The 43,672-nt window shown below is 73.2% G+C and carries 41 protein-coding genes; 24 read left to right on the forward strand and 17 right to left on the reverse strand.

Annotated features, from left to right (window positions below; genetic code table 11):
• Positions 1–84: 84 nt before the first annotated feature.
• Positions 85–255 (reverse strand): hydrophobic protein, encoded by a 171-nt coding sequence (locus ACWGH0_RS28080; protein WP_453407041.1) that lies wholly within the window; start codon positions 253–255, stop codon positions 85–87.
• Positions 256–278: 23 nt separating this feature from the next.
• On the opposite strand from ACWGH0_RS28080, the gene ACWGH0_RS28085 reads away from it, so the two are divergent.
• A complete protein-coding gene (locus ACWGH0_RS28085) occupies positions 279–1,313 on the forward strand; it encodes a cation diffusion facilitator family transporter (RefSeq protein WP_453407042.1) in 1,035 nt (344 codons plus the stop codon).
• On the opposite strand, the gene ACWGH0_RS28090 is transcribed toward ACWGH0_RS28085, so the two are convergent.
• Complete coding sequence (locus tag ACWGH0_RS28090) at positions 1,285–2,805, reverse strand: phosphatase PAP2 family protein (protein ID WP_453407043.1); 1,521 nt, start codon at positions 2,803–2,805, stop codon at positions 1,285–1,287. The genes ACWGH0_RS28085 and ACWGH0_RS28090 overlap by 29 nt on opposite strands.
• 177 nt (positions 2,806–2,982) lie before the next feature.
• Here ACWGH0_RS28090 and ACWGH0_RS28095 point away from each other — a divergent pair, with 177 nt between their 5' ends.
• Entirely contained in the window at positions 2,983–3,588 is a 606-nt protein-coding gene (locus tag ACWGH0_RS28095) for a TIGR03086 family metal-binding protein (protein ID WP_453407044.1), read from the forward strand.
• A gap of 23 nt (positions 3,589–3,611) precedes the next feature.
• On the opposite strand, the gene ACWGH0_RS28100 is transcribed toward ACWGH0_RS28095, so the two are convergent.
• From ACWGH0_RS28100 to ACWGH0_RS28110, 3 genes are all read right to left on the reverse strand, one after another.
• Entirely contained in the window at positions 3,612–4,157 is a 546-nt protein-coding gene (locus ACWGH0_RS28100) for a type 1 glutamine amidotransferase domain-containing protein (RefSeq protein ID WP_453407079.1), read from the reverse strand.
• Between the two features lie 118 nt (positions 4,158–4,275).
• Entirely contained in the window at positions 4,276–4,713 is a 438-nt protein-coding gene (locus ACWGH0_RS28105; RefSeq protein WP_453407045.1) for a CBS domain-containing protein, read from the reverse strand.
• Between the two features lie 261 nt (positions 4,714–4,974).
• The gene (locus ACWGH0_RS28110; protein WP_453407046.1) at positions 4,975–6,780 is read right to left on the reverse strand and encodes a thiamine pyrophosphate-requiring protein; all 1,806 of its coding nucleotides are present in this window, start codon (positions 6,778–6,780) and stop codon (positions 4,975–4,977) included.
• A gap of 268 nt (positions 6,781–7,048) precedes the next feature.
• Here ACWGH0_RS28110 and ACWGH0_RS28115 point away from each other — a divergent pair, with 268 nt between their 5' ends.
• Positions 7,049–7,843, forward strand: coding sequence for an RNA polymerase sigma factor SigF (locus tag ACWGH0_RS28115; protein WP_453407047.1), 795 nt, complete (start codon positions 7,049–7,051; stop codon positions 7,841–7,843).
• Here the strand turns inward: ACWGH0_RS28115 and ACWGH0_RS28120 are convergent.
• Positions 7,791–9,005: a PAS domain-containing protein gene (locus ACWGH0_RS28120; RefSeq protein WP_453407048.1), complete on the reverse strand. Its 1,215-nt coding sequence runs from the start codon at positions 9,003–9,005 to the stop codon at positions 7,791–7,793. The two genes, ACWGH0_RS28115 and ACWGH0_RS28120, sit on opposite strands and share 53 nt — an antisense overlap.
• Positions 9,006–9,080: 75 nt before the next feature.
• Between ACWGH0_RS28120 and ACWGH0_RS28125 the strand changes: the two genes are divergently transcribed.
• From ACWGH0_RS28125 to ACWGH0_RS28140, 4 genes are all read left to right on the forward strand, one after another.
• Positions 9,081–9,788 (forward strand): ANTAR domain-containing response regulator, encoded by a 708-nt coding sequence (locus tag ACWGH0_RS28125; RefSeq protein ID WP_453407049.1) that lies wholly within the window; start codon positions 9,081–9,083, stop codon positions 9,786–9,788.
• A gap of 42 nt (positions 9,789–9,830) precedes the next feature.
• Positions 9,831–11,060, forward strand: coding sequence for a sulfite oxidase (locus tag ACWGH0_RS28130; RefSeq protein ID WP_453407050.1), 1,230 nt, complete (start codon positions 9,831–9,833; stop codon positions 11,058–11,060).
• 299 nt (positions 11,061–11,359) lie between these two features.
• Positions 11,360–12,577, forward strand: a complete 1,218-nt coding sequence (locus ACWGH0_RS28135) for an aminotransferase class I/II-fold pyridoxal phosphate-dependent enzyme (RefSeq protein ID WP_453407051.1) — start codon at positions 11,360–11,362, stop codon at positions 12,575–12,577.
• Positions 12,578–12,615: 38 nt separating this feature from the next.
• Entirely contained in the window at positions 12,616–13,662 is a 1,047-nt protein-coding gene (locus tag ACWGH0_RS28140) for an MBL fold metallo-hydrolase (RefSeq protein WP_453407052.1), read from the forward strand.
• Positions 13,663–13,669: 7 nt separating this feature from the next.
• On the opposite strand, the gene ACWGH0_RS28145 is transcribed toward ACWGH0_RS28140, so the two are convergent.
• Positions 13,670–14,320, reverse strand: a complete 651-nt coding sequence (locus ACWGH0_RS28145) for a DedA family protein (RefSeq protein WP_453407053.1) — start codon at positions 14,318–14,320, stop codon at positions 13,670–13,672.
• Positions 14,317–15,096, reverse strand: coding sequence for an MBL fold metallo-hydrolase (locus tag ACWGH0_RS28150; RefSeq protein ID WP_453407054.1), 780 nt, complete (start codon positions 15,094–15,096; stop codon positions 14,317–14,319). The genes ACWGH0_RS28145 and ACWGH0_RS28150 overlap by 4 nt, the downstream gene beginning before the upstream one ends.
• A 146-nt stretch (positions 15,097–15,242) precedes the next feature.
• On the opposite strand from ACWGH0_RS28150, the gene ACWGH0_RS28155 reads away from it, so the two are divergent.
• From ACWGH0_RS28155 to ACWGH0_RS28170, 4 genes are all read left to right on the forward strand, one after another.
• On the forward strand, positions 15,243–15,656 hold the full coding sequence (locus ACWGH0_RS28155; RefSeq protein WP_453407055.1) for a hypothetical protein: 414 nt from the start codon (positions 15,243–15,245) through the stop codon (positions 15,654–15,656).
• Positions 15,657–15,876: 220 nt separating this feature from the next.
• Positions 15,877–17,934, forward strand: coding sequence for an alkaline phosphatase family protein (locus ACWGH0_RS28160; RefSeq protein WP_453407080.1), 2,058 nt, complete (start codon positions 15,877–15,879; stop codon positions 17,932–17,934).
• A gap of 75 nt (positions 17,935–18,009) precedes the next feature.
• Positions 18,010–19,407, forward strand: coding sequence for an amino acid permease (locus tag ACWGH0_RS28165; RefSeq protein WP_453407056.1), 1,398 nt, complete (start codon positions 18,010–18,012; stop codon positions 19,405–19,407).
• A 105-nt stretch (positions 19,408–19,512) separates the two neighbouring features.
• Positions 19,513–19,986 (forward strand): nucleotide triphosphate diphosphatase NUDT15, encoded by a 474-nt coding sequence (locus tag ACWGH0_RS28170; RefSeq protein ID WP_453407057.1) that lies wholly within the window; start codon positions 19,513–19,515, stop codon positions 19,984–19,986.
• Positions 19,987–20,039: 53 nt separating this feature from the next.
• On the opposite strand, the gene ACWGH0_RS28175 is transcribed toward ACWGH0_RS28170, so the two are convergent.
• The 4 genes from ACWGH0_RS28175 to ACWGH0_RS28190 form a co-directional block, all read right to left on the reverse strand.
• The gene (locus tag ACWGH0_RS28175) at positions 20,040–20,819 is read right to left on the reverse strand and encodes an amino acid ABC transporter ATP-binding protein (protein WP_453407058.1); all 780 of its coding nucleotides are present in this window, start codon (positions 20,817–20,819) and stop codon (positions 20,040–20,042) included.
• 10 nt (positions 20,820–20,829) lie between these two features.
• Positions 20,830–21,660 (reverse strand): amino acid ABC transporter permease, encoded by an 831-nt coding sequence (locus ACWGH0_RS28180; protein WP_453407059.1) that lies wholly within the window; start codon positions 21,658–21,660, stop codon positions 20,830–20,832.
• Positions 21,627–22,469 (reverse strand): ABC transporter substrate-binding protein, encoded by an 843-nt coding sequence (locus ACWGH0_RS28185; protein ID WP_453407060.1) that lies wholly within the window; start codon positions 22,467–22,469, stop codon positions 21,627–21,629. The genes ACWGH0_RS28180 and ACWGH0_RS28185 overlap by 34 nt, the downstream gene beginning before the upstream one ends.
• Before the next feature lie 458 nt (positions 22,470–22,927).
• Positions 22,928–23,212 (reverse strand): hypothetical protein, encoded by a 285-nt coding sequence (locus ACWGH0_RS28190; protein WP_453407061.1) that lies wholly within the window; start codon positions 23,210–23,212, stop codon positions 22,928–22,930.
• Positions 23,213–23,794: 582 nt separating this feature from the next.
• On the opposite strand from ACWGH0_RS28190, the gene ACWGH0_RS28195 reads away from it, so the two are divergent.
• The gene (locus tag ACWGH0_RS28195) at positions 23,795–24,208 is read left to right on the forward strand and encodes a hypothetical protein (RefSeq protein WP_453407062.1); all 414 of its coding nucleotides are present in this window, start codon (positions 23,795–23,797) and stop codon (positions 24,206–24,208) included.
• 9 nt (positions 24,209–24,217) lie between these two features.
• On the opposite strand, the gene ACWGH0_RS28200 is transcribed toward ACWGH0_RS28195, so the two are convergent.
• Positions 24,218–25,027, reverse strand: a complete 810-nt coding sequence (locus tag ACWGH0_RS28200) for a helix-turn-helix domain-containing protein (protein ID WP_453407063.1) — start codon at positions 25,025–25,027, stop codon at positions 24,218–24,220.
• Positions 25,028–25,229: 202 nt separating this feature from the next.
• Between ACWGH0_RS28200 and ACWGH0_RS28205 the strand changes: the two genes are divergently transcribed.
• Positions 25,230–25,535, forward strand: a complete 306-nt coding sequence (locus ACWGH0_RS28205; protein WP_453407064.1) for a 4a-hydroxytetrahydrobiopterin dehydratase — start codon at positions 25,230–25,232, stop codon at positions 25,533–25,535.
• A gap of 60 nt (positions 25,536–25,595) precedes the next feature.
• Here the strand turns inward: ACWGH0_RS28205 and ACWGH0_RS28210 are convergent, their stop codons facing one another.
• Positions 25,596–26,459, reverse strand: a complete 864-nt coding sequence (locus tag ACWGH0_RS28210; protein WP_453407065.1) for an NmrA family transcriptional regulator — start codon at positions 26,457–26,459, stop codon at positions 25,596–25,598.
• Between the two features lie 101 nt (positions 26,460–26,560).
• Here ACWGH0_RS28210 and ACWGH0_RS28215 point away from each other — a divergent pair, with 101 nt between their 5' ends.
• Positions 26,561–27,559 carry a cupin domain-containing protein gene (locus ACWGH0_RS28215; RefSeq protein ID WP_453407066.1) on the forward strand — a complete coding sequence of 333 codons (999 nt, stop codon included), beginning with the start codon at positions 26,561–26,563 and terminating at the stop codon, positions 27,557–27,559.
• Positions 27,556–28,470: a class I SAM-dependent methyltransferase gene (locus tag ACWGH0_RS28220; RefSeq protein WP_453407067.1), complete on the forward strand. Its 915-nt coding sequence runs from the start codon at positions 27,556–27,558 to the stop codon at positions 28,468–28,470. The genes ACWGH0_RS28215 and ACWGH0_RS28220 overlap by 4 nt, the downstream gene beginning before the upstream one ends.
• Positions 28,471–28,592: 122 nt before the next feature.
• Here ACWGH0_RS28220 and ACWGH0_RS28225 read toward each other — a convergent pair whose 3' ends face one another.
• Entirely contained in the window at positions 28,593–29,429 is an 837-nt protein-coding gene (locus tag ACWGH0_RS28225) for an aldo/keto reductase (protein ID WP_453407068.1), read from the reverse strand.
• 198 nt (positions 29,430–29,627) lie between these two features.
• Positions 29,628–31,427, reverse strand: coding sequence for an AMP-dependent synthetase/ligase (locus ACWGH0_RS28230; protein WP_453407069.1), 1,800 nt, complete (start codon positions 31,425–31,427; stop codon positions 29,628–29,630).
• 376 nt (positions 31,428–31,803) lie between these two features.
• Here ACWGH0_RS28230 and ACWGH0_RS28235 point away from each other — a divergent pair, with 376 nt between their 5' ends.
• Both ACWGH0_RS28235 and ACWGH0_RS28240 read left to right on the forward strand, forming a co-directional pair.
• Positions 31,804–32,940: a bile acid:sodium symporter family protein gene (locus ACWGH0_RS28235; protein WP_453407070.1), complete on the forward strand. Its 1,137-nt coding sequence runs from the start codon at positions 31,804–31,806 to the stop codon at positions 32,938–32,940.
• Positions 32,937–33,350, forward strand: coding sequence for a (2Fe-2S) ferredoxin domain-containing protein (locus ACWGH0_RS28240; protein WP_453407071.1), 414 nt, complete (start codon positions 32,937–32,939; stop codon positions 33,348–33,350). The genes ACWGH0_RS28235 and ACWGH0_RS28240 overlap by 4 nt, the downstream gene beginning before the upstream one ends.
• Positions 33,351–33,435: 85 nt before the next feature.
• On the opposite strand, the gene fdhD is transcribed toward ACWGH0_RS28240, so the two are convergent.
• Positions 33,436–34,275 carry a formate dehydrogenase accessory sulfurtransferase FdhD gene (gene fdhD / locus ACWGH0_RS28245; protein ID WP_453407072.1) on the reverse strand — a complete coding sequence of 280 codons (840 nt, stop codon included), beginning with the start codon at positions 34,273–34,275 and terminating at the stop codon, positions 33,436–33,438.
• 411 nt (positions 34,276–34,686) lie between these two features.
• On the opposite strand from fdhD, the gene ACWGH0_RS28250 reads away from it, so the two are divergent.
• The 7 genes from ACWGH0_RS28250 to ACWGH0_RS28280 all read left to right on the forward strand — a co-directional run bounded on the left by ACWGH0_RS28250 (position 34,687) and on the right by ACWGH0_RS28280 (position 43,539).
• The gene (locus ACWGH0_RS28250) at positions 34,687–35,634 is read left to right on the forward strand and encodes a beta-ketoacyl-ACP synthase III (RefSeq protein WP_453407073.1); all 948 of its coding nucleotides are present in this window, start codon (positions 34,687–34,689) and stop codon (positions 35,632–35,634) included.
• 330 nt (positions 35,635–35,964) lie between these two features.
• The gene (locus tag ACWGH0_RS28255) at positions 35,965–37,146 is read left to right on the forward strand and encodes an ROK family protein (RefSeq protein ID WP_453407081.1); all 1,182 of its coding nucleotides are present in this window, start codon (positions 35,965–35,967) and stop codon (positions 37,144–37,146) included.
• 367 nt (positions 37,147–37,513) lie between these two features.
• The gene (locus ACWGH0_RS28260) at positions 37,514–39,058 is read left to right on the forward strand and encodes a sugar ABC transporter ATP-binding protein (RefSeq protein WP_453407074.1); all 1,545 of its coding nucleotides are present in this window, start codon (positions 37,514–37,516) and stop codon (positions 39,056–39,058) included.
• Positions 39,055–40,092, forward strand: coding sequence for an ABC transporter permease (locus tag ACWGH0_RS28265; RefSeq protein ID WP_453407075.1), 1,038 nt, complete (start codon positions 39,055–39,057; stop codon positions 40,090–40,092). Before ACWGH0_RS28260 ends, ACWGH0_RS28265 begins: the two co-directional genes overlap by 4 nt.
• A gap of 66 nt (positions 40,093–40,158) precedes the next feature.
• Positions 40,159–41,196 (forward strand): substrate-binding domain-containing protein, encoded by a 1,038-nt coding sequence (locus tag ACWGH0_RS28270; protein ID WP_453407076.1) that lies wholly within the window; start codon positions 40,159–40,161, stop codon positions 41,194–41,196.
• 64 nt (positions 41,197–41,260) lie between these two features.
• Positions 41,261–42,520: a Gfo/Idh/MocA family protein gene (locus ACWGH0_RS28275; protein ID WP_453407077.1), complete on the forward strand. Its 1,260-nt coding sequence runs from the start codon at positions 41,261–41,263 to the stop codon at positions 42,518–42,520.
• Positions 42,521–42,534: 14 nt separating this feature from the next.
• Complete coding sequence (locus ACWGH0_RS28280) at positions 42,535–43,539, forward strand: sugar phosphate isomerase/epimerase family protein (RefSeq protein ID WP_453407078.1); 1,005 nt, start codon at positions 42,535–42,537, stop codon at positions 43,537–43,539.
• Positions 43,540–43,672 lie beyond the last annotated feature (133 nt).

A 43,672-nucleotide genomic window follows, 5' to 3' on the forward strand; every position in this document is an offset into this window, starting at 1 on the left:
TGCACCCAGGTGGTGCCCTACATGCCGCCGATGGTGACGTAGACGATCATCAGACTGCCGACGAGGGCGACGATCAGGAATTATCTACCATCGGTACCAACGCGACCTGCCTCCCGAGGGCGAAGTGCTGCGCAGCAGGAAGCCGAGAAGCCAGATGACCAATACCGCTATGGCGATGTACCAGAGCACTTTTATCGCGAAACCGGCACCGAAAAGAATCAGTGCCAGCAGAAGAACCAGAAGAATAGGAACCATTGTGTGCACCTCCTGATCTCCGAGTGCCCTCGAATCCTCCTCGTACACTGCGCACACGGAGAGCCGCTGTGACCGGAAAAGCCGACCGCAAGACCCGGAACACCGTTTTGGTGGCGCTCGCCGCCAATCTCGTCATCGCCGCCGCGAAAACCGTCGGCGGACTGGCGTCCGGATCACCCGCCCTGCTCTCCGAGGCGGCCCACTCCGTCGCGGACAGCGTCAACGAGGTCTTCCTGCTCGCCGCCCTGCGCCGCAGCAGGCGGCCGGCCGACCGGAAACACCCCTTCGGATACGGCAAGGAGCGCTACTTCTGGTCCCTGCTCGCCGCCGTCGGCATCTTCGTCATGGGCGGCTGCTTCTCGGTCTTCCAGGGCTTCGAGGCCCTGGGCGGACCGGACGGCGGGACGTCGCACACCGGTTACGTCGCCGGGCTCGCCGTCCTCGGCGTCGCCCTGCTCGCCGAGGGCACGTCCCTGGCCCGTGCCCTGCACCAGGCGCACCGTCAGCCCGGCGCGGGGATCGGCAAGGACCCGGCGCTGCGCACGGTCGTCGCCGAGGACGGCACGGCCGTGGTCGGCGTACTCCTCGCCGCCGCCGGCATGGGACTCCACATGGCGACCGGCGACCCGGCCTACGAGGCCGTCGCGTCCTTCTCCATCGGCCTGCTGCTCGGGTACGTCGCCTACCGGCTCGGCCGGGACGCCAGGGCCCAGCTCGTCGGGGAGGCGGCCGACCCCGAACTGCGCGCGGACATCCGGCGGCTCATCGAGGCGCAGCCCGAGATCGACAACGTGGCCGAACTGCTCACCATGCAACTGGGGCTGGACTCGCTGCTGGTCGCGGTCCGCGTCGACCTGGCGCCCGGTCTGGACAGCGAGGAGGTCGAGCTGGTCTGCGTACGCATCAAACGGTCCGTGAAGAAGACCTGGCCGCGTGCCGACCAGGTCTTCCTCGACGTGACGGAGGCCCCTTCCGACGCCGACCCCGAGGAGTTCGCGGAAGTCGGCGCCGAGGGCCCGGGCGGGGCCCCTACAACGGAAGCGGACGGTAGACGGTGAGCGCTTCGTCGGCCTTGTCGATGACGAACTCCTCCGGCGCCTGAGCCACTTCCCCGTCGTACGCGAGCAGCGTGCCCGGCGCGAGGTCCGAGATCCACACCTTGCGCAGCCGCTGCGCCGCGTGCACGGGGGAGCGGCTCAGCGGCCCGGCCAGCGCGGCGGCGAGCAGCCGCAGGCCGGGCAGCCGCCCGCCGTGCACGACCCGTACGTCCAGTAGCCCGTCGGCCAGGTTGTGACGGCGGCCGGGGGTCGGGCCGAAGCGCTGGTACATGCCGTTGCCGGCGAACAGCATCCACAGGGCGCGCCGCCGCCCCTTGTGCTCACCGATCTCGGCCTCCAGCGGCCGCTCGTCGCGCAGCACCTTGGCCGCCGCCAGCACGCCGGCGGGCCAGCCGCCGATGCGCGGGGCCCAGTGCTCCCTGATCCGCACCAGCTCCGGATAGACGCCCAGGCTGAAGGTGTTGAGGAAGTACCCCGGCCCCCCGTCGGGGCCGGGACCCGGCGTGAACCGGCCCAGGTCCACCTTGACCGCGTCGCCCGCCGCCAGGGCCCGGCAGGTGTCCTGCACCTCCTCGATGCCCAGGTCGTAGGCGAAGTGGTTGAGCGTGCCGCCCGGGAACACGGCCAGCGGCACCCCGCTGCGGGCCGCGACGACCGCGGCCCGGTTGACCGTGCCGTCCCCGCCGCAGACGCCGATCGCCCGGCCCTCCTGGGCCGCCTTCTCCAACGAGGCCGACAGCGCCTCCGGGTCGCACTCGACGACCTCGGCGTGCGGCAGCGCGTCCCGCACGAGCGCGGCCTTGGCGGCGGCGGAACCCGAGCGCCTGTTCACGACGACGACAAGGCCCCGGCCGCCTGGCAGGGCGGGCGCCTCGGTGTAGGGCCTGCCCGGCGCCGGGATCTGCCCCCGCGTCGGTACGAGCCCCCGCACCGCGAACGCCGCGCCGACGCCCAGCGCCGCGCCGACCAGCACGTCGCTGGGGTAGTGCGCGCCCGTGTAGATCCGGGAGAACGCCACCGAAGCGGCGACGGGGGCCACCACCGCTCCCCAGGCCCGGGACTCCAGCGCCACACCGGTCGCGAAGGCGGCGGCCGAGGCGGAGTGCCCGGAGGGGAAGGACGTGGTGATCGGCTGGCGCTTGAGCTGCCGGATCAGCGGCACGGCGTCCAGGACGGGCCGCACCCGGCGTACGGAGCGCTTGCCGACGGTGTTGACGGTGAGGGAGGCCAGGGCGAGCGAGGCGACGCCGCGCACGGCGGCCCGGCGGGCACGGGTGCTGCCGCCGACGGCGGCTATCGCGGCGGCCGTGCCGAACCACAGCACACCGTGGTTCGCCCCGTGGCTCAGGCGCGGCAGGACGCGGTCCGCGCCGGGCCAGTGATGGGTCGCCACGCCGTGGAAGAGGGAACGGTCCCGGGCGCTCAGCCAGGAAGCGATCCGCCCCGACGGCCGGGGCGGTACGTGTGCGGGTCCTGAGAAGGCGGAAGACATGGCACGCGAGTACCCGGCCCGGACCGATCCGAATCAGCGGCGCGTCCGAGCGGGCCCGGCGGCCGGGGACGTTCGTACGGCCGGGGACGTTCGTACAGTGGAGTGAGGATCGTGGAGTCCGTTCGTCCCTCCGGGATGTCTGACGGGAGACGCCCGGCGAGTACCCGAAGGTGAACCATGAACACCACCGACTCGAAGACGAACCCGCTTCTCACCCGCCACGGCGAAGCGCTCGCCCTGTTCGACCGGCACGTGCACGCCGTGGGCGAGGACCAGTGGCAGGCGCCGACGCCCTGCACCGACTGGTCGGTGCGCGATCTCGTCAACCATCTGACCCTCGAACAGCTCTGGGTGCCCCCGCTGGTGTCCGAGGGGCGTTCGACCGGCGACGGCGCCGACGGCTCCCTCGGCTTCGATCCCGAGGGCGACGTGCTGGGCGACGACCCGGTGGCCGCCTGGGAGCGGGCGGCGGCCGCCGCGCGGGAGGCGTTCTCGGCGCCGGGGGCGCTGGAGCGGACCGTGGAGCTGTCGTACGGGCCGACCCCGTGCGCGGCGTACTGCTCGCAGATGGTGGCCGACCTGGTGGTGCACGCCTGGGACCTGGCGCGGGGCATCGGCGCGGACGACCGGCTGCCCGCCGAGCTGGTGGACTTCACGGTGCGCGAAGTGGGGCCGTACTCCGCCGAACTGGAGAAGAGCGGCCTGTTCGCCGCCCCGGTGGAGCCGCCTCCGGGAGCCGACGTGCAGACCAAGCTGCTGTCGCTGATGGGCCGCCGCGTCTGACGCGCCCGACGGCCGGTGCGGTGCTAGGACTTGGCGGCCCGGGCGAACTCCTCGGTGAAGGCGGTGCAGAACGCCTTGAGGTCGTCGGGCCTGCGGCTGGTGATCAGCGTGGCGGGCGTCGCGTCGCAGACCTTGACCTGCTCGTCGACCCAGGTGCCGCCCGCGTTGCGGATGTCCGTACGCAGACTCGGCCACGAGGTCAGCGTCCTGCCGCGCACCACGTCCGCCTCGACGAGCGTCCAGGGGCCGTGGCAGATGGAGGCGACCGGCTTGCCCGCGTCGAAGAAGGCGCGCACGAACTCCACCGCCTTCTCGTCCATGCGCAGGAAGTCCGGGTTGGCGACGCCGCCGGGGAGCACCAGGCCGCCGTACTCGTCCACCGACGCGTCGCCGACCACCTGGTCGACGGGGAAGGTGTCCGCCTTGTCGAGGTGGTTGAAGGCCTGGATGCTGCCGGGCTTCGTGGAGACCAGCCGGGGCGTGTCACCCGTGTCGGTCACCGCCTGCCAGGGCTCGGTGAGTTCGACCTGTTCGACGCCCTCCGGCGCCACGAGAAACGCGATCCGCATCATGCTCCTTTCCTGGAACTTCCCCATATCTCGAGTGCTGGTGCTGCGTGTCCCGGTGCCGCGCCGCCGGTGCGGCGTGTGCCGGTCCGGCGGGGTGCTGCCGCCGGCGCGCCCTCGCTCAGAACCCGGTCTCCGGGCCCGGGCTGGGCGCGGACCTGCTGATGTCCGCGAGCGTCGACCCCGGGTCCTGGAACTCCGCGAGGTCCCCGATGCTCACCACGCCGAGCGGAAAGCCGTCCTCGACGACCGGCAGCCGCCTGACGGCGTGCTGGCGCATCAGGGTGACGGCCGTCGACACCTCGTCGTCCGGCCCGACGCACACCGGCGCGGGCGTGCACACGGACTGGACGTTGACGGTGAGGGGGTCGAAGCCGTCCGCGACCGCGCGCAGGGCGATGTCCCGGTCGGTGAGCACACCGATCAGCTGGTTGTCCCGCGCCACCAGCACATCACCGATGTCCTGCGCGCGCATCAGCTGCGCCGCCTCCACGAGCGAGGCGTCGGGCCGCACCGCCGCGACACCCGCCGTCATCACTTCCCTCACGAACTGGGCCATGGCTGTCCGCCTCATCTCTTCGTCCGCGCTGTCGGCTACCGGCGCGGGTACCCGTCGCGCGGACGGCAAACACCCGCCGTACATCCGCTCCCTCCCGGTGTTTGAGCGTCGGCGAACGGGGGACCCGGTCCGCGGCCGAGCGGCCACTTGGGAAGAGGGACGGCCTCCGGGCGCGTTCCCGCACCGCTTCGAACGGCGGCGGCGCGGGACGCGCCCGGAGTTCTGCCCGCGCCGGGGGCGCACCGCCCCCGGCGCCGTGCGTCAGTCGTCCGCGCCGGGCCTCGGGCTCCCCGGCAGGAACTCCTGGACCTTCGCCTTCAGGCCCTGCTTCATCACCGAAGCCCCGTCGGCGTCCCCCTTCAGCAGCGCCGACGCCGTCGCCTCGATCTGGTCCCACGTGGCGTGCGGCGGGATCGGGGGCACCGCGGGGTCGGTGACGAAGTCCAGTACGACGGGACCGTCCGCGTCCAACGCGGTCCGCCAGGCGCCCTCCACCTCCTCCGGCTTCTCCACCCGGATCCCGGTGAGGCCGATGGACTCGGCGAACGCCGCGTACGACACGTCCGGAAGCGACTGCGACGGCAGGAACGACGGCGCGCCGCCCATCGACCGCAGCTCCCAGGTCACCTGGTTCAGGTCCTGGTTGTTGAAGACGGCCACCACCAGGCGCGGGTCGTCCCACAGGTGCCGGTACTTGGCGACGGAGATCAGCTCCGCCATGCCGTTCATCTGCATCGCCCCGTCACCGACGAGCGCGATCGCCGGGCGGTTCGGGTGCGCGAACTTCGCCCCGATGGCGTACGGCACACCGCACCCCATCGTGGCCAGCGTCCCCGACAGCGACGCCCGCATGTCCCCGCGCAGGCGCACGTGGCGGGCGAACCAGTTGGTCGCCGAACCCGAGTCGGCCGTCACCATCGCGTGGTCCGGCAGCAGCGGGGAGAGCGCCGCCGCCACGTACTCCGGGTTCACCGGATCGGCGGACAGGGCGGCCCGCCGTTCCATGATCTCCTTCCACCGCTCGACACCCGCGCAGATCTCGTCGAACCAGTCACGGGCCTCGTTGCGCCGCAGCAGCGGGATCAGCTCGCGCAGCGTCGCCCGGGCGTCGCCGACCAGGTTCACCTCGTACGGGTAGCGCATGCCGATCATGTGCGGATCGATGTCGATCTGCACGGCCCGCGCCTTGCCGAACTCGGGGAGGAACTGGGAGTACGGGAAGCTGGAGCCGATCGTCAGCAGCGTGTCGCAGTCGCGCATCATCTCGTACGACGGGCGGGTGCCGAGCAGCCCGACGGAGCCCGTGACGTACGGCAGCTCGTCGGACAGCACGTCCTTGCCCAGCAGCGCCTTCGCGACGCCCGCGCCCAGCAGCTCCGCGACCTCCGCCACCTCGGCCCGCGCGCCCGCCGCGCCCTGGCCGGCCAGGATCGCCACCTTGTCACCGGCGTTGAGCACGTCCGCCGCGCGCCGCAGCGCGTCCGGCGACGGCATCGCGGTCCAGCTGCTGCGGTCCAGGCTGGAGGGGACCATCTTGAAGGCGTGCGGCGGGGGCGTGTACTCCAGCTCCTGCACGTCGGCCGGCACGATGACCGCCGTGGGGCAGCGCCGGGCGTACGCCGTGCGGATCGCCCGGTCCAGGACGTTCGGCAGCTGCTCCGGCACCGTCACCGTCTCGACGAAGTCGGAGGCGACGTCCTTGAACAGCGTGTGCAGATCGACCTCCTGCTGGTACGAGCCGCCCATGGCGCTGCGCGCGGTCTGCCCGACGATCGCGACGACCGGCACATGGTCGAGCTTCGCGTCGTACAGGCCGTTCAGGAGGTGGATGGCGCCCGGACCCGAGGTCGCGACGCACACGCCGAGCCGGTTCCCGAACTTCGCGTACCCGACCGCTTCGAACGCGGACATCTCCTCGTGCCGGGACTGGATGAAGCGCGGCTGGTCGTCGGCGCGTCCCCAGGCCGCCAGCAGACCGTTGATGCCGTCACCCGGATAGCCGAAGACGCACTCCACGCCCCACTCACTCAGGCGCGACAGGATCCGGTCGGCAACGTCGGTGCTCATACGAAGGGCCTCCTACGGGCGGTGCGGGTGAAAAAGAGCGGCACCATGCCGGGTACCAGGCATCCCGGAACGGAAACCGGCCCGCCGCGAAACCCGACCCGTTTGCCCCTCCGAAGCGGGGGCACGTGCTCCATGTGCTTCGGACCGGAGGCACGTCCGTGGGAGCGGTGATCAGACGCTCCGGACGTGTCACGTCCGGAGTTCCCTGCGAAGCCTCCCCCGGTGACACCCGTCCGCCGTCTGCACCGTTCAGGGAGTTGCAACGAAGATGCGTACCACCACAGTCCGCAGGACGCACCCGCACCACGACGCCCCCGACACCACCGAGGCCTTCCGCCGTCTGTGCGCCATGCCGGAGGGCGAGGAGCGGGACGCGCTGCGCCAGGAGATCGTGAACGCCTGGCTGCCGATGGCCGACCGGCTCGCCGGCCGGTTCCGCAACCGCGGTGAGGCCATCGAGGACCTGCGCCAGGTGGCCGCGCTCGGCCTGGTCAAGGCCGTCGACCGGTACGACCCGGAGCACGGCTCCGCCTTCGAGAGCTACGCCGTGCCGACGATCACCGGCGAGATCAAGCGCCACTTCCGCGACCACATGTGGACCCTGCACGTACCGCGCCGCGTCCAGGACCTCCGCAACCGCGTCCGCGCCGCCAGCCAGGAGCTGTCCGCGACCGTCTCGGGCCCCGCCCCCACCGTCGCGGAGATCGCCGAGAAGGCCGGCATGACCGAGGAGGAGGCGCTCACCGGGCTGGAGGCGCTGGACTCCTTCACCGCGCTGTCCCTGGACGCCCAGCTCCCCGGCACGGGCGACGGGTACTCGCTCAGCGACGCCCTCGGCGGCCCCGACAGCGCGCTCGACGTCGTCGTCGACCGCGAGGCCGTCAAGCCGGCCCTCAACAGGCTTCCCGAGCGCGAGAAGAAGATCCTCTACATGCGCTTCTTCCGGGACATGACACAGAGCAGCATCGCCGAGGACCTCGGCCTCTCCCAGATGCACGTGTCGCGGCTGATCAGCCGCTGCTGTACCCGCCTGCGCGACGAGGCCCTGCGGGACGCCGCATAGCGAGCGCCACGTGGCGGGACATCAGGTCCACGACCTGGCCCTCCGCCATGGAGAACGCCCGCCGCGCGCCCGTACGGAACAGGGTGAGCACCCCTTGGACCGGCCCCGTGGATCCGACCCCGCCGTCGACGCCCGGAGCCGTCAGCGGCACGCACAGCAGCGACGTGACGCCGGCCCGTACGAGCACCGGGGCGCCCCCGGGGTCGTGCCCGAAGCCGTCCGTGTCCTCCGGCCGCACCTGGAGGGTCGCGGAACCGCCCCGCGCCGCCTCCGTCACCAGCGGGCACCCGGCCGGATCCTGCCCCGCCAGCATCTGCGCGAGGGCCTCGTCGGACGGCCCGCCCGGTCCCAGCACCAGCGAGCGCTTGAGCGGCTGACCGGTGACGGTATCGGCGACCACCCAGTCGGCGAAACGGCCGTGCAGGACCCGTGCGGCGCTCTCCAGGGCGGCCTCCCCGTCCCCGGGAACCACGGTCAGCAGCGCGGTCGTCATCGCGTCGACGAGGTCGAGGCGCTCGGCGGACCGGGTCGTCTCCCGCAGGTCCGGCAGCTCGGGGCGCCGCCGCCCGGCGGCGGCGCCCGCCGGCGGACGCGCGCCGCCGGACACCCCGCCCTGGAAGGCGACGAGTACGGCCGGATGTGCCTCGTCCGGCGGCCGCAGCGCGGTCAGGGTGGCCAGCAGCCGCTCGTCCGGCCGCTGCTGAAGATGGACGGACAGGCTCCGGTCGCCCTCCCCGCGCACCACCGCGGCGGTCTGGGACCGCAGCGCCGCCCGGTCCGCCGGGCTCAGCAGCGCCGCCAGCGGCCGCCCCGTCGCATACCCGGCGCGTACGCCGGTGAGATGAGTGGCGGCGAAGTTCATGCGCCGTACGACGGTGTCCCTGTCCACCAGGGCGACCGGCACCGGAAGCCGCTGGAACAGGGCCTTGAGGAGCTGTCGCTCCTGTCGCTCGCGCCGGTCCGGGGCAGCGGCGTCCGGCACCGCCGCCTTCAGCCGCTCGTACCGGGGCCACAAGGTGTCCGCCACGTGGCGGAGTTCGAAGAGAGCCGCATCCAGGACGGCGGCGTGCTCGTCCGGCGGCAGGGCGCGCGCGGCCCTCAACTCGCCGACCCGTCTGACGAAATCTGCCAGCTCCGCGCCGAAGTCGTCCGTCTGCGTCATACGAGAAAGCTAACGGGTCCGGCGGTTTTGCGGACCGGGTGGCGGGAAGCCGCACAGGGAAGGGAGAACCCCGCCATGGTGTCCGAACAGGCAGTCCACGGCCCCGAACCCGACTCCCCGGTGCGCACGCTCTCCGAACTGGCGCAGCAGTCGGCGCGCTGCGCCCCGGCCAGTTGCGGTGCCGTGGCGACGATAGCGGACACGGGCGCCGAGCGGCGGACGACGGCGACCCACCCGGATCTGGCCGCGCTCGCCTCGGTGCAGCTCGCCGTGGGCGACGGCCCGATACCGGCCGCGCTCGACAGCGGCGAGCCGGTGGGCGCGCAGGACCTGCTGAACGACGACCGGTGGCCGCGGTACCGGGCCCTGGCGCTCGACTCCGGCGTACGCGCCACCGTGACCATCCCGTTCCGCCGCGACGGCATCGAGGTCACCGTCAGCCTCTACGGTTTCCGCCCCGGCTCCCTGGAGCGCGCGGCGTACGGCCCGGTGGGCGTCCTGGGCGAGCAGGTGACCGCCGGGCTGGTCCGCGACCGGCGCTACCGCGCGGCCCTGGCGGAGGTGGACCAGCTGGAGACGGCGCTGCACTCGCGGGCCGTCATCGACCAGGCCAGCGGGATCGTGATGCACGTCCTGCGCTGCGACAGCGCGGAGGCGTTCCGGGTCCTGCGGGAGCTGTCCCAGCGGTCGAACCGCAAGCTGGCGGAGGTCGCGGAGTCGGTCGTCGAGGGCAGGGGACATGGCCTGGAAAGCACTCTGGCCCGGCTCGCGCGGCGACCCTAGGATCACCCCTCCTGTCCGCTGTGACGTGCGAGGAGTTCCGCGATGAGCGCTGAGACGACGCCAGGGCACCACCGAGCCGGAGCAGGCCGGGTGGGCCGCCGTGACCTGCTGAGGCTGCTGGCCGCGGCGCCCGTCGCGGCGCAGTGGGCGGCCGGCGCCCCGGCGGCCGCGTCCCCGTCCGGGGCCGCCGGGGCGCCGGGCATCGTCAAGCCGCTGCCGGCCGGAGTGTTCACGGTCCGCGGCACCAACGCCGAGACCGACGTGGCGGCCTTCGCCGGGACGGGCGTGCTCACCCCCGTCGACCGGTTCTTCGTCCGCAACCACACTTCCACCCCGAGGCTGGGGGAGGCGGACTGGCGGCTGACGGTGTGGGGCGGAGGGCTGCGCGGCGGACCGGTCGAGTTCACGTACGGACAGCTGCGCTCCCTGCCCTCCGTCACCCGCACCGCCGTCCTGGAATGCGCCGGCAACGGCCGTTCCTACTACGCCACCCAGCAGGGGCAGCCCGTCACCGGCACCCCCTGGGCCCTCGGCGCGATCGGGGCGGCCCGCTGGCGCGGGGTGCGGCTCGCCGACGTCCTGCGGCGGGCCGGGATCAGCGACCGCGCGGTCGACGTGATGCCGCGCGGCCTGGACGACGAGTTCGTCGCCGACGGCGTCGGCCTCGGCCGGCCGCGCAGGCCCATGCCGGTCGCCAAGGCGATGGACGACGTGATCCTGGCGTACGAGATGAACGGCGAGCCCCTGCCGTACGACCACGGCTTCCCCGTGCGCGTCGTCGCGCCGTCCTGGGTCGGCATCGCGTCCGTCAAGTGGCTCGGGGACATCGAGGTGAGCGACACGCCGCTGGAATCCCCGTGGAGCACGCGGTACTACCGGCTGTTCGGCGACGCGTATCCGCCGGAGGGGAGCGCCCCGCTCACCCGCCAGACGGTCAAGAGCATGTTCGAGCTGACGCCCGGCGCGGTCCTCGCGCCGGGCAGGACCCACCGCCTGACCGGCCGTTCCTGGTCGGCGGCCGCGGCCGTGCGCACGGTGGAGGTCAGCACGGACGGCGGCGCGCACTGGCGCCGCGCCGAACTGCGCGACACCCCGCGCCGGGACGGCTGGGTCCGCTGGTCGGTTCCCTGGCGCCCCCGCCGGGAGGGCCCGGCCGAACTGCTGGCCCGCGCGACGGACGCGCGGGGCAACACCCAGCCCGCGACCTCGGTGCACAACACCCAGGGGTACCTCTTCGACGCGGTCGTACGCCACCGGGTCACCGTGGCCTGACGACGACGGGCCGGCCGGCGTGCGACCGCTCCACTCCGAGGCCCGTACCCCTCGCGTACGCCCGTACGGCGGCGTTGTGGCCCCCCGGCCGGCGACCCGGCCGCGGGGGCCGTGGCATGCGCATGCACCGGCTCCGCCGGGGAACGCGAGGCTTGCCCGGCGGAGATCACGTCCGCCCGGTGACCGCCGTCCACCGGCTCTGGGCGGGGTCACCGACGGGGCTCCGCCCCGCAAGCGCCGTACGGGAACCACCCGTATAACCGTATACAGGGCCAGCCGATCGGCGTGGAGGTGACCGCATGCAGCGGACGGTCGAGGAAGGGCGCGGCCCCGTCCGGTACGGGCCGCTCGCCCCCGGTCCCGGCCTGCCCGTACTGCCGGAGCTGTCCGCCGTCCTCGCCGCGGCCGCGGGGCGCACCCACGCCGAGCCCCCCGGCGGCGGGCCGGCCCTGCGCGGGGCCGCCGCCGCGTACTGGTGGCGCCGCGGGCTCCAGACCGAGGCGCGGTCCGTGGCCGTCGCGTCCGGCGCGCAGCCGCTGCTGTTCGCGCTGATGGCCGCCGTCGGCGGCGACGTCCTGATGCCCCGCCCCTGCCCGGCCTGGTGGGTGCCGCAGGCCACGATGCTCGGCCGGCAGGCGTACCACGTGCCCGCGCCGGCCGAGTGCGGCGGTGTGACCGACCCGTTCGCGCTGCTGGAGACCGTACGACGGGTCCGCGACGAGGGCGGCGACCCGCGCCTGCTGCTGCTCAGCGTCCCCGACGACCCGACGGGCACCGTCGCCCCGCCCGAACTCGTGCACGAGGTCTGCGAGGCGGCCGTCTCCGAGGGCCTGCACGTCATCAGCGACGAGACCTGGCTCGACACGCTGCACCGGCCGCAGGAGACGGTGTTCGTCAGCCCGGCCGAGATGTTCCCCGGCCAGGTGACCGTGCTCGCCGACCTGGCGGGCGCGTACACCCCGGCGAGCTGGCCCGCCGCCGTCGCCCGCTGCCCCCTCACGGCGTACGGAACCGCGCTGCACGCCCGGACCCTGGACCTGCTGGCGGCGACCGGCGCCGTCGTCGCAGGGCCGGTCGCCGAGGCGGCGACGTACGCCCTCGGCGAGCCGGAGCCGGTCGCCGTCCGGCTCAGGACCGCCGCCGCGCTGCACGCGCGCGTGGCGGCCGCCGCGCACCGCACGGTCCTCGCCTCCGGCGCGCTCGCCCGGCCGCCCCAGGCCGGCCGCCACCTGTACGCCGACCTCGGCCCGCTGCGCGCCGGCCTCGCCGCCCGCCGGGTCACCGACTCCATGGAACTGGAGGACTACCTGAGCGAACGCCTCGGCGCCCCGGTCCCCGGCGGCCACCGGTTCGGTGACGAAATGGGCGGTCTGCGCGTACGGATCGCGACCGCTCCGCTGCTCGGAGCAACCCCGGAGCAGTGTCTGGAGTCCCTCACTTCGGCACAGCCCCTGGAACTGCCCCACGTGGCCCGCGCGTTGACCGCTTTCGCAACGGCCTTCGACGAACTGCGCTGACCCCAAGCCGGCCTACGCCACCGAACGGAGCCCCCTCGATGACGGAGACGCGAGAGCACACCGAGCAGCCGACCGGGCGGTCCGCCGCCCGCTCCCTCGCCGGCCCCGCCACGCTCGCCCCGCCGCGCCCCCTGGGCGAGATCCGCACCTGGCCCCGGTCCTTCGCCGACCGCCTCACCACCCCGCTCCCGGGGGTGTCGGCGTTCGCGAGACTCGCCCGCGAGGGAGCGCTGCGCCCGGGCCCCGAGGGCTTGCGCGACATCGCCCTCGTGCCGTACGAGCCCGCCCCGCTGCCGGCCGCGGACGTCTCCACCCTCGCCGTCACCTGGGCCGGGCACGCCAGTTGGGTCGTACGCATAGGCGGGCTCACGGTCCTCACCGACCCCGTCTGGTCGCGGAAGATCCTCGGCACGCCCACCCGCGTCACACCCGTCGGCGTCCGCTGGGAGGACCTGCCGCAGATCGATGCCGTGGTCATCAGCCACAACCACTACGACCACCTGGACGTCCCCACCCTCAAGCGGCTTCCGCACGACACGCCGCTCTTCGTCCCGGCCGGTCTGGCCCGCTGGTGCCGCCGCCGCGGGTTCACCCGGGTCACCGAGCTCGACTGGTGGGAGGGCGCCGAACTGGGCGGCGTGCGTTTCGACTTCGTGCCCGCCCACCACTGGAGCAAGCGCTCCCTCACCGACACCTGCCGCACCCTGTGGGGCGGTTGGGTGCTCAGCGAGGAACGCGGCGAGGGCCGGCGGGTGTACTTCGCGGGCGACACCGGCTACGGCCACTGGTTCAAGGAGATCGGCGTCCGTCACCCCGGCATCGACCTGGCGCTGCTGCCCATCGGCGCGTACGACCCGCGCTGGTGGCTCAGCGACGTGCACGCGGATCCGGAAGAGGCCGTCCAGGCGTGCGAGGACCTCGGCGCCGCCCGCATGGCGCCCATGCACTGGGGGACGTTCGTCCTCTCCGCCGAGCCGGTCCTGGAGCCGCTGACCCGGGTGCGCGCCGCCTGGGAGCGCGCGGGCCGCCCCCGCGACGGACTGTGGGACCTGCCGATCGGCGGCTCCCGCGTACTGGACATCTGACGGTTCGTCAGGAACCGGCGCCGCGCAGCCTGCGCCACACCGCCGGCGCCGCCCCGATCACCAGCGTCAGCGCCACCGCGGCGACCACGCCCTGCCACGGCTCGGGAAAGAGCGAGCCGCCGAGGATGCCGATGAGCTGGTACGCCGCGGCCCAGGCGAGGCACGCCGGTACGTCGCCACGGGCGAACCGTCGCATCGGCATCCGTGACAGCAGGCACGCCAGCATCACCGGGATCCGCCCGGCGGGAACCAGCCGGGAGAGCACCAGGACCTGCGACCGGTGCTCGTGCAGCTTGCTCCGGGCCTGTTCCAGGCGCTCCGGCGAGGCCCGGCCGCGCAGCGCCTCCAGCCGGCGCGAGCCGTTCTTCGAACGGACGCCGCGCAGGCCGAGCCAGTACAGCGCTATGTCGCCCAGGAACGCGGCCGACGCCGCCAGCGCGAAGACGATCAGCAGCGCGAAGGGGTCGCTGTGGTGGAACGCGACCACGGCGGCAGTGCTCACCAGCGCCCCCGTGGGCACCACCGGCACCAAAGACCCCAGCGTCACCAGCAGGAAGAGCGCCGGATAGCCGACCGCCTGCTGCGTCGACTCCTGCGGCAGCTCCGCCACCCGGACCACCGCGTCGTGGACGGTCTCCACCACGCCGGCCGGGTTCACCCGCGGCCCTCCGGCCGGACCGTCTCGCCGTGCCCGAGCCGGTGCACGGCGACGTGCGGCGCGAGCCGCGCCGCCTGCCGGACGAACTCGTCGCCCGGGGAGTGGAACTCGTGCGGCCTGACCGCGTCGAGCCCGATCGGCCAGTACGTCCCGTAGTGCACGGGCACGGCCGCGCGCGGCGCGATCCGGGCCAGCGCCTGGGCCGCCCGCCGCGCGTCCAGATGCCCGTGCCCGAGGAAGGGCCCCCAGCCGCCGACCGGCAGCAGCGCCACGTCCACGGGGCCCACCGCGCCGGCCATGTCGTCGAACAGGCCGGTGTCCCCGGCGAAGTACGTGCGCGCCTCGCCCGTGACGACGTAGCCGAGCGCGGGGGAGCGGTGCGGCCCGAACGGCAGCCGCCGCCCGTCGTGCAGCGCCGGAACCGCCCGTACGAGCAGGTCCTTCACCCGTACCTCGTCGCCCGGCTCCACCTCCGTCACGGGGCAGCCGCGGCCGGACAGCCGGCGCAGGCCGGGCACTGCCAGGGCCGCGCCGCGCGGCACGATCAGCCGCGTGCCCGGCGCGAGGCGGTCCAGCGACGGCAGATGCAGATGGTCGCTGTGCAGGTGCGACACGAGCACGGCGTCGGCCTCGGCGGCCTCGGGCGGCGGCACCGCCCCGCGCCTGCGCCGCAGATGGGCGAGGCGCCGCGCGAACAGCGGGTCCGTCAGCACCCGGGCCCCGGCGTCCGCGACGGTGCAGGTGGCATGCCCCCACCAGGTGATCTCAACCGTCACGTACGGCCTCCTCGCCGGTTGTCGCCGGGACGTCTCCCAGTATGGCCACTGGTCTCCCCCCGGAGTGCGCCGCGCACTCCTCCTGCCCGTCGCGGGAGCGGAGTAGGGTCTGCGGCTACAGCCAGCGTCGCGGGGGGAGTCGGGTCATGGGCGTCACGGACGGGGTACGGGTGGCGGCCATCGCGAGCCTGACGCCCCTGGAGGAATTGGACGACGACCCGTTCCTGGTCGACACGCGCGCCCAGCAGGCCATGTGCGGGCGCTGGGCCGCCGACAAGGGGTACGTCGTCACCCGGCAGGTGCTCTGCTACGGCATGCGCCCGGACCACCGAGCGCTGTGGGCGGACCTGGAGGCGGGCACGGCCGACCTCTTCGTCGCGCCCAACGAGCGCGTCCTGGCGCGGGCGCTGACCTCGGTGCGCGCGTTCCGGGCGGAGTGCGAGCGCCGGGGCGTCCGCCTGGAGACGGCCGATCTCGACGAGCCCGTCTACAGCGCCGCGGCCAAGGCCGACGTGCATCGGAGACTGTCGATGCCGACGGCCGGTTATGACGGCTGCTGACCGGTCCTGAATCTTCCGGCGCTCTCCCGACCGCCGGGCCGCCGGTCACCGGCGCACGGGCGCGGGCACCGCTCGGCGCTGTGCCACGCTGGAAGCACAGCGGGCTCCCAGGTGCGGCCCGGGACGGTGAGGTGGGGACGGCGTGGTCCGACGGCGATGGCGCAGCGCGGGCAGCGCCGTGCTGCGCGTGGTGACGGTGTGGGCCGTGTCGACGCTCACGATGCTGGTGCTCGCCGGCGCCCTGCCGGACTTCCAGCTCAAGGCCGACGACGGTGACAGCATCACCCGCATCGCGCTCAGCGCCGTGTGGGGCGCCGGCGCGTTCGGCCTGCTCGGCGCCCTGGTGTGGCCCCTGGCCGTACGGGCCCTCCTGCTCGTGCCCGCACTCGTGCTCGGTCTGCTCGCCTTCTTCCTCAACGGCTCGCTGCTGCTCGTGGCGCTCAGCCTCATCCCCGACGGGCGCGGCGAGGCGGACCCGGAGACCGCCGTGGTCGTCGCCGCCGTCATGTCCGCCGTGGCCTCCGCGACCTCCGGCGCGCTCGCGGTACGCGACGACGAGGCGTACCGGCGCCGGCTCTCGCGGCTGGCCCACCGACGCGGCCGCCGGGGCGGCGACGACGGGCGCAACGGGCTGCCCGGCACCCTCTTCCTCCAGCTCGACGGCGTGGGCCACGACGTGCTGGCGCGGGCGGTCGACGAGGGACTGATGCCGACCGTCGGGGGCTGGCTCGGCGGCGCGGAACCCACCCACCGGCTGACGCCCTGGCGCACCGACTGGTCGAGCCAGACCGGCGCCAGCCAGCTCGGCATACTGCACGGCTCCAACCACGACGTTCCGGCCTTCCGCTGGTACGAGAAGGAGAGCGGCGAGGTCGTCGTCTCCAGCCGTCCGGCCAGCGCGGCCCTCATGCAGCGCCGCGCGGTCGCGCGCACCGCCGACGGGGGACTGCTCACCTTCGACGGCGCGAGCCGTGGCAACCTCTTCAGCGGCGGGGCCGACCAGCTCGCCCTCGTCCTGTCGATCGCCGCCCGGCGCGGCAGGTCCAACCGGTCCCGGGCCGGCTACTTCGCGTACTTCTCCGACCCGGCCAACGCCGTGCGCACCGCCATGTCCTTCGTCGCCGAAGTGGTCCGGGAGGTCGGCCAGTCCGTCCGGTCGCGGCTGCGCGGCGACGGCCCCCGGGTGAAGCGCGGCGGCCTGTACCCCTTCATCCGGGCCTTCGCGACCGTCGTCCAGCGGGACATCGTGGTCGCCGCCGTCCTCGGCGACATGCTCGCCGGCCGTACCGCCGTCTACGCCGACCTGGTCGCGTACGACGAGGTGGCGCACCACTCGGGACCGCACAGCACGGACGCGCTGAAGGTCCTGGAGCGGCTCGACCGGTCGCTGGGGCTGATCGCGAAGGTGGCGGAGCACGCCCCGCGCGCGTACCGGATCGTGCTGCTCTCCGACCACGGGCAGAGCCCGGGCGAGACCTTCCAGTCCGCGTACGGACTCACCCTCGCCAACCTCGTCAGGGCGGGCTGCGGGCTGCCCGTGCCGCGCCGCGCCGCGCGCACCACCAGCGCCTCGGAGGCGCGCGACGCCGTACGGACCGCGCTGCACCGCCCGGTGCCCGACGACGAGGAGGAGCCGGAGCACCCGGAACCCGGCACCGATCCGGTGGTGCTGGCCTCGGGGAACCTGGGGCTGATCTCCTTCCCCGACGCGGCGGGCCGGGCGACGCGCGAGCGGATCGACCGCCGCCACCCGGCGCTGCTGACGACGCTCGCGAACCACCCCGGCATCGGCTTCCTCCTCGTGCACAGCGAGGAGCACGGCGCGCTGGTGCTCGGGGCCGGCGGCGCGGAGCTGCGGCTGGACGACGGCGCCGCGCGCGACGGCGCGGGGGAGACCGGGCCGCTGGCGGCCTTCGGGGCGGGGGCCGCGGACGCCGTGCGCAGGACGTCCGGCTTCCCGCACGTCGCCGACATCATGGTCAACTCCTGGCACGACCCCGCGACCGGCCGCGTGCACGCCTTCGAGGAGCAGATCGGCTCGCACGGCGGCCTCGGCGGCGAACAGGCACGGCCCTTCCTGATGTCGCCGTACACCCTCTCGGCCCCCGTCGCCGACGGCGGCGAGCTGGTGGGCGCGGAGCAGGTGCACCGGGTGCTGCGGCGCTGGCTGAGGGAGTGCCAGGGTCCGCAGGTGCCGTTGCCCGCGGCGAAAGATTCGCAGCCGGACGCACAAACGGAAGGACATATTCCGGCCATCGATCGCGCCGTACAGGAATAATCCCCCTGATTTGGTGCGCCGTTCCCCGTATCCGAACATGGTCAGGTTTTGGTACGGAGAGAGGCACACCACGCCATGACCACCCTGACCACCCCATCCACCGGACCCGCCGCGGCGAGCGACGACGGCACACCGGGCGGAGCCGGTACGGCGAGCCGGCACGCCCGGCGCTTCGGCCTCCCCGTCGCGACGGCGCTGGTCATGGGCAACATCATCGGCGGCGGCATCTTCCTGCTGCCCGCCTCGGTCGCCCCCTTCGGCACCATCAGCCTCGTCGCGTTCGGCATCCTGACCCTCGGCGCCATCGCGCTGGCCCTGGTCTTCGGACGCCTCGCGCAGCGGCTGCCGCGCACCGGCGGACCGTACGTCTACGCCCGCGAGGCGTTCGGCGACTTCGCCGGCTTCCTCGCCGCCTGGAGCTACTGGATCACCGCCTGGGTGTCCAACGCGGCCCTGGCCGTCGCCGCCGTCGGCTACCTCGACGTGCTCATACCCGTCCACGGCTCCGTCGCGGCCACCCTCACGGCCGCGCTGGTGATCCAGTGGCTCCCCGCCCTCGCCAACCTGGCCGGCACGCGCTACGTGGGCGCCGTCCAGATCGTGTCGACGCTGCTGAAGTTCGCGCCGCTGCTGCTGGTCGCCGTCGGCGGCCTGTTCTTCTTCGACGCGTCGAACCTCGGCCCGTTCCGGGCGGACGACCGGAGCGCGCTCGGCGCGGTATCCGCCTCCGCGGCCATCCTGCTCTTCAGCTACCTGGGCGTGGAGTCCGCCGCCGTCAGCGCCGGAGAGGTCCGCGACCCCCGCCGCAACGTCGGCCGCGCCACGATCCTCGGCACCCTCGGCGCCGCGTTCATCTACCTGCTCGGCACGCTCGCCGTCTTCGGCACCGTCGCCCACGACGACCTGGTCGGCTCGACCGCGCCCTTCTCCGACGCCGTGAACGCGATGTTCGGCGGCTCGTGGGGCGGCGTCGCCGTCGCCTGCGCGGCGCTGGTCTCCATGACCGGCGCGCTGAACGGCTGGACCCTGCTGAGCGCCCAGACGCCGTACGCGGCGGCGAAGGACGGCCTCTTCCCCGCCGTGTTCGCCCGCAAGCGGCGCGGCGTCCCCACGGTGGGCGTCCTCGTCACGGCCGTGCTCGCCTCGCTCCTGACGGTCTACAACTACACGGCGGGCTCCGAGGGCGTCTTCGAGATCCTGGTCCTGATCACGACGTTCACCGCGACGGTCCCCTACCTGCTGGCCACCGCGGCCCAGCTCTACTTCCTGGCCTCCGGCCGGTCCGACCGCGTCAGCCGCCCCCGGCTGATCCGCGACGCCGTCCTCGCGGTCCTGGCCTCCGGCTTCTCGATGTGGCTGGTGGCGGGCTCGGGTTACGCGGCGGTGTACCAGGGCGTGCTGTTCCTGTTCGCGGGCGTGCTGGTGTACGCCTGGATCGCCGCCCGCAAGGCCAGGGCCGGCGCGGCGGCCTGACGGAGGCCGCGCGGGCGGGGTCCCGGCGCGTGATCGACTGGGGGACGGGCGCGCGCGACCCGGGAGCGGGTGCGCCCCCCCGTACCGGACCAGGAGGCAGCAGACATGTCAGCCACCGCCGAGCGCCCCGAGCGGGCCTTTCCCACGCCGAACGGCCTGACCGGGGTGGGCGTGGTCGTCACCGGCCCCGGCGCCCGCGTCCTCCTCGGACTCGGCCACGACGGCCGCTGGGAGCTTCCCGGCGGCAAGGTGGACCCCGGCGAGAGCTTCGAGGAGGCCGCGGTGCGCGAGCTGGCGGAGGAGACCTCGCTGAGCGCCGGGGCCGCCGAGGTGCGGATCGTCGCCGTACTGGTGGACGCGGCGCCCGGCGTCACCCGCGTCACCGCCGCGGCGGTGCTCGACGGCGCCACCGGCACCCCCCGGGTCACCGAGCCGCACAAGATCGTCCGCTGGGAGTGGTTCGCGCCGCAGGACGTACCCGGGGCCCTCTTCGTGCCGTCGGCGGCCGTGCTGCGCGCCTGGCGCCCGGACCTCGACCTCCCGGACGCCCCGGCGCACCGCTACCCGCTCGCCCGCTGACCGTCCGCCGCCGGGGCCGCCCGGGTCACGTCCGCCGTCCGCCCGAGGGCGGGTCAGCCCGCGCCGGCCTCGGAGCCCGGGGCCTCGGCGGCGGACGGGTCCAGGATGCGGTCGAGGAAGTGCCGGGTGCGCGGGTGCCGCGGATCGCCCACGACCTGCGCCGCCGGCCCCTCCTCGACGATCACGCCGCCGTCCATGAACACGACGCGGTCGGCGACCTCGCGGGCGAAGCTCATCTCATGGGTGACGACCATCATCGTCATGCCCTCCGAGGCCAGCACCCGCATGACCGAGAGCACGTCCCCCACGAGCTCCGGGTCCAGCGCGGACGTCGGCTCGTCGAAGAGCATCACCTCGGGCCCCATGGACAGCGCCCGCGCGATGGCCACCCGCTGCTGCTGCCCGCCGGACAACTGCGCCGGGTAGGAGTCGGCCTTGTCGGCGAGCCCGACGCGCTCCAGGTTCTCCATGGCCGTCCTGGCCGCCTCGGCCTTGCCCCGGCGCAGCACGCGCCGCTGGGGAAGCACCAGGTTCTCGGTCACCGTGACGTGCGGGAAGAGGTTGAACTGCTGGAAGACCATGCCGATGCGGCGGCGCACCGCGTCGATGTCGACCTCGATGTCGGTGACTTCCGTACCGCCGACGAAGACCTGGCCCTTGCTGGGTTCCTCCAGCAGGTTCACGCAGCGCAGCAGCGTCGACTTGCCGGACCCCGAGGGCCCGATGACGCACACGACGTCGCCCCTGGCGACCTCCAGGTCGATGCCGCGCAGGACGTGGTTGTCCCCGAACGACTTGTGCAGACCGCGGATCTCGATCTCGGGCTGTGGCATCTGCTCGTCCTCACTTGGCCTTGTCGGCACGGGCCTCCAGACGGCGCACCACGAAACTCAGCGGCACCGTCACGATCAGGTAGCAGAGCCCCGCGACCAGGATCGGGGTGGAGTTGGCGGTCTGGCTGGCCAGGTCCCGGCCGAACTTGGTCAGTTCCCGCTCTTCGAGCGTCACACCCAGGAACAGCACCAGCGACGAGTCCTTGAACAGCAGGACGAGTTCGTTGGTGAGCGGCGGGATGACGATCCGGAACGCCTGCGGGATGATCACCGACACCATCGCCCGGGCGTGCGAGAAGCCCAGCGAACGCGCCGCCTCCATCTGTCCCTTGGGCACCGCCTGGATGCCGGCCCTGATGGTCTCGGCCATGTACGCGGCGGCGACCAGCCCCAGACCCAGGGCGACCTTCCCGTACGTACCGCCCGGGATCTCCGTGCCCGGGAACGCCAGCGGCACCGCCACGCCCACGAAGATGAAGATCAGCAGGGCGGGCAGGCCGCGGAAGAACTCGATGTAGACGCTCGCCACCCACCGGTAGGGGGCGACGGACGACAGCCGCATCAGCGCGATGACCAGGCCCAGTACGAGACCGAACGCGAAGCCGGAGAGCGTGTAGACCACCGTGTTGCGCAGGGCGGTGGTGATGATCTCCGGGAAGAGCTCGGTCGCGAGGTCCTTCTGCGCGAACTGGTTCTGCAGCCGGTCCCAGTCGGCCAGCAGGCCGACCAGGACCAGGGCCGCCACGAAGAGCGCGTACTGGACGCCCTGCGAGATGCGGCGCCGCTGCCGCCTGGAGAGGCGAGAGGTCACGACTGGCCCTTGGGCATCGGGCCGATCCACTTCTCGTAGAGCTTCTTGTACGTGCCGTCGGCCTTGGCGTCGGTGATGGCCTTGTCGATGGCCGCCTTCAGCTTGGTGTTGCCCTTCTTCACCGAGAACCCGTACTCCTCACCGGTCTCGATGTTCTCGCCGAGCGCGAACGCGTCGGCGTTCGCCTTGTCCTTCAGCCAGCCCTGCACGACGGGGTAGTCGATGACGACGGCGTCGACCTGACCGGTGCGCAGCCCGTTCAGCACGGCGTCGGAGCTCTCGAACGCCACCGGGTCGAACCCCTTGCCGGTGGCGTAGCTCTCGCCGGTCGTCTCCGCCTGCGCGCCGAGCTTCTTCTTCCCGGACTTGACGTCGTCCAGCGTCTTCACGCCGCTCTTCTTCGTCGCCAGCAGCGCCTGGGTGGCGTCGAAGTACGGCACGGAGAAGTCGACGTTCTTCTTGCGCTCGTCGGTGATGGTCATGCCGGCGGCGGCGAGGTCGCACTCGCCGGAGTTCAAGGACGCGCCGGTCTTGAAGTTCTCGAACGGCGTGTCGAGGATCTTCTGTTCGACCTTGAGGTTCTTGGCCACGAGGTCGACGAGCGCCACGTCGAAGCCGACGACCTCGCCGCCCTGCTCGGACTGGAACGGCGGATAGGGCAGGTGCGTGCAGGTGGTGAGCTTGCCCTTCTCGACCACCGGTACGCCGCCGGCTGCCTCGGCGGGCCCTTCGTCGTCGGAGGAACACCCGACGGCGAGGAACAGTCCGGCCGCGGTGGCGCCGGCGTTGGCGAGGGTACGGATGCGGTGGGCGCGGTGGCCCTTGGCCGTCCTGGACACGGTTGACCTCCATGGGGCGGGGGCGACGGCGGCGGGGGGTGAGCGAACCGTCAGCGGTGATCGTAAGCCAGCGACCCGCCCTTCGCGGAGCTCTTGCCGGTGGCCGATCACGCCGGTCCGCCGCTGCGGCTGCCTTCAGCGGCGGCTCCCGCTCCCGCGCGTTGCCGGCCGGCGACGCCGCCCTCCGGCACTCCGCGCGCGCCCGCTCACCCCGGACCAGCCGCTCCAGAGGATGCCCCTGGACCCGGGGCGGCAAGTGGTGTCCCCGCAGGGCCGGTTCGTCCGCGCGCGACAGCGTGACAGGCGGCTATTGGCCGCCTGTACGGGGTACGGGCCGCGTCGTCGCGCAGCGCGGGGCGCACCGGCTCGGCCCCGGGGCGTCGCCGAGCAGCCCCCGTCGCACACGAGGTGGACGACTTCGAGGACGGCGGTGGCCGCCGCGGCTGTTCCCGGCCGGTCTACGCCCCCGGCACCCAGTAGTTGTGCACCTGGGAGGTCTTCGGCATTCCGCTCTGCGGAACCCCGACGTCCGAGGCGACCGGCATGATGACCTCCTGGAAGCGCCGCATGGCCTCCTCGGACTCCCACAGGTCGAAGATCTGGAGACCGGATCCGGTCGGGACGGCCACGTGGGACAGGCACCCCTCGAAGGGGTTGCCGGGGAGCGACTGGAGCTTGGCGTTCAGCCTGTCGTACTGCTCGGTCGTCACGCCGTCCATCTCGGCCTGCACGAAAATCGCCATCGGGTGTCTCCTCCGTACGAACGGTCCGGTCCGGCCCCTGCCCGCCGCCACACCGACGACCCGCACCCGCCCCCAGCACACCACGCGGGCCTCCCGGCCGCACTCCGCCCGGTGCCATCCGGGGCACCGCGTGGCGCCGGCGCCGGATGCCTGCCGGCTCCCTACTGGATGACGAGCCGGTGGGGGTGGAACGGGTCGGCGGGACAGGTGAAGACGTAGAGCGACCCCCAGCGGCCCACGGACGGGTCGTCCGGGTGTCGTGCGCGTCATGCGGGTCCTCGTGCCGGGTGCTCGGGTCGGGTGGTGCACAGGTGATGAGTCGGGAGTCGTGGGGCGTCGGTGATCACACCGCACGGGCCGATTCTCCCCGGCCCGGCCCGGCCCCTGTCCGGCAGGACCTCCGGGCCTCCGGTCACGCCCGCCGCGCACTGCCCCGGAGGCAGCCGCGCATTACCCCGGAGGTAATCGACGCTCTGCCGCCGACGCGGCATCGTTGCGGTCACCGGGGCCCGGGCGGCGCACTCCGTCCGGCCCCCGGCCCACCCCGACATCCCGTACGACCTCGACGGAGGCTGATCCGCCATGTCCGCACCCCTGCTCGCCAACCTGTCCCGGACCACCGACCCGCAGACGATGCTGCGCCGCTTCCTGGCGCTCGACGCCGTGGTCACCACGGGCAACGGGCTCGTGTACGTGGCCGCCTCCGGCCCCGTCGGGCGGCTGCTCGGTGTCGGGTCCGGGCTGCTGCTCGGACTCGGCGTGCTGCTCGTGGTGTTCGGCGCCGGGGTCGGGTACCTGGCGTCCCGGCGGGAGCCCGCCACCCTTCCCGTCAGGGCCGTCGTCGAAGTGAACCTGGCCTGGGCCGTGGCCGGCCTTGTCGCGCTCGTGCTCTGGTTCTCGCCGACGACGGCCGGGGCGTTCTGGATCCCGGCGCAGGCCGCGATCGTCGCCTGCTTCGCCGGACTCCAGCACCTGGCCCTGCGTGCGCGGGGCTGAGCGGCCCTCTCAGGGGGTGAGCGACTGGAGGTACTCGACGGTCGCCGGGTCGGCCGGGAGGAACGTCTCGATGGCCAGCTCGGCGACCGTCACGTCCATGGGCGTGTTGAAGGTCGAGATCGACGACACGAACGACAGCACCCGGCCGTCGTGCTCGATCCGCATCGGCAGCGCGAAGTAGGGGTACGGCGGGTCGTCCGGGCGCGGCGCGTCCCCCGCCTCCGTGTCCGGCACGGGGTACGCCGACACCTCCTCGTACACCGCGCGCAGGGCCGGTGACCGGTCGAGGGCGATCTGACGCTCCATCTGCGCCCGCAGGTGCCCGCGCCACTCCGGCAGGTTGCGGATGCGCGGAGCGAGGCCCTCCGGATGGAGGGTGATCCGCATCGCGTTCAGCGGTGGCGCGAGGAGGTGCTCGGGAAGGCCGTCGAGCAGCATCGTGATCCCCCGGTTCGCGGCGACCACGGTGTACGAACCGTCGACGACGAGGGCGGGGTAGGGCTCGTATCCCGCCAGCAGCCGTTCGATGCCCTCGCGCAGGGCGCCGAGCGCCGGATCGTCCAGCGGGGTCTCGGCGTACCGCGGGGCGTACCCGGCCGCCAGCAGCAGGGCGTTGCGCTCCCGCACGGGTACGTCGAGGTGCTCGGCCAGGCGCAGCACCATCTCCTCGCTGGGACGCGACCTGCCGGTCTCGATGAAACTGATGTGCCGGGCGGACGATCCGGCACGCAGGGCCAGCTCCAGCTGGCTCAGCCGGCGCCGCTCCCGCCAGCCGCGCAGCAGCGCGCCCGCACCCTTGTCGACTGCGACAGTTGTCATGGGCCAAGACGGTAACCGAACGCCCGGCGGCCCGAGTTGGCCGTCCGGTCGCCGGGCGGTCCGGGCGTCACTCCGGCGCGGCGGGAGCGCGCCCGGCCCGCACCGCCCGCGCCGAGGACGATTCACGGCGGCGTCCGGGCGCCGTTTCCCGCCGGAAGGTGCGAGGCTGATCAGCGACACCGCTACCGGAGGGAGCTTCGCCATGGCCACTGAGCCGTTGTCGCAGAAGGAGATCGAGGACCGTCTGGGCGAACTCCCCGGCTGGTCGCTGGACGGCAGCCGGATCGCGCGTACGTACCGGCTCGGCACCCACTTCGCGGCCGCCGCGCTGGTCGCCCACGTGGCCGCCGTGCAGGACGAGCTGGACCACCATTCCGACCTGACGCTCGGCTACAACACCGTCTCCCTGACGGTGAACACGCACAGCGCGGGCGGCGCGGTCACCGACCTCGACTTCGAGCTCGCGCGCCGGGTGGAGGACATCGCCCCGGGCCACGGCGCGAGCTGAGCGCGGGCCGGACCGCGCCCCGGGAAGCGGGCGTGCCGGCCCGGGCACGCCCGCCCCGCCCTACACCGCCGGGCCGGCCGGCGCGGCCTCCCCGTCCCACGCGCCGGACGCCGCCGCCTCGTGCGCGAAGTCGGTGAAGTCCTTCGGCGCCCGGCCCAGCACGCGCCGCACCCCGTCCGTCACCGACGCGTTGTGGCCGTCCATCAGCGTCGTGAACAGGTCCGAGACCCATGCGGCCTCCGGCGCGGACATGCCGTACCCCTGGAGGTACGCGGCGTACCGCGGCCCGGACATGGGTACGTACCGCACCTCGCGGCCCGTCGCCTTCGACAACTCGGCCGCCACCTCGTCGAAGGTCAGCAGCCGGGGCCCCGTCAGCTCGTGCACGGCTCCGTCGTGCCCGTCCCCCGTCAGCACCGTGACGATCACGTCGGCCAGGTCGTCGGCGTGCACCCACGGCTCCGCCGTCCCGCCCGCCGGAAAGGCCAGCTCACCGGCGGCGACGCCCTCGGCCATCGGACCCTCGCTGAAGTTCTGCGCGAAGAAGGCCGCGCGTACGACGGTCAGCGCGGGGCCCGACGCGCGCAGTGCCTCCTCGGCGGCCACCGCCTGCGGTTCGCCGCGCCCCGACAGCAGCACCAGCCGCCGCACCCCCGTCTCGCGCGCCACGCGCCCGAACGCCCGCAGCGCCTGCGCCGCGCCCGGAGCGGCGAGGTCCGGGTAGTACGCCACGTACGCCCGGTCCGCGCCCCGGAGCGCCGGGCCCCACGTCGACTCGTCCTCCCAGTCGAACCGCACGTCACCCGTGCGCGACCCCGTCCTCACCGTCAGGCCGAGGGCCGTGAGCCGCTCGACGACCCGGCGGCCGGTCTTCCCCGTGCCGCTCGTCACCAACACCGTTTCCCGCTGCGTGTTCTCCCTCATGCCTCAAGACTTCCGGCACGGGTCCGGGCGGGCCATGCTCCAGAGACTCAACTCCATACGCCCGCGTCCACGGTGTCAGCGGGCCCTCCTACGCTGGGCGCATGGACGTACTCGCGGGTCTCCTCGACGGACCGCGCGCCCGGGGCGCCTTCCTCCTGCGGGCCGTGCTCGACCCGCCCTGGGCGGTGCGCGTCGAGGACCGGGCGCCCCTGTCCCTGATGTGCGTCACCCGTGGCACGGCATGGGTGATGCCCGAGAGCGGCGAGCCCGTGCTGCTGCGCCCCGGCGACGTCGCCATAGCGCGCGGGCCCGACCCGTACACCTGCGCGGACGACCCGGCGAGCCCGCCGCGCGCCCTGATCGGGCCCGGCGGCGTGTGCCGCACGCTGGGCGGGGAGCCGCTGGCCGAGACGATGCATCTCGGCGTACGGACATGGGGGGACAGCCCCGACGGCGAGTCGGCGATGCTCATCGGCACGTACCGGATGGCGGGGGAGGTCAGCGGCCGGTTCCTCGACGCGCTGCCGCCGCTCCTGCATCTGCCCGCCGAGCTGTGGGACTGCCCGCTCATGCCGGCCCTGGAAAACGAGATCAGCCGGGACGAACCCGGACAGAGCGTGATGCTGGACCGGCTGCTCGACCTGCTGCTGATCGCGACACTGCGGTCGTGGTTCGCCCGCCCCGGCGCGGCCGCCCCCGCCTGGTACCGGGCGATGGGAGACCCGGTGGTCGGCAAGGCGCTGCGGCTGATGCAGGACGACCCCGCCCACCCCTGGACCGTCGCCGGGCTCGCCGCGAAGGCCGGGGTGTCACGGGCGGCCCTGGCCCGGCGCTTCACCGAGCTGGTCGGCGAGCCGCCCATGGCGTACCTCACCGAGTGGCGGCTCGCGCTCGCCGCCGACCTGCTGCGGGAGACGCCGGGGGCGACCGTGGAGGCGGTGGCGCGCCAGGTCGGCTACAGCGGCGCGTTCGCGCTGAGCGCGGCCTTCAAGCGCGTGCGCGGGGTGAGCCCGCAGGAGTACCGCAAGGGCGGCACTTCTTTGCTGAACCGGCAACAAGGTTCGCCGGACGGGCGGTCCGGCGGGACAGTGGAGGCATGACGAACAGCGAGAGCCACAGCCACCGCACCCGGGATCACGGCCACCACCACGGCCACGACTCCACCGACTTCGACTGGGACGCGCTCGCCACGCACCTGGAACACGAGGCGGAGGTGAACCGTCCCGTGTACGAGGAGGCCGCCGCCTGGATCGCCGGCCGCTTCCGGGGAGCGGGGGGCGTCCGCCGCGTCCTCGACATCGGCAGCGGTCCCGGAGTCATCACCTGCATGCTGGCCGCCGCCTTCCCGGACGCGGAGGTCGTGGCCGTCGACAGCACACCGGCCCTGCTGGAGCTGACCCGGGCGCGGGCGGACTGCTCCGGCCTGGGGGAGCGGGTGCGTACCGTCGTCGCGGAAGTGCCCGGCGACCTGGACTCGCTGGACGAGGCCGACCTCGTCTGGGCCGCCAACTCGCTGCACCACGTGGGCGACCAGCGCGCGGCCCTCACCGGCTTCGCCGGGCTGCTGCGCCCGGGCGGCGCGGTGGCCCTGTTCGAGGGCGGGCTGGCGCAGCGTCATCTGCCCCGTGACATCGGGTTCGGCAGGCCGGCGCTGGAGGCGCGGCTGGAAGCGGTGTCCAGCGAGTGGTTCGCGCAGATGCGGGAGGAACTGCCCGGCGCGAAGCCCGAGGTGGAGGACTGGAGCGCGCTGCTGGCCGCCGCAGGACTGACGCCGGAGGGCAGCCGCTCGTTCCTGCTCGACGTGCCCGCGCCGCTGCCGCCCGTCGCACGCCGGATGGCGATCGAGGTCTTCACGCGGTACCGGGACGTGTACGCCGAGCGGCTGACGGCCGACGACGTGGCGACACTGGACCGGCTGCTGGACGAGGGGGACCCGGCCGGGCTCGCCCAGCGCCCCGACGTGTTCCTGCTGCGGGCCCGCACCCTGCACCTCGGGCACCGCGTCGCCTGACGGGCCGCCGCGGTCCCGCCCGGGGGAGTTGTAATACCGGGCGGCGACCGCCGCACCGCACACGGCGAACGGCGCCGGCCGGGTCGTACCGGCCGGCGCCGCCTTGTCCGTGGACCCGCGGGTCAGGCTCCGGCGTCGAACGTCGCCGGGTCGGGGCCGAGGCGCTTGCCCTCGTCGAGCGCGGCGAACGCCGCGAGGTCGTCGGCGTCCAGCTCGAAGTCGAACACGTCGATGTTCTCCTGGATCCGCGACGGCGTCACGGACTTCGGGATCACGACGTTGCCGGTCTGAAGGTGCCAGCGCAGCACCGCCTGCGCCGGGGTCCTGCCGTGCTTGCGCGCCACGGCGACGACCGTCGGCACCTCCAGCAGGCCCTTGCCCTGGCCGAGCGGCGACCACGCCTCGGTCGCGATGCCGTGCTGGGCGTGGAAGGCGCGGGACGCCGACTGCTGGAGCTGCGGGTGGAGTTCGATCTGGTTGACGGCCGGGACCACGGAGGTCTCGCCGATCAGCCGCTCCAGGTGCTCGGGAAGGAAGTTGGACACGCCGATCGCCTTGGCGCGGCCGTCCGCGTGGATCTTCTCGAAGGCCCGGTACGTGTCCACGTACGCGTCCTTGGACGGCATCGGCCAGTGGATCAGGTACAGGTCGACGTAGTCCAGGCCCAGCTTCGCCAGCGACTCGTCGAAGGCGCGCAGCGTGGAATCGAACCCCTGCTCGGAGTTCCAGAGCTTCGTCGTGATGAACAGCTCGTCGCGGGCGACACCGGAGGCGGCGATCGCCTTGCCCGTGCCGGTCTCGTTCCCGTAGATCGCGGCCGTGTCGATGGATCGGTAACCGGCCTGGATTGCGGTGTCGACGGCCTTCTCGGCCTCGTCGTCAGGCACCTGCCATACGCCGAACCCCAGCTGGGGCATCTCGACGCCGTTGTTCAGGGTGAGGGAAGGGGCCTTGCTCACGAGCGATCGATCCTTACGTCGTCGGTTGGTACTCCCAGGGTCAACGATCCCCGGGGTCCACGCATTCCCGCGAGGGCGCCGAAATGTGTGCCACGGGCGGCGCGGCCGCGTGCGGCGACGGTGGGCGCCCGGAGCTGACGGTGCGTCGGAAGAGGCCGGGCGGCGGAGCGGCGAGCGGCTCGCCCGGCCGGGGCCGGCTCACCGGTACAGCGCGTCGACCTCCACCGCGTACGCCGCCTCGATCGCCTTGCGCTTCAGCTTGAGCGAGGGCGTCAGCAGCCCCTGCTCCTCGCTGAACTGGTGGGCCAGTATCCGGAACGTACGGATCGACTCGGCCTGCGAGACCAGTGTGTTCGCCGCCACCACCGCGCGCCGGACCTCCGTCTCCAGATCCTTGTCCCGCACCAGGTCGGCCGAGCTCAGCGGCGGCTTGTCGCGCATCCGCAGCCAGTGGTCGACGGCCTCCTGGTCGAGGGTGACGAGCGCGGCGATGTACGGCCTGTCGTTGCCCACGACGATGCACTGGGCCACCAGGGGATGCGACCTGATCCGTTCCTCCAGCCCGGCCGGTGACACGCTCTTGCCGCCGGAGGTCACCAGGATCTCCTTCTTGCGCCCGGTGATCGTCAGATAGCCGTCCTCGTCCAGCGCGCCGATGTCGCCGGTGGCCAGCCAGCCGTCCCGCAGTACGGCGTCGGTGGACCGGGGGTCGTTGAGGTACCGGGAGAAGACCTGGCCGCCGTGCAGCCAGATTTCGCCGTCCTCGGCGATGTGCACGGTGGTGCCGGGGAGCGGCTGACCCACCGTGCCGTAGCGGGTGCGCTCGGGCGGGTTGGCGGTCGCCGCCCCCGTCGTCTCGGTCAGTCCGTACCCCTCGAAGACCGTGACGCCCGCGCCCGCGAAGAACAGGCCGAGCCGCCGGGCCATCCCGGAACCGCCGGACATCGCGTGCCGCACGCGGCCGCCCATGGCCTCGCGCACCTTCGCGTACACGGCCTTCTCGAAGAACTGGTGCTGGAGCCGCAGCGCGGCGGAAGGCCCGGGGCCGGTGCCGAACGCGCGCTGCTCCTGGGCCTCGGCGTACCGCACGGCCACCTCGACGGCCTTGTCGAAGGCCCCGGCCCTCCCGTCCGCCTCGGCCCTGCGGCGGGCGCCGGCGAACACCTTCTCGAAGATGTACGGCACGGCCAGGATGAACGTCGGCCGGAAGCTCACCAGGTCGGGCATGAGTGCGTGCGCCGCGAGCACCGGCTGGTGGCCCATCTTCACCCCGCCCCGCACGGCCGCGACCTCGACCATCCGCCCGAAGACGTGGGCGAGCGGGAGGAAGAGCAGCGTCGCCGGCTCGTCGCCGGGCCTGGACCGGAACAGGGACTCCCAGCGGGCCAGTACGGTGTCCGTCTCGTACATGAAGTTCGCGTGCGTGAGCACACAGCCCTTGGGCCGCCCCAGGGTCCCCGACGTGTAGATCACGGTCGCCACGGAGTCCGGCGTGACCGCCCGCCGGTGGCGGTGCACCACCTCGTCGTCGAGGTGGGCGCCCGCCAGGACCACCTCGGCCTCCGCGCCCGCGTCGAGCTGCCACAGGCGTTTGAGCAGGGGCAGCCGGTCGACCACCGAGCCGACGGTCATCGCGTGGTCCTCGTGCTCGACCAGGCAGGCCGTGACGCCGGCGTCGTGCAGGGTCCAGAAGACCTGGTCGGCGGAGGCCGTGGGGTACACCGGGACGGGCTGGGCCCCCACCGTCCACAGCGCGAAGTCGAAGAGCGTCCACTCGTAGCGCGTACGGGACATGATCGCGACCCGGTCGCCGAACCGCACGCCGTGCGCGAGCAGCCCCTTGGCGACCGCCAGCACCTCGTCCCGGAACCGGCCGGCCGACACGTCGTGCCACTGCCCGTCGTCCCCCTTGCGCCCGAGTACGACGCGGTGCGGCTCCTGCTCGGCGCGGTCGAACACGACGTCCGCCAGCCCGCCGACCTGAGGTGGCGTCGCCATGGGTGGGACAGTGAATTCGCGCAATGACCTGCTCCTTGTGACGCTCCGCACAGCGCCGCGACGCTACCCCAAGGTCTCGGCCCGCGGCAGGGGGTCACGGAATCCGGACGACTGCGCATATGCACAGCTCAATCGGTGAAAGGCGCGTCACAGGCGGAAGACCGGGGCGGCCTGCTGACTCCCGGGTAAGTACGGTGGGCGGAAATCTCCACGGAATCTGTACGCCCGCTCTCCACTCCTCGCACGGTCCGGCGGCCGGGACCGTCCGCCGGGGGCCGAGCGCCCGCACGGCCGGCGAAGAGCCGCGTTTCCCTCCGGCGGCTTCCCGTGGAACATGGGGAGGCACGTCCGACCGAGAGCAGGAGCACCAGAGCGCATGAGCCGCCGCACGCCGCAGTTCCGGTTGCCGTCCTGGGCGCCTTTCGATCCGTACCTGCTCCTGCTGATCGGCACGGTCGTCCTCGCCACGCTGCTGCCCGCCTCCGGCGCGGCCGCCGAGGCCGTCGGCGGGGTCTCGACCGGGGCCGTCGCGCTGCTGTTCTTCCTGTACGGGGCGCGGCTCTCCACCCGCGAGGCGGTCGACGGGCTGCGCCACTGGCGGCTGCACCTGACGGTCCTCGCGTGCACCTTCGCGCTCTTCCCGCTGCTGGGCCTGGCGGCGAGGGGCCTGGTGCCGTACGTCCTGACACCCGAGCTGTACGCGGGCTTCCTCTTCCTGTGCCTCGTCCCCTCGACCGTCCAGTCCTCGATCGCCTTCACCTCGATCGCGCGCGGAAACGTTCCGGCGGCGATCTGCGCGGGATCGTTCTCCAGCCTGGTCGGGATCGTCCTCACCCCGCTGCTCGCGGCACTGCTGATCGGCGGCCGTGCGGGCGGCCTCTCCTCCGACTCGGCACTGAAGATCGTCCTCCAGCTGCTGGCGCCGTTCCTGGCGGGGCAGCTGCTGCGCCGCTGGGTCGGCGGCCTCCTGCTGCGGCACAAGAAGGCGCTCGGGTACGTGGACCGGGGGTCGATCCTGCTCGTCGTCTACACCGCGTTCAGCCACGGCGTGACGGCGGGCGTCTGGCACCAGGTGAGCCCCGGCAGGCTCGGGGCGCTCCTGGGGGTCGAGGCGGTGGTGCTCGCGACGATGCTCACGGTGAGCCGGCACGGGGCGAAGCGCCTCGGTTTCGGCCGCGCCGACCGGATCGCGATCCAGTTCGCCGGGTCGAAGAAGTCGCTCGCGGCGGGGCTGCCGATGGCGAGCGTGCTGTTCGGGGCGGAGGCGAGCCTGGCGGTGCTGCCGCTGATGCTCTTCCACCAGATGCAGCTGATGGTGTGCGCGGTGATCGCCAAGAGGCGGTCCCGTGAGGTGCCGCGGGCGGAGGATCCGGACGGCCGCCCCTCCGGCGTGACGGAAAGGGAGGGGACGTCGTCCGTGCCGCCGGCGACCGGGCCGGTGCGCCCGGGGGGCGTCCGAAGGGCCGGGGGCATGCCCCGGGACCCCGCGGCGCCTGGCAAGATCGTCAAGTGACTTCCGCGATACGTCCCTTCGGGGCCCGACCCTGCGCCCTCACCGTGTGCCGCGGCTGCTGCTGCGGCGACGCCCGGAAGAACCCGGGCACGGACCACGAGGGCCAGCTGCGCCGCCTGCGCGACGCGGCCGCCGCGTCCGGCGGGCGGCTCCTCGTGCGCACCAGCGACTGCCTCGGTCCCTGCGGCCAGGCGAACGTCGTGGTCGTCCAGCCGTCCACGGAGGGCCGTCGCAGAGGCGGGCGCGCGGCCTGGGTCGGCTGGGCGCTGGACGACGACTGCACGGACGACATCCTGGCCTGGGTCGCGGCCGGCGGCCCCGGCGTCGCGAAACCCCCGGCCACCCTCGCGCTCCAGTTCATCCCGCCCCCGGCCGAGGCCAGGCAGCGCGCCCGGCGCGGCAGGCGCTAGGGGAGCGGGCGCGGCCCGTGGAGGCCCGGCCGGCGCAGGGGGCGCTCCCCGCCGGCCGGGCCCGAGTCCCGTGCCGCGGGGCGGGTCAGACCCCGGTGTGCAGGGCGATGCGCTCGTCGCCCGCGTACACGTTCATGTTCGGCCCGCGCAGGAAGCCCACCAGCGTCAGGCCCGTCTCGGCCGCCAGGTCCACCGCGAGGGACGACGGGGCGGAGACCGCCGCGAGGACGGGGATGCCGGCCATCACCGCCTTCTGCGCCAGCTCGAACGACGCCCGCCCCGAGACCAGCAGCACCGCGCGGGACAGCGGCAGCCGCCCGTCCGTGAGCGCCCGGCCCACGAGCTTGTCCACCGCGTTGTGCCGGCCCACGTCCTCCCGTACGTCGAGCAGCTCGCCCTCCTCCGAGAACAGCGCGGCCGCGTGCAGGCCGCCCGTCCTGTCGAACACCTGCTGGGCCGCGCGGAGGCGGTCGGGGAGGCCGGCGAGCAGCTCGGGCGTCAGACGCACCGGGGGAGTGTCGGCGATCGGGAAGCGGGCCGTGGTGCGGACGGCGTCCAGGCTGGCCTTGCCGCACAGGCCGCACGAGGACGTCGTGTAGACGTTGCGCTCCAGGGTGATGTCGGGGACCGGAACGCCGGGCGCGAGCTGCACGTCCACCACGTTGTACGTGTTCACGCCCTCCGCCGTCGCGCCCGCGCAGTACACGATCGACCGCACGTCGTCGGCCGAGCCCAGCACCCCCTCGCTCACCAGGAATCCGGCCGCCAGCGCGAAGTCGTCGCCGGGCGTGCGCATGGTGATGGCCAGTGGCCTGCCGTTGAGTCGGATCTCCAGCGGCTCCTCGGCGACCAGCGTGTCCGGCCGGGTGCTCACCGCCCCGTCCCTGACGCGGATGACGCGGCGGCGCTCGGTGACCCGTCCCATGGTGATCAGTCCGTTTCTTCGGGTTCTTCGTGATCCGCGCCGTCAGCCCGCTGTACGTGCCGACAGTCGAAACGACCGCCCTCGATGCACAGCTGCCGTGGGTGACCGGGGTTTCGTACGGCGAGGTGACCTCGACGCTGTCATTGTCCAGCACGGGGCGGGGTGAGGTTGCGGCCGGACGCCGCAGTGCGCACACACGGGCGAGGGGAACCGGAGTTCGAATTGTGTGCAAATGCCACGGCTGGTCAGCATTCGGCGCGAGGGTGCCGGGGGGCGGCTCCGGGGGCCGCCGTCAGCAGGAAGCTCCAAAGACTCGGGAGCGAATCCTGTCGGTTCACCTGCCCTCGTACCGGTGAGTCACAAAGAAGACTGGACCGTTCCGACTGTCCGCAAAGAGGGGTGGAACCGCCAATGACCGGCTCACGAGTCGTCGCGCTCGGGCACTATCAGCCTGCCAAGGTGCTCACGAACGACGATCTGGCGGCCATGGTCGACACCAGCGACGAGTGGATCACCAGCCGGGTCGGCATCAGGACCCGCCACGTGGCGGGCCCCGACGAGCCCGTGGACGAGCTGGCCGCGCACGCCGCGGCCAAGGCCCTGGCCTCCGCCGGGCTGGCCCCGGCCGACATCGACCTGGTCCTGGTCGCCACCTCCACCGCGATCGACCGCTCGCCGAACATGGCGGCCCGCGTCGCGGCCCGGCTCGGCATGACCTCGCCGGCCGTGATGGACCTCAACGTCGTCTGCTCGGGCTTCACGCACGCCCTCGCCACCGCCGACCACGCCGTACGGGCCGGATCCGCGACCCGCGCCCTGGTCATCGGCGCCGACAAGATGGCCGAGATCGCCGACTGGACCGACCGCACCACCTGCGTGCTCGTCGGGGACGGCGCGGGCGCCGCGGTCGTCGAGGCGTGCGCCGACGGCGAGGAGCCGGGCATCGGCCCGGTCCTCTGGGGCTCGGTGCCCGAGATGGGGAACGCCGTGCGGATCGAGGGAACGCCCCCGCGCTTCGCGCAGGAGGGCCAGTCGGTCTACCGCTGGGCGACCACCCAGCTGCCGCCCATCGCGCGCAAGGTGTGCGAGCGCGCCGGTGTGCGGCCGGAGGAGCTGGCGGGAGTCGTCCTGCACCAGGCGAACCTGCGGATCATCGAACCCCTCGCGCAGAAGATCGGCGCCGTGAACGCGGTCGTCGCCCGCGACGTCGTCGACTCCGGCAACACCTCGGCGGGCAGCATCCCGATGGCCCTGTCCAAGCTGGTCGAGCGCGGCGAGATCGAGTCCGGCGCGCCGGTCCTGCTCTTCGGCTTCGGCGGGAACCTCTCGTACGCCGGGCAGGTCATCCGCTGTCCGTGACCCCGCGAGGTCGCGGGCTGACGAGGAGAGAGCGAGCTCGCCGGGCACCTCGGGGTGTCCCGGCAGCGGGTGCGCGAGGCGTTGCGTTGCCCAGCCGGTCGCGCCGGCGCGCACCGGCCGGCAGCCCCCCGGTCCGGTCCGGCCATCCGACGGGCTCAACCGGGCCCACAGACCGCCCGGTTGAGCCGCAGACCAGCTTTGTCCTCGGTGTGGAGAAAGGTGTGGCGGATTCCTGCGTAACTTCTTCCCACTCCCGGCAGTCGCTGCTACGTTCCCCTCCAAAGCCCGGCAGTGAACGGCCGACGAGGCAGGGAGGGGCACGTGAGACGGATGACGGCTCGACCGGCGAACGCGCATCAGGCGCGGCTGCTCCGTCTGCTGCGTGACGGCGGACCCAACTCCCGCGCCCAGCTCGGCGACCAGATCGACCTCTCCCGCTCCAAACTCGCCGTCGAGGTCGACCGGCTCCTCGACACCGGTCTGGTCGTCGCCGACGGCCTCGCCGCCTCCCGGGGCGGCCGCCGCTCGCACAACATCAGGCTCGCGCCCGCCCTGCGCTTCCTGGGCATCGACATCGGCGCCACCTCGATCGACGTCGCCGTCACCAACGCGGAACTGGAGGTACTCGGCCACCTCAACCACCCCATGGACGTACGCGAGGGCCCGGTCGCGGTCTTCGAGCAGGCCCTCGCCCTGGCGGCCAAGCTCAGGGCGTCCGGCCTCGCCGAGGGCTTCGACGGGGCGGGCATCGGCGTGCCGGGCCCGGTCCGCTTCCCGGAGGGTGTGCCGGTCGCACCGCCGATCATGCCGGGCTGGGACGGCTTTCCCGTACGCGAGGCGCTCAGCCAGGAGCTGGGCTGCCCGGTCATGGTCGACAACGACGTGAACCTGATGGCGATGGGGGAGCAGCACGCCGGCGTCGCACGCTCGGTGGGCGACTTCCTCTGCGTCAAGATCGGCACCGGCATCGGCTGCGGCATCGTCGTCGGCGGTGAGGTCTACCGGGGCACCACCGGCAGCGCGGGCGACATCGGCCACATCCAGGTCGAACCGGAGGGCCGCGCCTGCGCGTGCGGCAACAGGGGTTGCCTGGAGGCCCACTTCAGCGGCGCCGCGCTCGCCCGCGACGCCGAGGACGCGGCCCGCTCCGGCCGCTCGCCGGAACTGGCGGCGCGCCTCGAAGCGGCGGGGCGGCTCACGGCCGCCGACGTCGCCGCGGCCGCCGCCGCCGGCGACGCCACCTCGCTCGACCTCATCCGCGAGGGCGGCAACCGCGTCGGCCAGGTCATCGCCGGGCTCGTCAGCTTCTTCAACCCCGGGCTCGTGGTGATCGGCGGCGGGGTGACCGGCCTCGGCCACACCCTGCTCGCCAGCGTCCGCACCCAGGTCTACCGCCAGTCACTGCCGCTGGCCACCGGCAATCTGCCCATCGTGCTGGGGGAGTTGGGGCCCGCCGCCGGTGTGATCGGCGCGGCCAGGCTCATCAGCGACCACCTGTTCTCGCCTGCCTGACCCCGGCCGGCGCCCGTACGACCCGTAAGCGAAACGTTCCTGCGGCACCACCGCACACACGCCCCGGCACCACCGAACACACTGCCCGTACCGCCGCACACATCTCGGTGCCACCGCACACGGCTCGGCTTCGCCCTGCCCGGCTCCGGCCTGCCCGACTGCTCCGTACTGGCTTCGCACCACCGGTACCGCCTGCACACCTGCACACCCGCACCACACGCCCCGCCATCACCAAGCAACGCCAGCCCCACCAGCCTCGTCCGCTCCACCAGCCCGGTCAGCCCCAACAGCCGCACCCGTCCCGCCGCTTCTGCTCCGTCCTGCCCTGCTCGCTCACCGGCCGCCGCACCAGCCGAGGGGAACCGTCATGGCACCACCGCAAGCAGCCCCAGCAGCCCCGCCCCTTCTTCTCACCATGTCCGGCATCACCAAGTCGTTCCCCGGTGTCCGCGCCCTCGACGGCGTCGACCTGGAGGTCGTGGCCGGTGAGGTGCACTGCCTGCTCGGCCAGAACGGCGCCGGCAAGTCCACCCTCATCAAGGTCCTCGCCGGCGTGCACCAGCCCGACGGCGGCGAGATCACCTGGCAGGGGTCCACCGTCGCCCTCAGGTCGCCCATCGCCGCCATGCGCCTGGGCATCGCCACCATCTACCAGGAACTCGACCTGGTGGAGGGCCTGTCGGTGGCCGAGAACATCTTCCTCGGCCACGAGCCGACCACCGCGGGCTTCGTCGTACGCGGCCGGCTGGCCCGCGCCCGGGCGACCACGCTCCTCGCACGTCTCGGCCACCGCGAGATCGACGCGGGAAGCCTCGTCGGCTCGCTGTCCGCCGCCCAGCAGCAGATCGTCTCCATGGCGCGGGCGCTCTCCCACGACGTACGCCTCATCGTGATGGACGAGCCCTCCGCCGCACTCGACCCCGACGAGGTCGACAACCTCTTCCGCATCGTCGCCGGACTCACCGCGGACGGTGTCGCCGTCGTCTACATCTCCCACCGGCTTGAGGAGATCCGCCGCATCGGCGACCGCGTCACCGTGCTCAAGGACGGCCGGGCGGTCGCCGTGGGGCTGCCCGCCAAGACCACCCCGACCCGTGACGTCGTCGCGCTGATGACCGGCCGCGACGTGGAGCACGTCTTCCCCCGGCGGTCGGCAGGCGGTGTGCCCGACGCCGCGCCACCGGTTCTGCGCGTCGAAGGGCTCGCCAGGGAGGGCGAGTTCGCGGCGCTCGACCTGGAGATCAGGCCGGGCGAGATCGTCGGGCTCGCCGGACTCGTCGGCTCCGGGCGCTCCGAAATCCTGGAGACGGTGTACGGCGCACGCAGGCCCAGCGCCGGCCGCGTGTTCGTCGACGGGCAGCCGCTGCGCCCCGGCAGCGTCCGCGCCGCGGTCCGCGCGGGCATCGGACTCGCCCCCGAGGAACGCAAGGCGCAGGCCCTGCTGATGCTGGAGTCCGTCACCCGCAACGTGTCCGTGTCGACCCTGTCCCGATTCTCGCGCGGCGGCTGGCTCGACCGTACGGCCGAACGCGAGGCCGCCCGTTCCGCCACCCGCGAACTGTCCCTGCGCCCCGACAACCCCGACGCCAACGTCCGCACGCTCTCCGGCGGCAACCAGCAGAAGGCCGTACTCGCCCGCTGGCTGCTGCGCGGCTGCCGTGTCCTGCTGCTCGACGAGCCGACGCGCGGCGTCGACGTCGGCGCGCGGGCCGAGCTGTACGCCGTCATACGCCGGCTGGCGGACGAGGGGCTCGCCGTACTTCTCGTATCCAGCGAGGTCCCCGAAGTCCTGGGCCTCGCCGACCGGGTGCTGGTGCTCAGGGAGGGCCGCGTCGTCCACACCGCGCCCGCCCGGGAGCTCGACGAGCACCGCGTACTCGACCTCGTGATGGAAGGGAGCCCCACGCCATGACGCAGCCAGTCTCACCGGCGCAGCGGCACCAGCAGGACGGACCGGCCGCACCCACCGCCAAGACGCCCGCGCGCCGGCCCGACCGGCTGGGGCTGCGCCTCGACGTGCGCAACCTGTCGCTGCTCGGCGTACTCGCCGTCCTGGTCGCCGTCGGCGGCTTCACCAAGCCCGACCAGTTCCTGGACAGCGGCAACCTCCAGCTCGTCCTGACCCAGGCGTCCGTCATCGGCGTCGTCACCGTCGGCATGACCTTCGTCATCACCAGCGGCGGCATCGACCTCTCGGTGGGCGCGATCGTGGCCCTCGCCTCGGTGTGGGCGACGACGCTCGCGACGCAGGAGTACGGCTTCGCGGGCATCCTCTTCACGGCGGTGGTCGTGGGCCTGGCCTGCGGACTCGTCAACGGGCTGCTCATCGCGTACGGCGGGATGGTGCCGTTCATCGCGACGCTCGCCATGCTGGCCTCCGCCCGCGGACTCGCGCTCCAGATCACCGACGGGAAGACGCAGATCGTCACGGTGGAGTCCGTGCTGGACCTCGGCGTCCCCGGCTCGTACGTCCTCGGCGTCCCGCCCCTGGTCATCGTCTTCGGCGTCGTCACCGTCGTGGGCTGGCTGCTGCTCAACCGCACCACCTTCGGGCGGCGTACGGTCGCCGTCGGCGGCAACGCGGAAGCGGCCCGGCTCGCCGGGATCGACGTACGGCGCCAGCGCCTGTACCTCTACCTGCTGTCCGGACTGTGCTGCGGGATCGCCGCCTTCCTCCTCGTCGTCCTGTCCGGCTCCGGGCAGAACACCAACGGCAACCTGTACGAACTCGACGCCATCGCGGCGGCCATCATCGGGGGGACCCTGCTCAGCGGCGGCCGGGGCACGATCGTCGGCTCCGTGCTCGGTGTCCTCGTCTTCACCACGATCACCAACATCTTCGCGCTCAACAACCTCCAGAGCGACGTCCAGCAGATCGCCAAGGGCGCCATCATCGTCGCCGCCGTACTGGTCCAGCGCCGCACCGCGCGCGACGGCGGGACCTGATCCGTACCGCCGCACTCCTCCCCGTCCCCCTCCCCGCAAGCCCTGACCTGAAGGGTTGGAACCGCCATGCCAGAAACCAGTCGCAGAGGACTCCTCTTCGGCACCGCCGCCGTGTCCGCCGGCGCGCTGCTCACCGCCTGCACCAGCAACGAGCCCAAGAAGGAGCCGGCCGCGAACAACGAACCGGCCGCCCCCGGCGACAAGCCCGGCAAGAAGGTCACCATCGGCTTCGCCGGTCCGCAGGCCGACCACGGCTGGCTGAACGCCATCAACGAGAACGCGAAGTCGCGCGCCGCGAAGTACCCGGAGGTGACGCTGGAGATCACCGAGGGGTCCAACGACACCGCCGCCCAGATCGGCCAGGTCCAGACGCTGATCAACAAGAAGGTCGACGTCCTGGTGATCCTGCCGGCCGACGGCAAGGCCCTCACGCAGGTCGGTCTCCAGGCGATGAAGGCGGGCATCCCCGTCATCAACCTGGACCGCATCTTCGCCTCGCCGCAGGCGTACCGCTGCTGGATCGGCGGCGACAACTACGGCATGGGCCTGAACGCCGGCAACTACATCGGCGAGCAGCTCAAGGACAAGAAGAACGCCAAGGTGGTGGAGCTCGCGGGCCTGGACAACCTGGAGCTCACCAAGCAGCGCAGCCAGGGCTTCGCCGACGCCCTCAAGAACTACCCGAACATCAAGCGGGTGGCCCGCCAGGCGGCGGACTTCACCGTCGAGTCCGGACAGGCCAAGATGGCCCAGCTCCTCCAGGCGCAGAAGCAGTTCGACGCCCTCTGGAACCACGACGACGACCAGGGCGTGGGCGCCCTGCGGGCCATCCAGCAGGCCGGCCGGGACGACTTCCTGATGGTCGGCGGGGCCGGCGCCAAGGCCGCGATGGACGCGATCAAGGCCGACAACAGCGTGCTGAAGGCCACCGTCCTCTACCCGCCGACCATGGCCGCATCCGCCGTCGACCTGGCGCGCGCGCTCGGCCAGGGCAAGGGCGTGGGCGGGATGTCGGAACTGGAGATACCCGCCTCGATCACCCTCTACTCGGCCGTCGTGACCAAGGACAACGTCGACGAGTACCTGCCGACGGGCTTCAGCTGACGGGGCCGCCGCGCCCGCCTGCCCCCCACCGTGCGAGTGACGAGTTCGACGAGGAGGAATCCGTATGGCCCGCAGGGAAGAGTCACAGACGGACACAGACGCCGGTCCCGGCGCGCCGGGACGTACGCCGGTCCCGGCGCTCGGCGTCGGCATGGTCGGATACGCGTTCATGGGAGCCGCCCACTCGCAGGGCTGGCGCACCGCGGGCCGCGTCTTCGACCTGCCGGTGCGGCCGGTCCTCGCGGCTGTCTGCGGACGCGACGCGGTGGCCGTGCGCGCCGCCGCGGACCAGCACGGGTGGGCGGCGGCGGAGACCGACTGGCGCGCCCTCGTCGCCCGCGACGACGTGCAGATCGTCGACATCTGCACACCGGGGGACAGCCACGCCGAGATCGCCGTCGCCGCACTCGAAGCGGGCAAGCACGTGCTGTGCGAGAAGCCGCTGGCCAACTCGGTCGCGGAGGCGGAGGCGATGACGGCCGCCGCCGAGCGGGCCCGCGCCCGGGGCCAGGTGGCGATGGTCGGCTTCAACTACCGCCGGGTGCCCGCCATGACGTACGCCCGGCGGCTCGTCGCGGAGGGCAGGCTCGGGGCGCTGCGGCACGTACGGGTCACCTATCTCCAGGACTGGCTGGTCGACCCGGACTTCCCGCTGACCTGGCGGCTCCAGCGCGAGCACGCGGGGTCCGGAGCGCTCGGGGACCTCGGCGCGCACATCGTCGACCTCGCCCAGTACCTCGCGGGGGAGCCGGTGGTGGGCGTCTCGGCCATGACCGAGACGTTCGTCCGCTCCCGCCCGCTGCCGGCGTGCGCGACGGCCGGACTGTCGGGGACGGGGTCCGCGGGCGCCGGGCGCGGCGAGGTGACGGTCGACGACGCCGCGCTCTTCACCGCGCGGCTGGCCTCCGGAGCGCTGGCCTCGTTCGAGGCGACCCGTACGGCGGCGGGCCGCAAGAACGCGCTCAGCGTCGAACTCAACGGTGAGCGCGGCTCGCTGGCCTTCGACCTGGAACGGCTGAACGAGCTGTCCTTCCACGACCACACCGAGCCCGCCGTCTCCTCGGGGTTCCGGCGGATCCTGGTGACCGAGCCGCAGCATCCGTACCTGGAGGCGTGGTGGCCGCCGGGCCATGCCCTGGGTTACGAGCACACCTTCGTCCACCAGGCGCGCGACCTGCTGCACGCCATCGCCACCGGCGCCGACCCGGAGCCGTCCTTCGCGGACGGGCTGCGGGTGCAGCGGGTGCTGGCGGCGGTGGAGGAGAGCGCAGAGAAGAACGCGATCTACACGCCCGTGCTCCCCGTACTCCCCGCACTCCCGTAGGAGGGCCGTCACCCATGCCACGACCGTTCACGCTCTTCACCGGCCAGTGGGCCGACCTGCCGCTCGAGGAGGTCTGCCGGCTCGCCCGCGACTTCGGCTACGACGGCCTCGAACTCGCCTGCTGGGGCGACCACTTCGAGGTGGACAAGGCGCTCGCCGACCCCGGCTACCTGGCCGGGCGTCACCAGCTCCTCGACAAGTACGGCCTCAAGTGCTGGGCGATCTCCAACCACCTGGTCGGCCAGGCGGTCTGCGACGCGCCCATCGACGAGCGCCACCGGGCGATCCTGCCGGCGCGGATCTGGGGCGACGGCGAGCCCGAGGGCGTACGCCGGCGGGCCGCGGCCGAGATGGCGGACACGGCCAGGGCCGCCGCCGCCTTCGGCGTCCGTACCGTGATCGGCTTCACCGGGTCCTCGATCTGGCACCTGGTGGCGATGTTCCCGCCGGTGCCGCCGCACATGATCGAGCGGGGGTACGAGGACTTCGCCGAGCGGTGGAACCCGGTCCTCGACGTGTTCGACGCGCAGGGGGTGCGGTTCGCCCACGAGGTGCACCCGAGCGAGATCGCGTACGACTACTGGACGACGCGGCGGGCGCTGGAGGCGGTCGGGCACCGGCCGGCCTTCGGGCTCAACTTCGACCCGAGCCACTTCGTGTGGCAGGACCTCGACCCGGTCGGCTTCCTGTACGACTTCCGGGACCGGATCTACCACGTGGACTGCAAGGAGGCGCGCAAGCGGCTCGACGGGCGCAACGGCCGGCTCGGCTCCCACCTGCCGTGGGGCGACCCGCGCCGGGGGTGGGACTTCGTGTCGGCCGGGCACGGTGACGTCCCCTGGGAGGACGTGTTCCGCATGCTGCGGTCGATCGGGTACGACGGGCCCGTCTCGGTGGAGTGGGAGGACGCGGGCATGGACCGCCTCACGGGCGCGCCCGAGGCGCTGGCCACGCTGAAGCGCTACGACTTCGACCCGCCGGCGGCGTCGTTCGACGCGGCGTTCGGAGGCGCGGAGTAGGGCCCGCGCACACCGGAATCCCGTAGCCCCCCGGCCCGGTCACGAGCCGGGGACCGCACTCAGCCCGACGGCGTGACCGCAGCCGCCGGGCCGGTCCCGGCTGCCTCGGCAGCGCTTTGTCCTGCGGCGGGAG

The organism is Streptomyces sp. NPDC054887 (assembly GCF_053610585.1).

What these genes read in the sequence shown, in the direction of transcription:
- ACWGH0_RS28080 (WP_453407041.1), bottom strand. Translation starts at nt 255, where the DNA reads ATGGTTCCTATTCTTCTGGTTCTTCTGCTGGCACTGATTCTTTTCGGT.
- ACWGH0_RS28090 (WP_453407043.1), bottom strand. Translation starts at nt 2,805, where the DNA reads ATGTCTTCCGCCTTCTCAGGACCCGCACACGTACCGCCCCGGCCGTCG.
- ACWGH0_RS28095 (WP_453407044.1), top strand. Translation starts at nt 2,983, where the DNA reads ATGAACACCACCGACTCGAAGACGAACCCGCTTCTCACCCGCCACGGC.
- ACWGH0_RS28100 (WP_453407079.1), bottom strand. Translation starts at nt 4,157, where the DNA reads ATGCGGATCGCGTTTCTCGTGGCGCCGGAGGGCGTCGAACAGGTCGAA.
- ACWGH0_RS28105 (WP_453407045.1), bottom strand. Translation starts at nt 4,713, where the DNA reads ATGGCCCAGTTCGTGAGGGAAGTGATGACGGCGGGTGTCGCGGCGGTG.
- ACWGH0_RS28110 (WP_453407046.1), bottom strand. Translation starts at nt 6,780, where the DNA reads ATGAGCACCGACGTTGCCGACCGGATCCTGTCGCGCCTGAGTGAGTGG.
- ACWGH0_RS28115 (WP_453407047.1), top strand. Translation starts at nt 7,049, where the DNA reads ATGCGTACCACCACAGTCCGCAGGACGCACCCGCACCACGACGCCCCC.
- ACWGH0_RS28120 (WP_453407048.1), bottom strand. Translation starts at nt 9,005, where the DNA reads ATGACGCAGACGGACGACTTCGGCGCGGAGCTGGCAGATTTCGTCAGA.
- ACWGH0_RS28125 (WP_453407049.1), top strand. Translation starts at nt 9,081, where the DNA reads ATGGTGTCCGAACAGGCAGTCCACGGCCCCGAACCCGACTCCCCGGTG.
- ACWGH0_RS28130 (WP_453407050.1), top strand. Translation starts at nt 9,831, where the DNA reads ATGAGCGCTGAGACGACGCCAGGGCACCACCGAGCCGGAGCAGGCCGG.
- ACWGH0_RS28135 (WP_453407051.1), top strand. Translation starts at nt 11,360, where the DNA reads ATGCAGCGGACGGTCGAGGAAGGGCGCGGCCCCGTCCGGTACGGGCCG.
- ACWGH0_RS28140 (WP_453407052.1), top strand. Translation starts at nt 12,616, where the DNA reads ATGACGGAGACGCGAGAGCACACCGAGCAGCCGACCGGGCGGTCCGCC.
- ACWGH0_RS28155 (WP_453407055.1), top strand. Translation starts at nt 15,243, where the DNA reads ATGGGCGTCACGGACGGGGTACGGGTGGCGGCCATCGCGAGCCTGACG.
- ACWGH0_RS28160 (WP_453407080.1), top strand. Translation starts at nt 15,877, where the DNA reads ATGCTGGTGCTCGCCGGCGCCCTGCCGGACTTCCAGCTCAAGGCCGAC.
- ACWGH0_RS28165 (WP_453407056.1), top strand. Translation starts at nt 18,010, where the DNA reads ATGACCACCCTGACCACCCCATCCACCGGACCCGCCGCGGCGAGCGAC.
- ACWGH0_RS28170 (WP_453407057.1), top strand. Translation starts at nt 19,513, where the DNA reads ATGTCAGCCACCGCCGAGCGCCCCGAGCGGGCCTTTCCCACGCCGAAC.
- ACWGH0_RS28175 (WP_453407058.1), bottom strand. Translation starts at nt 20,819, where the DNA reads ATGCCACAGCCCGAGATCGAGATCCGCGGTCTGCACAAGTCGTTCGGG.
- ACWGH0_RS28190 (WP_453407061.1), bottom strand. Translation starts at nt 23,212, where the DNA reads ATGGCGATTTTCGTGCAGGCCGAGATGGACGGCGTGACGACCGAGCAG.
- ACWGH0_RS28195 (WP_453407062.1), top strand. Translation starts at nt 23,795, where the DNA reads ATGTCCGCACCCCTGCTCGCCAACCTGTCCCGGACCACCGACCCGCAG.
- ACWGH0_RS28200 (WP_453407063.1), bottom strand. Translation starts at nt 25,027, where the DNA reads ATGACAACTGTCGCAGTCGACAAGGGTGCGGGCGCGCTGCTGCGCGGC.
- ACWGH0_RS28205 (WP_453407064.1), top strand. Translation starts at nt 25,230, where the DNA reads ATGGCCACTGAGCCGTTGTCGCAGAAGGAGATCGAGGACCGTCTGGGC.
- ACWGH0_RS28210 (WP_453407065.1), bottom strand. Translation starts at nt 26,459, where the DNA reads ATGAGGGAGAACACGCAGCGGGAAACGGTGTTGGTGACGAGCGGCACG.
- ACWGH0_RS28215 (WP_453407066.1), top strand. Translation starts at nt 26,561, where the DNA reads ATGGACGTACTCGCGGGTCTCCTCGACGGACCGCGCGCCCGGGGCGCC.
- ACWGH0_RS28220 (WP_453407067.1), top strand. Translation starts at nt 27,556, where the DNA reads ATGACGAACAGCGAGAGCCACAGCCACCGCACCCGGGATCACGGCCAC.
- ACWGH0_RS28230 (WP_453407069.1), bottom strand. Translation starts at nt 31,427, where the DNA reads ATGGCGACGCCACCTCAGGTCGGCGGGCTGGCGGACGTCGTGTTCGAC.
- ACWGH0_RS28235 (WP_453407070.1), top strand. Translation starts at nt 31,804, where the DNA reads ATGAGCCGCCGCACGCCGCAGTTCCGGTTGCCGTCCTGGGCGCCTTTC.
- fdhD (WP_453407072.1), bottom strand. Translation starts at nt 34,275, where the DNA reads ATGGGACGGGTCACCGAGCGCCGCCGCGTCATCCGCGTCAGGGACGGG.
- ACWGH0_RS28250 (WP_453407073.1), top strand. Translation starts at nt 34,687, where the DNA reads ATGACCGGCTCACGAGTCGTCGCGCTCGGGCACTATCAGCCTGCCAAG.
- ACWGH0_RS28255 (WP_453407081.1), top strand. Translation starts at nt 35,965, where the DNA reads ATGACGGCTCGACCGGCGAACGCGCATCAGGCGCGGCTGCTCCGTCTG.
- ACWGH0_RS28260 (WP_453407074.1), top strand. Translation starts at nt 37,514, where the DNA reads ATGGCACCACCGCAAGCAGCCCCAGCAGCCCCGCCCCTTCTTCTCACC.
- ACWGH0_RS28265 (WP_453407075.1), top strand. Translation starts at nt 39,055, where the DNA reads ATGACGCAGCCAGTCTCACCGGCGCAGCGGCACCAGCAGGACGGACCG.
- ACWGH0_RS28270 (WP_453407076.1), top strand. Translation starts at nt 40,159, where the DNA reads ATGCCAGAAACCAGTCGCAGAGGACTCCTCTTCGGCACCGCCGCCGTG.
- ACWGH0_RS28275 (WP_453407077.1), top strand. Translation starts at nt 41,261, where the DNA reads ATGGCCCGCAGGGAAGAGTCACAGACGGACACAGACGCCGGTCCCGGC.
- ACWGH0_RS28280 (WP_453407078.1), top strand. Translation starts at nt 42,535, where the DNA reads ATGCCACGACCGTTCACGCTCTTCACCGGCCAGTGGGCCGACCTGCCG.